The following is a 57,388-nucleotide window of genomic DNA, read 5'->3' as shown; positions in this document are numbered from 1 at the left end:
ACGACGAGGTTGACGACGATGACCACGGCGACGGTGTACATCACCACGCCCATGACCACCGGAAGGTCGCCTTGGCTGGTCGAGGAGACCGCGAGCGGGCCGATGCCCGGCAGCGCGAAGATGGATTCGATGATGACCACGCCGCCGAGCATGCCGATCAGCTGCAGGCTCAGGACCGTCAGCCCGGCGGGTGCCGCGCTGCGGAGGACGTGTTTGAAGATGATCTCGCCCTCCCCGAAGCCACGGCTGCGCAGGGTTCGGACGTAATCGCGCTCGAGCTGTTTGATGACGGCGGAGCGGATTTGCTGGGCTCCGCCGGTGACGCCGTTCAGAACCAGTGCCAGCACCGGCAGGGCCAGCGAAAGGATCCAGGCGTCGGCCGATGCGTCCGGGGCGATGGTGCTGGTGGCAGGGAAGAGCTTGAGCTGGATGGCCAGGAAGGTGACCAGGACGATGCCGATCACGAAGCCGGGGATCGCGTCTCCGGCGATGGCTGCCACCTGGACTACCCGGTCCACCCAGCCGCGTTTCACGGCGGCGGCCACGCCAAGGAGCGCGGCGATGACGGCGATGAAGAGCATGGCGGAGAAGACCATCACCATCGTCACCGGAATACGGCTGGAGAGGGCCTGCGTTACCGGTTCCGAAGTGAACCAGGAGCGGCCGAAGTCTCCCGTTGCGGCGGATGTCAGCCACGAGAGGTAGCGGACGATGAGTGGCTGGTCGAGTCCCAGCTCGGCCTCTTTCGCGGCTACCTGCGCGGCGCTGGCCTGGTCTCCGACGATGTTGCGGGCGATGCTGCCGCTGGAGAAATAGAGCAGGAAGAAGGTCAGGGCCGAGACGGTAATCAGCACGACGAGGCCGCTTGCGAGGCGCTTAAGAATGAAGGAGAACATGAGGATGCTCCGGATCGAGTGTCAGAGTTGGTCTAGTTGTGCGGAGCCAATTTCCTGGGCTCCGCACAGCCCGGCGGGCGCCTACTTGGCCGGCGCGTAGTTGTAGATGGAGGGGACGGCCTGCTGGACTTGCGGGGTCACCGTGATTTTTGAGTTGTGGTAATACATTTGGTCGACCCGGAACAGGGGAGCGAACCAGGCGTTCTCTGTCACATAACGGTTGACCTCCTGGGCCTTCTTTGCGGAGTCCTTGCCCGCTGTCTGTACCGCGTCGATCTTGGCCTGCAGTTCCGGTGTCATGGACTTGAACGGGTTGTAGAGGGCTTTGGTGGAGATCATCTGGTTGATCGCCACCCATGGCTCGCCTTGGAACAGGTTGAACTCGATGGCGGAATACTTTTTGGCGGCAACGTCAGACGCGAACGTGTTGGCGATAGGTGCACCGACGTTCAGAGTGATACCGACGTCGGCGAGCTGCTGCTTGAGGACAGCGAGCAGAGTGGGTTCCTCGGCAGGCAGGGCGGGCATGTCGAGGGTGACGCCCGTGCTGTAACCGGCTTCTTTGAGCAGGGCTTTGGCCTTCGCCGGGTCGTAAGGGTACTTGTTCTCGAGGTCCTCGACCCACGCGCCGCTGTCTTTCCCGAACACCTGGCTCGTGGCCGTGCCGCGGCCCAGCCGCACCTGATCGAGGATTGTCTTACGGTCGAAGGCGTAGTTGATGGCCTGACGCACCCGCACATCTCCGAGCGGCTTGTTGACCTCACCATTGCGGTCCAGCAGCAGCAGGCCGGTCCAGTCCACCTGGTTGGACACAAGCTTCATGCCGGAGCTTTCGGCCTGCTTGCCGGTCTTGGGGTCAAGGAGTGTTGCGTCCACCTGGCCGGAGACCAGTGCGTTGGTCCGGGCCGTCGGGTCCTGAAGGGTCTTCAAGGTGATCTTGGAGAATTTCTGGAGGTCTTTGTTCCAGTAGTCCTTGCGGGCGGTGAAAACCAGCTGTGATCCGGGGACGGAGGCAGCTTTGTCCATGACGTACGGCCCGGTGCCGACCGGCTGGGTCTTCATGCCGTCGGTTCCCAGCGCCTTGGGGCTGCCCATCAGTCCGGCTGCCTGGCTGAGATAGTATTCCATGGAGGGGTCCGCGGCGTTCAGGTCCAGCTCTACGGTGTGGGCATCCACCGCCTTGACCTCCTTCACTGCAGCGAGCTGGGACATCTGGGGCCCGTTCGCTTTGCGGAAGTTGTCCAGATTGGCCTTTGCTGCCGTGGCATCGAACTTCTCCCCGTCGCTGAAGGTCACGTCCGTCCTCAGATCCAGGGTCAGAACGGTGTTGTCCTGGTTGTACTGCCATTTGGTTGCCAGCATCGGGCTGAGCTTGCCGTCCGGCTCCCGGAGAAGCAGGGAATCGTACGCTACTTGATAGGGCTGCAGGCCGTGGCCCACGTTTGCCTGAGAGGAATCCCAGGAGCGCGGCTCGCCGAGGATACCGAGGGTCAGGGCCTGCTGTCCGGACGTGCCACCCGAGGCGGCGACCCCGCCCGAAGCGCAGCCGGTCATTGCTAGGGAAGCCGCTGCAGTAATCAGCATGGCCTTTGTGCTCAACTTCATTGTTCAGACTCCTTGTATTGGGCTTCGGTTCGCAGATCCCTGTGATCGTGATCTCAAAACCGAGTTGCCCTAGACTTTAGGCGACGGTGGCAACCGGGGCCAGCGTTTGCCATTAATTGCCAAAATTCGCGGCCCAGCAGTGCAGGAGCAGCGAGCAATAACGGTGGCCGCATCGGCCGCTGGGCTTTCATCCGCAGGCAGGTGCAACAAATGACTCACCGACGCATGCATTCCCGGACTCTGGGCGCAGGCTCCTTCATGGGCGCCAGCGAACCGCCTCTCTACGGCCGGTCAGAGGAATAGGCGCCGCAGGTTCACCAAGGGCTGGGTGTCAGGACGTGGGCTTGAGCAGGGAGTCGATGAGGCAACTCAGTCCGGCGGCTACGTCAACCTTTTTGTCGTAGAGCCATTGCACCTGGAGGCCGTCAAATGCGGCGACGACGAGGCGTGCGAGCCACTCTGCCGGGACATCGTTCCGGGCTTTCCCCGCGTCCTGTCTCCGCACGATATCCGCCGTCAGTTCATGGACAAGCCAGGCGTAACGATCTTTGAAGTATTCGTGGGATGCATGCCCGGGATCATTGGCGGTGGCGGAGGCCACTGCATAGAGGGTGGTCAGGCCGGGCTCGCCATTGTTTCTCTTCGCCACATCTTTCATGGCATCGAGGTTGTCGGCGGCATTCGCAGTAAGGCCGGACCCCCGCTTGTCCCGCTCGGCAAGCACGGCAGTCAATAGTTCCTGTTTGCCCTTGAAGTAGTGGAAGAGGGTCGCCTCCCGCACGCCTACCAGCTCGGCAACCCGCTTCAGGGCTGTTCCCTCGAAGCCCTCGGTGGCGAAAACGTTCGTTGCCGTCTGAATGATTTGCTCGCGGCGTTCGGTGCCTTTGGCGTACGGCCCGCGGGCCTTTGATGAGGACATTCGGTAAGTTTATTTCATTCAAAATCTAGTCGCACTTGGCTTTTGACGTTACGATCTTGTGGATGGCCCAAAGGAGGGCCGCCATTCACATCTAAGGAGTCCAGCCTGTGAACCTCGCGCAGTCCCCGACGGCGGCGGAAACCGCGGCATCCAAAACCATGGGAACAGAATCAAACGACTCGGATATCCGAATCCTCGAACTCGCCCGAAGTCTCAGCCTCCAACAGCAGGTCCGTCTCCTGACCGGTGCTGACGTCTGGTCCACGCAGGCCATTCCCGAAATCGGGCTCAAGCGCGTTGTTCTTTCCGACGGGCCATCCGGCGTCCGCGGCGAAGACTTCGACGAACGGCACGATTCAATCTCCCTGCCTTCATCGTCGGCTCTGTCCGCAACCTGGAGTGTGGATCTCGCCCGCCGCTCTGGCCAGGTCCTTGGGCAGGAGGCGCGGCGCAAGGGCGTCCACGCGGTCCTCGGTCCCACCATCAACCTGCATCGCTCCCCGCTGGGCGGCCGGCACTTCGAATGCATGAGCGAGGATCCCAGGCTGACCGCGGTGATGGCGGCCGGCTACGTGGCAGGCGTCCAGTCCATGGGCGTGGGTGCCACCCCCAAGCATTACCTGGCGAACGAGGCCGAAACGGAGCGCTTTACCGCGGACTCAGTGGTGGATGAGCGCCCGCTGCGCGAGCTCTATCTAGCCGCCTTTGAGGATGCTGTCGTGGAGGCGAGGGCGTGGCTTGTCATGAGTTCCTACAACTCGATCAACGGCACCACCGCCAGTGAGAACAAGCTGTTGGAAACACCGCTGTCCACCGAGTGGGGCTTCGACGGCGTCGTGGTTTCCGACTGGACAGGCGTCCGTTCTGTTGAAGCTGCCAATGCTCACCAGGACCTGGAGATGCCCGGTCCCGTGGGTCACTGGGGCGACAAACTCCTAGCCGCCGTCGAGGACGGACGTGTCAGCCGCGAGAAGATCCTGGAAAAGGTGGTCCGCATCCTGCGCCTGGCCGCGCGCGTGGGCTCCCTTGACGGTTTCGGTCCGGCCGTGTCGGAGCTCCCCGCCCGACTTGACGGGGCAGCCTTGGCGCGTGAAATCGCCATCCGCGGCTCCGTGCTGGTTCGCAACGAGGGCGGGCTTCTGCCCCTCAACGTTAAGAGCCTGGACCGCGTCGCCGTCATCGGCCACAATGCCGACGAAGCACGCATCCAAGGCGGCGGCAGCGCCACCGTGATGCCCAAATACGCCGTTTCGCCCCTCGAAGGGGTGCGGAAGGTGTTGCCCGACAACATCAGCGTCACCTATACGCGCGGAGCCAAGGTGGCAGAGGGTCTGCAGCCCTTTGCTCGAACCGCTCTTCACAACCCGGTTTCCAACGCGCCCGGCCTGCGCGTGACCTTCCTGGACGCCGACGGCGCAGTGCTCTCCGGTGAGGACCGGCTCGCCTCCCACCTCATCTGGTTCGGCGTCGGAATCCCCGAAGGCACGGCGGCCATCCGGATGGAAACCGAGTGGATCGCCCAGACGGCCGGCATTCAGCACCTGGGGGTGGGGACGGTCGGCAACGTCCGGCTGGCTCTCGACGGTGACGAGGTATTCAACGGCGAACTGATCGATAACACTGATGTTTTGGGCGCCGCGCTCTTCGACCCGCCACAGACGGTGCACTCAATCGAAACCACCTCAGGGCAGCGAATCCGCATCGACGCCACCTACCAGCTACCGCCCGAGCAAGTGATCCCATTCACCGCGATCCTCCTCGGCGCGGAGACCATCGTGGCTGACCCGGAGACGGAAATTGCCGCCGCGGTGGCCGCGGCACGGAAGTCCGACGTCGCCGTGGTGGTCGTGGGAACCAGCGCCTCGATTGAGTCCGAAGGCTTCGACCGCAAGGATCTTAACTTGCCCGGAAGCCAGAACCGGCTGGTAGAAGCAGTTGCTGCGGCCAACCCGCGCACCGTCGTCGTGGTCAACGCAGGTTCGCCGGTTCTGATGCCCTGGATCGACAAGGTGGGAGCCGTCCTGCTCGGCTGGTTCGGAGGCCAAGAGTTCGGCATGGCCATAGCCGACATCCTGATCGGCACAGAGGAACCCGGAGGCCGGCTTCCTACCACCTGGCCGGCGGCCCTTGAAGACGTTCCCGTGCTGAATACCACCCCCGTAGACGGCAAAGTGAAGTACTCCGAAGGAATCCACATCGGCTACCGTGCCTGGCTCAAGCAGCAGGCCTCAGGCGGGGCCGCCCCCGCACTGCCCTTCGGCTTCGGCCTCGGCTACACCACGTTCGACCTGGGACGGCCCCATGCTCCCTTGTCTGTTCAGGCAGGGCGGGACGTTATAGTGCACGTTCCGGTCAAGAACACCGGCGGGCGCACAGGCAGAGAAACCATTCAGGTGTACTTGGCGCGTCGGGACTCTACAATAGAACGCCCCGTGCGCTGGCTCGCTGGATTCAACACCACTCACCTGGCGCCCGGCGGAACCGATTCCGTGGAGGTCCGCATTCCTGCCCGGGCCTTCGCCCACTACGACGACGGCTGGAAATTCGAGCCGGGGGCATATCAGATCATGGTGGGCCGGCACTCCGCCGACGACTTCCAGGTCCTGGAGGTCGCGCTCCTCTAGCTCCGGCGGCTATGTAAACGTGGTCATCGGAATCCAAGTGGGCCGGGCATTTCAAAGGCTGAGATAGGGCCCTGGTCTTGCAGGGTGAGGTCTATGACGTCCAGGCCGTTGAGCAATCTCCACCCTGTGTCGGCATCGACGGTAAATCCCATGGACAGTTCGCTGGCGACCAGGTTGTCCAGATGTTCGGTGTCGCCAACTGGCTCGTGTATGTAGGGCAGATAGGGGCCCTGAACTTCCAAGCGCCTCCTCGGGACCGGCCGGGTGCAGACGCGAGGTCGACGGGGCGCGGGGTGCAGCCGTCGAGTCTCGATGCTGGTTATCGTGCTCATAATGCGACTCGCAGGGTAGTCGGTGCGACGAACTGCAGGGTTCCGTTGGTGACCAGCCGCGATCCCAGCCCAACAAATTGAGGGACCCCTGGGCGCCGGTCTGGGCGGCAGGAATGCGTCTTGTTTTTCGACGCTGTCCGGACTCACAGATCCCTTGATCTGCCACCACTAGGTGTCGGATTGTGGTCTGAGAATCTAGCAGCCGCGTGTCAGGGAAAAGCAATTGGGGCGTCATCTTGCCGCATTTTGTGACTCGTCTGATGTCAGGTTGGGGGTGTTCCCCATCTGGACGTATACGCGGCAGGCGAGCCAAGTTTCCGGCCTTGGTGACTCCGGTTGCCCGTGAGGTCGTTCGCTACTTTGATCAGACTGGTCCTACGGCGATGTCAGAAGGCTCGAATAGTTCGAAATCCAATATGCACGCATACCAGTAACGGCCGCGGGGTAAGGCACAACGACGGCGCCTGCAGGGGAGCGGCTCACTCCAGCTTGGTCGTGCAGGTACTGGTAGACGATTTCCCTACTTCGGGACGCCGCTTCCGGGGCGTTGGATCAGCTCGGCGGCATTTTTCCGTCCTTTGTAGGCGCCGCGCTGTTTAGCCCAGGCGATGCCTTCCCGCTGGCGCTCCTCAATGACCGAGCGTTCAATATGGCAAGGCGCCTAGGAGCCCGGCGCTGGCCCCGACTTTCGGGTTGCGTGTTGCGTGTCCGCGCCAGCGCCGGGAGTCTGAAAATTTTCCTGTCACTGTCCTCAGGTACTGACAGGATCGACGAGTGTCTGATACCCGTCGACGTGATGGAATAATTTCCGACCGCCTGCATGCTCTAGTAGTAGCCACATGACGGTGCCGTCCGCCAAAATGGCGTCTACCGTTCCCCTGTGGCTCTGGTCGGCCCCGGGGCCGAGCAGCAGCACGGTGTCACCTGGTATGAGCTCGCACCAGTTCGCCACTACCGATCTCCGATAACCATACTGGGTGGGCCTGTTCAGTTGCTCTGGCAAAAGCTTCGTGCTCGTAGTCATCGGATTAGAGCGACCTGAGAACGAGAGCGGATCCCTGTCCGCCTCCGCCGCAGATTCCCGCGGCGCCCAGCTCACCCGATCCCTGCTCGGCAAGTTGACGTGCCAGTGTTCCGACAATGCGTGCGCCTGAGGCTCCGATGGGGTGCCCGAGGGCGATCGCGCCGCCACGGGTATTGACGATATCGGGGCTGATTCCGAGTGTGCGGACCGATTGGACGGCCACCGCGGCGAACGCCTCGTTGATCTCCACGGCCGCCAGGTCTTCTACTCCGGCGTTGACCTTCTTGAGTGCGGCCAGGATGGCATTGGCGGGCTGGTCGTGCAGCCGCACGTCAGGCCCGGCCACGAAGGCATGCGCTTCCACTGCAGCGATTGGGGACAGGCCCAACCTTGCAGCAACTGCTTGGCTGACGAGGACCAATGCGGCGGCGCCGTCTGTGATTTGCGACGAGTTTCCGGCCGTGATGGTCCCTTCTTTGCTGAAGGCCGGACGCAGGGCTGCGAGGGACTCGGAGGTCGTCCCGTTCCGAACTCCGTCGTCACCGGCGACTACGCTATCTCCACGGCGCGAGGTGATCGTGTAAGGGGCGATTTCTTGGGCATGGAAGGCGGCATGTGCCTCGGCACGCTGGTGCGAGACCGCTGCCCATGCATCTTGGCTTGCCCTGTCCAGACCGTAGTCGGTATTGCCGTCCTCGGTGGAGATCCCCATCGATCGGCGTTCGAAGGCATCAGTAAGGCCGTCGAATTCCAGTGTGTCCACGACCTGCAATGCCCCGTACTTTTGTCCGGCCCTCGCATTGAACACGTGAGGAGCCAAGGACATGGACTCCTGGCCGAGCGCTACGACAATGTCCGCCTCACCGCTGTCGATCAGCCGTGCGGCGGAAGCGACGGCCTCGATGCCCGACAGGCACACTGCATTTAGCGTGATTGCCGGGACGCTCAAGGGGATTCCTGCCGCTACGGCAGACTGTCGGGCGGGGTTTTGACCCGCTCCGCCCTGCAGGACGTGTCCGGCGATCACTCTTTGGACTTCCTGCGGATTCACGCCGGCACGGCTAAGCGCTGCCGCGATCGCGTGAGAGCCAAGGGCTGTGGCCGGGATGGAGGCGAATTGTCCGTTGAACCGGGCGAACGGTGTCCGGGCGTAGCCGGCGATCAGCGCGCTCATGCGTCTGCCCCGACGGCCTCGGATACGGTCTCAGCGGTGTCCGCCTGCCGGAGTGCCCCGGGGTCACCGGAAGCCGGCTCGAGGGCAACGGTGAAGGGCGCCCCGGTCTGAGCGCGAAGTTCTTCGACGGTATGCCCTGGGGCAATTTGGCGCAGGACAAGAGCGCCGTCCACTACATCGAAGACTGCACGGTCGCTGATGATGCGGTCGACAACGCCAACACCGGTCAGCGGAAGGTCGCACTCGGACACGATCTTCGGGGTACCGTCTTTGGCTACATGGTCGGTGACCACGATCACCCGCGGTGTGCCGGCGACAAGGTCCATGGCACCGCCCATACCCTTCACGAGCTTTCCCGGAATGGTCCAGTTAGCCAGGTCTCCTGCTCCCGATACCTGCAGGGCACCAAGGATGGCGGTCTGCACGTGTCCGCCACGGATCATGCCGAAGGAGACAGCGGAGTCAAAAAAGCTGCCGCCCGGCAGAACTGTGACGGTCTGTTTGCCGGCGTTGATGAGGTCCGCGTCCTCGTCGCCTTCGTAGGGGAACGGGCCCATGCCCAGCAGGCCGTTCTCGCTTTGGAGAGTAACGCGCACGCCCTCGGGCAGATGGTTGGCCACCAACGTGGGGATTCCGATGCCCAGATTCACGTACTGGCCGTCTTCGAGTTCACTGGCGGCGATGGCCGCCATTTCATCACGGGTCCACATGATTTCATACCTCCGCGCGGACCCGTACGGTCCGCTGTTCGATGTCTTTGGTCTGATTGACGACGCGCACCACTCGCTGCACGAAGACCCCTGGTGTGATTACGTCCTCGGGGTCCAAGTAACCATCGACTACTTCTTCGGCTTCAGCGATGGTCGTTCGGCCGGCCGCTGCGACGAGGGGGTTGAAGTTGCGGGCAGTCATTCTGTAGCGGAGGTTACCTTCGCGGTCTGCCTGGTGGGCGCGGACCAAGGCGACGTCTGCAACGATGCCGCGTTCCAGGATGCAACGCTGGCCATCGAATTCTGCTTCAGGCTTACCCTCCGCGATTGGCGTGCCAACGCCGGTGGGAGTGTAGAAGGCGGGGACGCCTGCTCCGCCAGCGCGCAGACGCTCCGCGAGGGTTCCCTGCGGAACGAATTCAACATCGAGCGTGCCTGCCAGGTATTGCTCTGCAAAGAGCTTGTTTTCCCCGACGTAGGAAGCCAGAACCTTGCTCACCTGCTGGTTCTCCAGCAGCAGGCCCAGTCCCTTGCCGTCCACGCCCATGTTGTTGGATACGACAGTCAAGTTACGCGCGCCGCTGTCGCGTACCGCCTCGATGAGGTCCCGGGGGATGCCGCTGAGGCCGAATCCCCCGACGGCGAGGACCATTCCGTCCTGGATGGTTCCGGCCAGCGCCTCTGCGGCGCTGCCCCAAAGTTTTTCTGCCATCTTATTTCCTATTCGTCCACTATATGATCTGTGTGAGGTTTGTCATGAACCGTAGCTCTTGCCCCGAAGTACGGTCAATAAGAATGTGGTCTTGACGGTTTATTGGTCGCCTTGTGGTCAGCGTGGCCCAAAGCGTCCATAATGTAGACATGAGTGAAACGCTTCCCGGGGCACAAGTCGTCGGCCGCATCGGCCAGGTTCTTCGAGCCGTCAGCGGGGCCATGCCCCGCGGGATCGGGACGACAGAAGTCGCCCGCGCCACCGGGTTGGCGCGCCCCACGGCCCATCGGCTGCTGTCATCTTTGGCGGCCGAGGGATTCCTGGACCATGATTCCAAGGCGGGCCGCTGGCATCTGGGGCCCGAGCTCTACCTCATGGGGTCCATCGCCGCGGAGCGCTATGACATCACCGAACTGGCCCGCGACCACGTCCGGGCCCTTGCTGAAGAGACCGGGGAGAGCGCCTTCCTGTCGGCCCGACGCGGCGACGAAACTGTCTGCGTGCTGCGCCAGGACGGCAGCTTCCCGATCCGTTCCTTCGTTCTCTACGAGGGCAAGCGCTTCCCTCTAGGCATCGCATCCGCGGGGCTGGTTATCCTCTCGTTCCTGCCGCGGGACGCGGCCGAGCGGTACCTTGCCCGCGCGCGACTGGAAGAACACTTTGGCCCCGAACACGCTGCGGATCTCATCCGCCAACGGGTCGAAGAGACCCGCGCGGTGGGATATTCAACCAATCCCGGGCTTCTCGTTCAAGGCAGTTGGGGCATGGGAGCGGCGGTGTTCGACGCCGCCGGGCAGCCTGCCTGGGCTTTGAGCATCACCGGTATAGAGTCCCGTTTCTCCGCCGAACGGCGCCCCGTCCTTGGGCGCCTGCTGCTGCGCCACGCCCACGCCCTATCCGAGAAGATCAAACGCTGAGCCCCTGCCTTGCATTCCTCCGGCTTGAAGGCGCAGGGGCCGGATTCCACGGGAGCGAGGCTGTCCCGTGTCCGGTGCCCGCACGGGCTGACGACAAAGCGCCGCCGGGAATGGGTGGCCCCGCCGGCGCTTCACTCGTTAGTTGTGGGCTACGGCAGCTGCGTCGCGGGTCGTAGCGGCGTCGCTTTTCCTGCTGCCGGCATTCATGATGAGGCCGGCAGCAAATTCGGAGATCCAACCAAGGCAGGCACCGATAACAAGCGCCAGTGACGTGCTTAGAAGGTCGAGGTTATTTCCGAAGTATGCCGCGGTCCCGGCGAACGCCCCCGGGATAAAGCTCAGGACACTCCAGCGTGCCTGGATGCACATGGCGAAGGCAGCGATGGCGACCGAGATTCCCAGGGCCCCGGGAATCGGCAGGGTTGACGCCCCCCACACCATTGCAGCGCCCCACAGGACACCGGTCAGGTTCGCGGGGATGGTCTTGAGAAGCCCCGTCCGCTTGCCTCCCGCCGCGAAGAAGCACGCCCATGACAAAAAGCCGACCCAGGTGATGAGTCCAAGGGGAGTGCTGTACTCGGCCCAGAAGCCGGCAAGAACGCCTGCAGTGATACCGATAATTACAAGAGCCTTCATAGTTGTTCCTTGCTTTCAAGAGAGCATCGTTGATCAGTTGAGGGGGTGGAAGACGGTGGCCCCTCCCTGCGGCATCTGCCGACGTCCAGTCCTTTGGGCCTGAGCCAACGCAGGGCCGCTCCGTATTTTTTGCCCTTGGCGGCATTGCCTTAGCGGAACCGGAGCGGGAGGGGAGGCACTTCACCGATTATCGTTAATTGATAATCTGACTGCGACTGTACACGGCTGTGACTGCACTCACAAGGCTTTGAACCGATATTGCACGCTGTTGAGGTGAATCAGAGGCCCGGACAGCTGTGCGTTCCGGGCCACAATGAACGGGCCCCCAGGCATGGCGACACAGCCCTCTGACTCTTTGCTCCGGCCGGCTGTCGGGTTTCCACAGCCGGCGATGTAGCGGCCCACGTGCGCGGCTGTGCGCGAGCGGTATCCAGGGCTGGACAGTGCTGTCGTTAGCCCCCGGAGGAGACCCATTCTGTGGTGCCGTCGCTGAAAAACTGCTCTTTCCAAATCGGGACCTGCGCCTTGATCCGGTCCACCAATTCACAGCAGACCTCGAACGCCTGCTGCCGGTGCGGCGCGGCCACGGCACACACGAGCGCGGAGTCGCCAATTTCAAGCCTGCCGACCCTGTGTGCGGCCCAGATCCGCAAGGATTGGCTGTCCGCGCCGGCTTTTTCTTGGACGAGGGCTGCAACTACCTCCCTGAGCACCTGTTCCGCGATCGGATGGGCTGAGTACCTCAGCTGCTCAACACCCTTGCCTCCATCGTGATTGCGGACGACGCCGCTGAAGCTGACAACGGCACCGTCCCTTTCTGACCCGACAGCGGCGATTGCCTCTTCCACGGCGATCGGTTCGGTGGCCAGTGAGGTCCTTATGACCTGGATTTGCGTTTCTGCCTTGCCCATTGGCCGCTCCTTCTGATTAATGCCCTCTTCAATGGCTGCGGCCGGTCTGCCGCTGCAGGGTTCTATCCGCCGGCGAAGGGAGGCAGGACATCGATGACGTCACTTGTCCCGAGTCCTGCAGTGGGGTCACGAAGGGCGACCTGATTTCTCAGGAAGCTGCATCGCTGCAGGATGCGCGAGAGGGGCACCGTTCCTGCCGGAGCTTCCGGGCGCTGGACCGCCAGTACAGCTGCCAGCAGTGTTTCCAGGCTGGCGCCCTCGGGCAGGGGATGGTCTTCCTCCTCGACCCCGGCGGCTGCGCATGCGGCAGCAAAATAACGTACGAGCACTGGTTAGCCTCCTATGGCGCTCATGCTGCGATCCGGTTGAACAAAATCCTCGGTGCCAAGGCCGGTGTGGTCCATGCCGTGGGCCCGGGGCTTGGCCCACATTGCGTCCTGCCATCTTTCCGCGAGCTCGCGATCCGTGGCTCCTTGCCGCATGAGCGAGACAAAGTCGACTTCATGGCGGGAGAAGAGGCAACTCATGATCTTTCCGTCCGCAGTGATCCGGGTGCGGCGGCAATCGCCGCAGAAGGGTTCTGTCACCGAGGCGATGATGCCGACCGTTCCCAGCGCCGGGCCTGTGATGCCGCCTCGGCTGAAGTCGCGGCGCCGCACCTGAAACCGCTCCGCGGGGGCCCCGTCCCGGTGGCCGGGGTCGGGTGTCAGGACATACTCGGTCGACAAAAGCTCGCGGATTTCCGCGGCGGTGATCATGTCCCTTCGGCTCCAGCCGTGGTCTGCGTCCAAGGGCATTTGTTCGATGAAGCGCAGCTCATGCCCCTGCTGAAGTGACCAGCGCAGCAGTTCCGGCGCTTCGGCGTCGTTGATGCCGCGCATGAGGACGGCGTTGAGCTTGACGGGTCCGAGCCCGGCATCACGGGCAGCATCTACTCCGGCCAGCACCTGGGTGAGGAACGGCCGGCGCGTCAGCTGCTTGAAGGTCTCCTCGTGCAGGGAATCGAGGGAGACGTTAATCCTGGTCAGTCCGGCTGCCTTCAGCGGGGCCGCCTTCGTCTGGAGTCCGACACCATTGGTGGTCATGGCGATCGGCAGGTGCGGATGATTGGCACGGATCCCGGATATGACGTCAAGGAGATCGGCACGCACCAAGGGCTCTCCGCCGGTCAGTCTCAGCTCACGGATGCCAAGCTCCCTGACGCCGAGGCGGACCGTCCGGATGATCTCCTCGGCGGTCATGACTGCCTGCTTGGCCATCCATTCGAGGCCTTTGGCAGGCATGCAGTAGGTGCAGCGCAGGCTGCACCTGTCGGTAAGGGACAACCTCATGTCAGTGGCGCGTCGCCCGTACCGGTCCCAGAGCCCGTCGGGTGCTTCACGGCGGGGGAGCGGCGGTACCGCATCGGGTTCAGATTCAGGGCCGGAGCGGATGCTTGGCATGCCGAGGGGGGTGGGTGATGCTCTTTTCGCCGGCACGGCGGGTGTGCACGTTGGGGTTTCCGGCGCTGATGGTCCCGTCACGGGGGCGACTTTCACGTGGAGGACTCGATGTGGTTGAGGACCGACGTAAGCGCCCCCGTTGTTTTTGCCCACATGTCGTGATGGATGGGCCCGTTGGTGCTGCCCAAGGGGGTCCCGGTCCCGCCCCAGCGGTGAGCGATGATTTCGGCCGCGATGCTGATGGCTGTTTCCTCAGGGGTTCGGGCACCAAGATCAAGCCCAATCGGCGATGACAGGCGGCGCAGCTGTTCTTCGCTGACTCCAGCCTCCCGGAGCCGGCCCAGGCGGTCTTCGTGGGTACGTCGGGATCCCATGGCACCGATGTATCCCACAGGAAGAGTGAGTGCCGTCTCCAGCAGCGGCCCATCGAATTTCGGATCGTGGGTGAGTACGCAGAGAACCGAGCGGCCGTCGATGCGGCCTGCTTCGGCCTCGCTGTGCAGGTACCGGTGGGGCCAGTCGACGATGACCTGATCGGCGGACGGGAACCGGGCGCGGGTTGCGAACACCGGGCGGGCGTCGCAGACGGTCACGTGATAGCCGAGGAAGGAACCGATGCTGGCAACCGCTGCGGCGAAGTCGATGGCTCCGAACACGAGCATGCGCGGCGCGGGGGCGAAGGCCCAAACGAAGACCTTGACACCATCGCCGAGCCGCTCGCCGTGAGGACCGTAGGTGAACGTGCCGTTGTGGCCCAGTCCCAGCAGGCCCACCGCATCATCGCCTACCGCGTCATCGAGGACGGCGCCGCCAAGGGTGCCGGTTGATTCTCCTTCAGGCCTTACTATCAGCCTGGCACCCAGCCGCTCGGGGTCGGGATGCTCTATTACGGTGGCGACGGCCACCGGGCGCCCTTCGTCCACATCCCTGGCAACTGAGTCAAGATCGGGGAAGGTCTCACGGTTTATGGGCTCGACAAAGACATCGAGAATGCCGCCGCACGTCAGTCCGGCGGAGAAGGCCGTTTCGCTGCTCACGCCGTAGCGTTCCAGAACGGGGGCATCGTTCTCCACCACCGACTGTGCGAGCTCGTAGACAGCACCCTCGACGCATCCGCCCGAGACCGAGCCGACGGCTTCTCCGTCCGGCCCCACGATAAGGGAGGCGCCCGGTAGCCTGGGTGCGGATTCGAAGGTAGCCACGACGGTGCCCATCCCGACTGTGTGGCCAGCCCGCCACCAGGCAAGAAGATCGTCAAGTATCTCGCGCATTGCTTCTCACCCTCGCATGTTGCCGTTCCCGATCAGCCTTAACACCTCAACCCGTTGAGCTCTGGTCTTCGGCCGGCTATCGCGTTATAATCGATTATCGTTAGTCTAGCGCAGGAGTATCCCCATGGCCAGAGCTGCCCATCATGCAATTATCACGTGCGCACCAACCGGTGCGATTCACACCCCGACCATGTCCCCCTGGCTGCCGATCACGCCGGAGGAGATCGCCGAGGCTGCGCTTGGCGCCGCACGCGCCGGGGCTGCCATCGTCCATCTGCACGTTCGCGATCCGAAGGACGGTCGCCCGGTCCAGGATCCAGCACTGTTCAAGGAAGTGCTCGGAATCATCAAGGACGATTCAGATGTGATCATCAACCTCACGACCGGAGGAAGCCCGGCGATGACGGTGGAGGAGCGCATCGCTCCGGCCGTCCAACTGGCTCCGGAACTGGCGTCGCTGAACATGGGATCCATGAACTTTGGCCTGTTCCCCATGCTTGACCGCTATCCTTCAGTGAAGCACGACTGGGAGCGGGAGTACCTCGGCAACAAGGACATCGTCTTTAAGAACACCTTTGCCGACATCGAGCGGATCCTCAAGACCTGCGGTGACCAGGGCACCCGGTTCGAATTCGAGTGTTACGACACATCGCACCTCTACAACCTCGCGCACATGCTTGACCGCGGCCTCGTGCGTGGGCCGCTGTTCATCCAGACCGTCTTCGGCCTCCTCGGGGGGACAGGAAACCACATCGAGGACATTGCCCACATGCACCGCACTGCCGAGCGCCTCTTCGGTAATGACTTTGAGTGGTCAGTGCTGGGTGCCGGCTCTGCGCAGATGCGTATCGGTGCCATCGCCCTCTCCCTCGGCGGCAACGCCCGCGTGGGCATCGAGGACTCGCTGTGGGACGGTCCCGGGAAGCTGGCCGAGACCAATGCTGCGCAGGTCGAAAGGATAACTTCCATCGCCCGCCTGCTTCACAGGGAACCGGCAACTCCGGAAGAGGCGCGCCGTCGCCTCGATCTGAGAGACTTGTAACATAAACGATAATCCTCGACGTCAGCCGCAGGCCGCTCGAGACGAGTGAGAGGTGCCTTACGATGACTGCCAGCCCGGGGATTTCTGAGCACAGCAACGAGCTCCTATCAACCACGGTCAAGCGGCTCCTGCTGGACCGCATCATGAGCGGACAGTACGAGCCAGGCGGAAGAATTGTCGAGCTGCAGCTGGCCAAGGAGCTGGGAATGAGCCAGTCGCCCATCCGGGAGGCGCTGCGCGATCTGGCCGCAGCAGGCGTCATTACGATTCATCCCCGGCGAGGGGCGCGCGTTCGCATGCCGAGCGCCAAAGAACTGGCGGATGTCAGTATAGTTCGCGCGGAAATCGACGCCCTGGCCGCCCGGCTGACCGCCGGCGAGATGAGCGAATCCACTTTGGCAACCCTTCAGGATCTGGTTGATGCAATGCTGGCCAGCTTGGGCTCCGGTGATTTCCTCGCAGTCACGGAAGCTGACGTCCAGTTCCACAGAGTTATCGCCCAGACTGCCGGGAATCAGGCACTGGTGTCGGCTTTCGACCACCTCGCTCCGTTCGGACGCACCTTCATCACCCTGAACCTGCCCAACGTGGATGTGCGCGACCTGCTCCAGGAGCATGTTGGCATCCTCGACGCTTTGCGCGACGGCGATGCCGAACGTGCATCCAAGGCTGCCCGCCAGCACCAGCTCAACGTCAGCAAGCTGATCCAAGACCATTACCAGCCCAAGGAAATGGGCTGACCTAGCCCCTTTGCAGGTGACCGCTTTACTGCAACCCCGATTCAAAGCCCTAGATAATCGATAATCGTTTGACAGGGTTGCTGCTAAACCCTAAGCTTCAAAGTAATCCCGATCACAGTAGCCGCTGAAATCCATTGGAACCGGGCGGCAGACACTGAACTGACTCAAGGAAGAGATCAAATGACAGAAACGATGGAAGCCCTCGTCGTACAATCGCCGAACGTTCTCGGCATCGAAACCAGGGCCGTGCCCCAACCGGGAGCCAACGAGGTCCTTGCCAGGGTGAGGGCAACCGCCATCTGTGGCACCGACGCACACCTGATCCGGGGCGACTACCCGGGATTCTGGCCGTTGGCCTTCCCCTTCACCCCTGGCCATGAGTGGGCAGGGGAGATCGTGGCTCTTGGCCCCGGTGCTGAGGCCTATGGCTGGAGCGTCGGTGACCGTGTTGCCGGTACCAGCCACAACGCCTGTGGGGCGTGCCAGAAGTGTGTCGAGGGCCAGTACAACGTATGTGAGAACTACGGGAAGGCCGGGCTGCACGAGCAGTACGGCCACAACGTCCAGGGCGTGGATGCCACCTACGCGGTCCACAACGTCAAGTGCATCTTCCGGCTGCCGGACAGTGTGTCCTTCGAAGAGGGTGCACTCGTCGACCCAGCCAGCATCGCACTGCACGTGGCACGACGGGGCAACATCAAGCCCGGCGACACGGTCGCCGTGACCGGCGCCGGGGCCATCGGGCTTCTTGCCGGCGACGCGGCGCTCATCTGTGGCGCGGCCCGGGTGATCATCGTCGGCCGTGGACACCGCCTTGAAAAAGCTGCCGCCATGGGCTTCGAGACCGTTGACACAAACGCCGTCGACCCGGTCGCAGACGTCCGGCGTCTGACCGAGGACCTCGGCGCCGATGTTGTCCTCGAATGCGCCGGCGTGCCGGAAACCCTGACCTGGGCAATGGAAATGCTCCGCAAGGGCGGCCGCTGCGCCATGGTAGGCATCCCGACCGAAGCCGTTGCTCTGACTATTCAGCCTATTGTGCTCAACGAACTCGAACTTGTCGGCTCGCGCGCCTCCGCCGGTGAGATGCGCCGTGTCATACCTTTCATTGCCAACGGCCGGATGCGGGTCAAGGACCTGATCACCCACCGCTTCCCCCTGGCGGAATACGAGACGGCACTGACCACCTTCAACGACCGTTCCAGCGGCGCGCTGAAGATCATCATCGAACCCTGACCCGGACGCACCGGAAAAGAAAGGACGACGATGTCCAAGTACTATCGGCCCGCCAGTGTGGCGGACGCCCTTACTGCCCTTGCCGCGGCAGGTGAGGGCGGACGTATCCTCGTCGGCGGAACTGACCTGATAGTCGGGCTGCGGCACCACACGCTGCAGCCGGATCTCATCGTTGATCTCAAAAACGCCCAGGACCTCCCCAAGCCGATCACCGTTACCGACGCCGGGGTGAGCATTGGTCCCACTTTCGCCATGACTGAACTCATCACGCATCCTGTGGTCCAGGAATGGTACCCGGGACTGGTGGAAGCCGCCGGAAGCGTGGGATCCGTAGCGATCCGCAACCGGGCAAGTCTCATCGGGAACGTCTGCAACGGTTCCCCGGCAGCAGACACCGCTCCGCCGCTCCTGGTCCTGGGCGCGTCCGTGACAATAGCCTCCGTAGACGGAGAGCGAACCGTACCGATGTCCGAGTTCTTCCTTGGTCCAAGGCGGACGCAATGCAGGCCCGGACAGATCGTCACTCACATCCATCTCCCGCGGCCCGAGGATGGAAGCGGATCGGCCTCCCGCCGGCTCACCCGGCGGCGGGGTGTTGATATTGCAACAGTCAGCGTCGCTGCCCAGGTGAACGCCGACGGAAAGCTCCTCCTGGGGCTGGGCGCCGTCGGCCCCCGCCCGCTGCTCACCGGGCAGACAGATCCGCTTGCCCTTGAAGACGGCCCGGCCCTTATCAAGGTCCTTGATGAGTTGCTGGAGCTAGCCACACCGATCAGCGACGTACGCAGCAGCCGGGAATACCGCATCGCCACGCTCCGCGCCCTGACCAAACGCGCGGTCCTGACAGCGGCAAACCGCAGAAATAACAAGGAGATGGCCTCGTGACAAGCACTACCGGGAACCAACAACCGGCGAGCACTGATCAGCAGAACGTGACGTGCACCGTCAACGGAAGCGAACGATCCATGTTCGTGCCGACAGAACGCACCCTGCTGGACGGCCTGCGTGACGAGCTTGGACTGACCGGCAGCAAAAAGTGCTGCGCGGAAGGCGAGTGTGGTGCTTGCACCATCCTCCTGGACGGCCGGGCGGTGAACTCCTGTCTTGTTCTCTGCTCGGAAGCCGATGGTCGCGAGATCACGACCATCGAGGGCCTTTCCCAGGACGGCCTGAGCGATTTGCAGGAGGAATTTCTCAACGCAGGCGCAGTCCAGTGCGGCTTCTGCATCCCCGGGCAGGTCGTATCGGCCGAATACCTGCTCCGCACGAACCCCGAGCCCTCGGTGGAGCAAATCCGCGAATCAATGTCCGGCAACCTGTGCCGGTGCGCCGGCTACGAGCGCATAGTTTGCGCCGTGCAGGCTACAGCTGCCCGGAGGACCTGTGGCCATGACTGAAGCACTACAGCACACAGCCCCGTCCCACGCTCATGGTGATAGCACCGTATCCGGCCGTAACGTAGGCCAGCCAGTGCTTAGGTACGGCGGAGAGGACCGGACTACCGGCGCTCAGCGCTTCGTCGCCGACCTCGAGTTCACCAACGCCCTCCAGGTAGCCTTGGTCACCATTCCCGTCGGCTGCGCCGAGATCACGGGAATCGACACGGCGGCTGCGCTACGGATCCCAGGTGTGGTGGACGTTGTGGCCGGGGCGGACCTTCCGTCCCCCATGCCGCGCTTTGGCGTATCACACCAGGACCGCCCTGTTCTTGCCGATGGAAGAGTGAATTTCCATGGGGAACCGGTCGCTGCCGTGTTGGCCGAGACCGCCGAGGCGGCATACGCCGGCGCCCGCGCTGTTCATGTTGACTTCAATGAGCTCCCCGGGGTCTACACGCTCGATTCCGCCCTGGCGCCGGGAGCGCATCTGGTCCAGGACCCGGCACTTCGACCTGGCGATCCGTTGGCGGACACCAACGTAATAAAGGATGCGCTCTACACGTGGGGCGACATCGCCGCGGAAGAGGAACGAACAGCCACGGTTGTCGAAAACACCTATACCTTCCCGATGGTCACCCACTTTCCCATTGAGCCGGGCGGCACCGTTGCGATCCCGACCGACAACGGTGGCATCGAGGTCTATTCCCCTGTGCAGCACCCCTACCTGCTGCAGCAGACCCTGGCGAAATTGCTCGGTTTACCCCTGAATAAGGTGCGGGTCTGCGCGCCCGATCCTGGAGGCGCCTTCGGCGGCAAACAAAACCCCAAGCTGGAACCTTTGGTGGCTACCCTGGCTCTTCGCACCGGCAGGACCTGCCGCCTGATTCTGTCGCTGGAGGAAACCTTCCAGAGCATGCGCCGGGCCGGATGCCGGATCACCGCGCGCACTGGCTTCACCGAGCAGGGGCACCTGACGTTCCACGAAGTCAACGCCGATTTCCTGATCGGGGCCTACGCGGACGTCGCCCCCCGGGTAATGCAAAAAGGAAGTTACGTTGCGGCAGGACCATACCGGATGCCTGCCGTCCGGGTTGCCGGCCGTGCCGTCCTGACGAACACCACGCCAAGCACCGCCTTTCGGGGATACGGAAGCCCCCAGGTGACGTGGGCGACCGAATCCCAACTGGACGCTGGTGCCCGTGCACTTGGCCTCGACGGCCTTGAAATCCGGCGCCGCAACCTCGTTGGAAACGGAGAAGCCTTCGTTCGCGGAGAATGTGAAGCCAAGGCTGACGGTGAATGGATCCAGAGCCTGGAAAAAGCAGCGGAGCTCATCGGATGGGATCAGCCGCTGGCCCCCAACCGCGGCCGCGGCATCGCCGTCGGCATCAAACCCGGTGCCACCTCCGGACTCTCGCAGAGCCTGGTCCGGCTGCTCTTCGACGGAAGCGCCATCGTTTACGCTGGCACATCCGACATGGGGCAGGGAGCGCGCACCCTGTGGCAGCAGATCGTTTCCGATGAACTCGGCGTGGAACTGGACAAGGTCAGCGTGGTCAGCGGGGATACCAGCACCGTACCGTTTGATCTGCAGACTTCCGCCAGCCGTTCCACCGTCTTCATGGGTTCAGCGACCGTACTTGCGTGCCGTGATGCCCGACGCCGCGTGCTGGAGCTGTACGCAGAGACGCACGGGATACCAGAGGAGCAGCTCTCCGAAGAGCCTGGTCTCCTGGTTACTCCCGACGGTGAGGTGAGCCTTCCGGAGGCGGCGCGTGCGGCACTGGGAAGTTTACGCGGGGAGTTCATCGGCCAGGGAACCAGGCGGCTTCGAGGCAAGGGGCACCACCCGCTGGGCGGGGACGCCGCCTTCTATGAGTTCAACGCCACCGCAATCGAGGTCGAGGTTGATCGCGAAACAGGTGAGCTGCTTCTCACGAAACACGTCACCGTCAGCGACGTGGGCACCGAGCTCAACCCGCTGCAGGTCGTCTCCCAGGACGAGGGCGCCGCAATCATGGGGCTCGGTCACAGTCAGATGGAGCAGCTGCTGATAGACGACCATGGCCGGATCCGAAACCTTGGGGCGTTGGACTACCGAATTCCGACCTTCAAAGATGTGCCGGTGGAGCTCATCAGCGCCGCCATCGAGAACCACGACGGTCCAGGACCGTACGGGTCCAAGGGAATCAGCGAAGGCGCGCTGCTGTGCACGGCTGGAGCACTGGGTTCGGCGGTGGCGGCCGCGACAGGCGTCGTGTTCCGCGACCTGCCGCTAACCCCCGAAACTGTCTGGGCGGGGCTGCAAGCAGCCGATCTCGGTCAGCCCGACTGAATGAAAATGCCGCCAAGGCGGCGAACGGCTATCCCCACCGATGCGGATAAGCCTGATTGGGAAAACCAAGAAAGGAGACATCATGTCTCGTAAGCCCGTTGTTTGCTTGGCCGGAACCTTGGACACCAAGGGTACCGAGTACGAATTCGTTCGCAATACACTCCTCGCGGCCGGCGTCGACGTCCTGGTTGTGGACTGCGGCGTCCTCGGTGAGCCATATTTCGAGCCGGATATCCCGTCCTCCGTAGTCGCAGAACGTGCCGGCATCGACCTGGCTTCCTTCTCGGGAGGGGTCGAGGGAGGCTCGGGCGGCCGCAATTCGGCCATCACCAACATGAGCCTCGGATTGAAGTCTGTCCTCGAAGAACTGTGTAATGAGGGCAAGATCGACGCTGTCCTGGGCCTGGGCGGTACCGGGGGAACCGATTTGCTGAGCAAGGCCTTCAGGGGCCTTGGCATGGGTGTTCCGAAACTCATCGTGAGCACCATGGCGTCCAACAACACCCGCCCGTATGTCGGCCACTCCGACATGATGATGATGAACGCTGTGACCGACATTGCCGGGCTGAACCGCATCTCGAAGCTCGTGCTGACCAACGCCGCCAACGCTGCTGCAGGAATGGCCCGCGGGTACGAGGTGACAAAGGCTCATGGCGAGTTCTCCAAGCCGCTGATCGCGGTCTCCATGTTCGGCGTCACGACACCCGGTGTTATGCGCATCCGCAAGAACCTGGAGGAGCACGGCTTCGAAGTCGTCACGTTCCACGCCGTCGGGGAAGGCGCCGGGATGGAACACCTTATCGACGTGGGCGTAATCGATGGCCTGATCGACTTCACCTTGCCCGAGATCATCAACCACTGGAACAAGGGCATCTTCGACCCGGGCATGGAGCGGATGGAGGCCGCCATCCGCAAAGAAATCCCCCAGGTCGTCGTTCCCGGTGCAGCAGAATGCTTCAACTTCGGCGCCTTTGACACCATCCCGGAGCAGTACGCCACGCCGGAGCGGAACATCATCATCCACAACCCGAACATCACATCTCTTCTGGCGACACCGGAAGAGATGCGCCGCCTCGGTGAGTACATCGCCGACCACGTGAACCGCGCCAAAGGCCCTAAGGCGGTCGCCTTCCCCCTGCTTGGCCTGGACAACTACTTCGTAGAAGGCAGCCAGTGGCACGGTGTTGACACCTCGCCTCTGTTTGACTCACTGCGTGCCGGGCTAGACGCCGGCGTCGAACTGATCGAAATGGACAACAACATCAACGATGACGCCTTCGCAGACGCCGTCTTCGGACTGTTCCTGAAGCAATGGGCCGCAAAGGCAGAGGCTGCAGAACGCTCTGTCGCCGAAACTACCAACGCGTAAGCAGCTCCACCTCTCGTCCGTTCCGCAGCAGGGATCCTGTCACCCTAAAAACCTTGTCCCTGCTGCGGAACCAGCCCGCCAGTCAGAAGTACCACCTCCGGAGGACACTATGAGTCATCAACTGTTCCTGCTTCGCCACGGTGAAGTCGCATCCCATCGCGGGGACGTGCCTGTCACTGCCGCGGGCCTGGAAACCGCAGTCGAAGTGGGGCGACGACTTGCCGAGCAGGCGAACGGCGGCCTCATCCGCGTCATCAGCGGTGCCACGCGACGCACCCGGGAGACAGCCGAGGCAGTAGCAAAAGGCGCCCGCGAAGCAGGTGCGCAGGTACAGGACGACGGAGTCGCCTTTGCGTTGCGGAACCCCGACCTATACCTTGCCGGTTCACGTGTGGACATGGTCAGCAGCGAAGCAGCCTTTGCCGCTCAGGTCCCTGGCCTGAGTGAAGCGGACATTGCCCGGATCGACTTCTACCGAGAGTGGCTCCAGGCCCCCGACCGTGTCGGATGGTGGGTCCGCCACGAGAACCCGCCTGGTGACGACGCCGCGGCCGTCGCCCGGAGAATCAACGCATTCGCGGCAAGCCTCGCTGACCGCGACGACAACACGGTCTTCACCGTTGCTGTCACGCACTCACCCGTTCTCCGAGCAGTAGCCCGGGAATCCCTTGGCGAAGAGCCGGGGGAACCACAGTGGCTGGCCGGCCTTGACGTCGAAGTGACCGAGGACCGCACCGTTCGCATCAAGCTACTGCCCGAGGCGCCCTGACGCCCTCCAGGTGCGCATTTGGGGCTGGGCCATCACCATTCCCGACTCCCGCAGACCTGACCTTTCGAAAGGACCACCATGAGCACGCAGACAGACCAGTTCCTTGAAGAAGGACCGGCAGCCCACCAATCCCCCAACGAGTTGTTGGCGGCGCTGCAGCTACCGAGGCAAGGTCGGCTGTACTCCCTTTCGGTGCCACGCTTCACCGGGATGCCCGTTTTCGGCGCCCACCCTCCCTTCGATGTATCGATGTACCGCACTCCGGCCGGCCTGCGCGGGGACGGCGTCAAGCCCTGGGGGGAGGTCAATGAAGTAAATCTGGGCTACATGGCCGAGGTGATGAGCGGTACTTCGCACAGCGGGGCTCACGTCGACGCACTCGCCCACATGACCATCGGGGACGATGACCATTGGTACGGAGGGGCCGCAGCAGGAACCTGCCTCGGCGACAGGGGTCCAACAGTGGGTGACGGCAGCAAGATCCCGCCGTTCATCCGCCGCGGCATCCTTCTCGACGTCCCCGGATACCGCGGCATCAACGCGCTGCCCGCCAATGAACCCGTCAACGCCGAAGAACTCCAAGCCGTCGCCCGGCACCAGGGCGTCACCATCACCCCCGGTGACGTCGTGATGATCCGCACCGGCTATATGAGCGAATGGCCCGACCCCGAACGCATGGCCCGGCACGTGACCGCCGGACCCGACATCAGCGCGGCCCGGTGGCTGCTGGAGCAGGGCGTCGTTGCCGCCGGAAGTGACACGGAGACCTTCGAGGTTCAGCCGGCTCCGGACCCCGGGTCTCCGGCCAACCCCCAGCCTGTCCATACACTCCTGCTGATCGAAAACGCCATCTACCTGTTCGAGTCGATCTACCTGGAAGACCTTGCCCGGGACGGCGTATATGAATTCCTCTTCGTTGCCCTCCCCATCAAGGTCAAAGGAGCGACCGGCTCCATGCTTGACCCCGTCGCAATCATCTGATGACCGTCCTGGAACAGAAGCGGATGAGTCTCGGTGGCCGGAAGCCCACCATCCACCCCGGAGCATGGTCCGCTGACAATGCAACAATCATCGGCTCAGTCACCCTCCAAGCCCGCGCGAGCGTCTGGTACGCAGCGGTTCTCAGGGCAGACGGGGACACCACCACTGTTGGCGCTGACAGCAACATTCAAGACGGATGCGTGCTCCACGCTGACCCGGGATTTCCGGTCGAAGTGGGGGAGAGGGTGTCCGTTGGGCATCGGGCCATTCTGCATGGCTGCCACATCGGCGACGAATCGCTGATCGGCATGGGCGCAGTAGTGCTCAATGGGGCAAGGATCGGGCCCGGATGTCTGGTTGCGGCCGGAGCTGTGGTACTTGAGGACGCCACCTTCGAACCGGGAACCCTCATAGCCGGCGTTCCCGCCAGGGCCCGCCGGCAGCTGACGGATGACGAACGCGCCGGGATCCGGGCCAATGCCGAACGGTACCTGGACCTTGTGCGAACCCACCAGGAGGCGACCCGGTGACCGAGGAATCAGTGGCGGGCCCCACCGTTATTTTGGCACCTGACAAATTCAAGGGTTCCCTCACTGCCGAAGAGGCTACAGAGGTACTGGCACGCGCAATCAAATCCATTTCACCCCACTGCAGAATCCTTCGGTACCCTGTGGCCGACGGGGGAGAGGGGACCGTCAAGCTTGCCCTCGCGAACGGCTTCTCGCCCGTCGCAGTCCAGGTGACAGGTCCGTTGGGCGAGCCAGTGGAGGCGACTTATGCCATGGACAATGCCGGAACAGCAGTCCTGGAGCTAGCCGAGGCATCGGGGCTTGCCCTGCTCCCGGGCAGACCCAACGTCCAGACGGCGGCAAAATCGACTACCCGCGGTGTGGGGGAGATGCTGAAGGACGCTCTCGACCGGGGAGCCCGGCGCATTATTTTGGGCGTCGGGGGAAGCGCCTCCACCGACGGCGGTGCCGGCCTCGCACAGGCACTCGGTGTCCGCATCACAGACGCGGCAGGGAAGGAAATAGCCCCAGGAGGTGAAGGTCTGCACTCTGCATCAGAGATCGATCTCAGCGGCCTCGATCCCCGGGTCCGGGCGCTTGACCTTGTCCTGGCCTGCGACGTAGACAACCCTTTGACCGGGAACGACGGCGCTGCCGCCGTCTATGGACCGCAAAAGGGCGCCGACGCTCGAACGGTAGAGCAGCTCGAACGCTCTCTCCGCCACTGGGCACGCCTCATCGCACACACGCTGGGCCGCGATCTGAGCCTGGTACCAGGGACCGGCGCCGCCGGAGGGGCAGCATTTGCAGCCCTTGCCATCGCCGAAGCACGGCTCTGCTCCGGCGTCGAAGTTCTCACGGAACTGACCACCCTCGGTCCTGCGCTGAGGGAAGCCGACCTGGTCATCGTCGGTGAGGGCTCACTGGACGAGCAGAGCCTGCGCGGTAAAGGGCCTGTCGGAATCGCGGCACTTGCAAAGCGCCATGGTACCGCAGTCGTTGCCGTCGTCGGACGCACGACTCTGGGGGAGGCGCAAATCCAGACGGCAGGGCTGGACCGCGTCTATGCCCTGACGGACCTCGAACCGCTGCCGGAAGTCTGCATGAGGGAGGCCCCGCGCCTACTAGGTGAAGCGGCCGAACAGATCGCCCACGACTGGCTCTCCCGAACCACGGGCGTGACCCTCTAATGGACTTTGCAACACTCACCTTCCAGAGCCTGGGGCTGGTTTGCGACCCAGTGCCAGCCTCTGATGCAGGACTCGACCTTGAGTTGAAGAGAGCGCTCCGGCGCCTCAAGGCCACACATCGCCGTGGAGACGAGCGGATCCAGGTACCTGTGACTGCCGGAATCTCTGACGGCCCTCACCGTCCTAACTGAGGAGGAACTCATATGACCACAGTGCCCATGCAGACCGCGAGCAAGCGGCTGGATTCGGAAGCGCTCGAGCATGAATTGATCGTGGACAGCCGCTCCGAGATGGATGAACAGATTTCGGCCGCCGTTGACAGGCTGGTGCGGGTCGCCTACCAACAGGGACGGCGCACCGGAATATCGGTCTCCCGCCTGGGAGACCGGAAGTTCATCGTGGCATTAGATGAAAACGTGCCATTTGGTGTGACGGAAGAACTTGACCTTCATTCCAACTAACTTTCCCCGGTGTCCCCGCTTCGGAATCGTGCATTGCACAACAGTACCGACCGACACGAGTTTGAGGACCTGTAGCCGGCCGCCGCTTGACGCAGTCGGGGGCACATCTCCGGAGGCTGTCCGGCATCCCTTCGACCTCAGTAAGGGGCCACGCAAAGGCCGGCCCATATCGGTGTCTCCGCCGGCAAGGTGCTGTTCAGATAGATCGTCATCGAGGACAGGCAGTCTTCGACCTTGGGTCAAGAGCAATGTCAGATACGGCAGCAGCGCGCTGACGGTTCGCAAGAAACAAGGGCCTGGTGCGCCAGGAACCGGGCACACAGTCCGGGGCTCGAAAAATGGATGAGAGAGAGAAAACGTGACACGTATCGGGGTCGTGGCCGAATTAGGTAGCGAGACAAGGGTTGCAGCAACACCCCTCACGGTCGCCCAGCTGATCCAGCTGGGCTACGACGTCGTGGTGGAAAAGGGCGCGGGGGAGTCCTCGTCGTTCCCTGATGAGGCGTACACCGAGGCCGGTGCCCTGATTGTGGGGGCCGATGAGGCGTGGGGCAGTGAGGTGGTGCTGCGGATCAACCCGCCCTCCGAAGAGGAGATCGGCTGTCTCGCTGACGGGGCAACGCTGATCGGGACGCTTAGCCCGGGCCTGCGTCCGGATTTGGTAGAGGCGCTGGCGGCGCGTCCGATCACGGCGCTGGCCCTCGACGCTGTGCCGCGCATTTCGCGGGCGCAGTCGATGGATGTGCTCAGTTCGATGGCAAACATCGCCGGGTACCGCGCCGTGATCGAGGCAGCCCACGAGTTCGGCCGATTCTTCACCGGCCAAGTCACGGCGGCGGGCAAAGTACCGCCGGCGAAAGTGCTGGTAGCTGGCACCGGCGTGGCGGGCCTGGCGGCGATCGGGGCGGCGTCCAGCCTGGGCGCGATCGTGCGGGCAACGGACCCGCGGCCCGAGGTCGCCGACCAGGTAAAGTCGATCGGCGGGACCTACCTTAAGGTCGAGGTGGAGGAGGAGATGAAGTCCTCCGACGGGTATGCCAAGGCAACGTCCGAGGCCTACAACCGGCGCGCAGCCGAAATCTATACCGAGCAGGCAGCGGACGTTGACATCATCATCACCACGGCCCTGATCCCTGGGCGCCCGGCACCGAAGCTGCTCACGGCGGAGGACGTGGCCTGCATGAAATCCGGCAGCATCATCGTGGACATGGCTGCCGGCCAGGGCGGGAACGTTGAAGGCTCCGTCGCTGGGGAACGCATCGTCACGGACAACGGGGTCGTCATCCTGGGCTATACGGATCTCCCGGCCCGGCTGCCGGCCCAGTCCTCCCAGCTGTACGGGACCAACCTGCTGAACCTCCTCAAGCTCCTTACCCCGGACAAGGACGGGGTCCTGCGGATTGATTTCGAGGACGTGGTCCAGCGCTCGGTGACGGTCGTGCGCGAGGGGGAGAAGACGTGGCCGCCGCCCCCGGTCCAGGTCTCCGCCGCACCCGTGGCCCAGACCAAAGCTGAGGTTGCCAAGAACACGGCGCCGAAGAAAAGGCAGGGCCTCAGCGCGGCCGGTAAGGCGAGGCTGTTTGCCGCGGGCATCGCGGCGCTGTTCCTGGTCAACGCGGTGGCGCCGGCGCCGCTGCCGCAGCACTTCACGGTGCTGATGCTCGCTGTCGTGGTCGGTTTCTATGTGATCGGGAAGGTCCACCATGCCCTGCACACCCCGCTGATGTCGGTGACGAACGCCATCTCCGGGATCATCGTCGTCGGTGCCCTGCTGCAGGTCGCCTCTGACAACATTGTCATGCAGCTCCTGGCCGCCGTCGCCGTGCTGCTGGCCAGCATCAACATTTTCGGTGGCTTCGCCGTCACCCGGCGCATGCTCGCCATGTTCTCGGCCGGGAAGGCCCGTTCATGAGCGCCGTCACCGAAACAGCAGCAGCAACACTTACGAGGAGCTTCACCGTGTCCGATACCGTCTTCGGTCCGTTGACCGAAGAATCCATCGCGGGGGCGGCCTACGTTGTCGCGGCCCTGCTGTTTATCCTCAGCCTGGCCGGGCTGAGCAAGCACGAGAAAGCCCGTGCCGGGGTCGTCTACGGCATCACGGGCATGGTCATCGCCCTCGCCGCCACCGTCTGGCTGACTGTCCAGGGTGCCTGGGGCACCGGGCACGCCCTCACCGGCCTGAGCCTGCTCGTCGCCGCCGTCGTGGTCGGCGGGGCCATCGGGCTCTGGCGCGCCCGCGTCGTGGAAATGACCGGCATGCCTGAGCTCATTGCGCTGCTGCACAGCTTCGTGGGCCTCGCCGCGGTCCTGGTCGGTTGGAACGGGCACCTCGAAGCCCCCACCCTGTCCCGGGACCTGATGAATGTCCACCACGCCGAGGTGTTCATCGGCGTGTTCATCGGCGCGGTGACGTTTACCGGCTCGATCGTGGCGTTCCTGAAACTGTCCGCCCGAATGAAGTCCTCACCGCTGATGCTGCCGGGCAAGAACGCGATCAATCTCGGCGCCCTCGCCGCGTTCGTCGCTTTGACCGTCTGGTATGTAAACGACTCCCAGCTCTGGCTCCTCATCGTCGTCACCGCCCTGGCCCTGGGGCTGGGCTGGCACCTGGTGGCCTCCATCGGCGGCGGTGACATGCCCGTGGTCGTGTCCATGCTCAACAGCTACTCCGGCTGGGCCGCCGCCGCCGCGGGCTTCCTGCTCAACAACGACCTGCTCATCATTACCGGCGCCCTGGTGGGCTCCTCCGGTGCCTACCTGTCCTACATCATGTGCAAGGCCATGAACCGGTCCTTCATCTCCGTGATCGCCGGCGGCTTCGGCATCGCCGCCCCCGCCAGCAAAGGGGACACAGACCAGGGCGAACACCGGGAAATCACGGCCGAGGCGACAGCGGAAATGCTGACCAACGCCTCGTCCGTGGTCATCACCCCCGGCTACGGCATGGCCGTTGCCCAGGCCCAGTACCCCGTCGCAGAACTCGCCCACCAGCTACGCGAACGCGGCGTGAACGTCCGGTTCGGGATCCACCCCGTCGCCGGGCGCCTGCCCGGCCACATGAACGTCCTCCTCGCCGAAGCCAAGGTCCCGTACGACATCGTCCTGGAAATGGACGAGATCAACGACGACCTCGGCGACACCTCCGTGGTCCTGGTCATCGGCGCGAACGACACGGTCAACCCCGCCGCGGCCGAAGACCCGGGCAGTCCCATCGCCGGGATGCCCGTCCTCCGCGTCTGGGAAGCCGAAAACGTCGTCGTGTTCAAACGCTCCATGGCCGCCGGCTACGCAGGAGTCCAGAACCCTCTGTTCTTCCGCGACAACTCCCAGATGCTCTTCGGCGACGCCAAACAACGCGTTGAGGACATTCTCCGTGCCTTCTAGCGCCGAACACTGCTTATATGCCATTGCAGGCCTTGGATGCCCACTAGCAGTGGCGCAAGTCCGCTAGCCCGCCCTCATTCCACGAATTCGAGAAAAGATCATGCCCAGACGTCGAGTTCCCCCGCATACCAACCCCCTATATGCGTTATATGCGTTCCGGTCACGTAGGACGGATCAGGCCATCAGCGAAACAGAGAAATTGGCTCCGCCCAAGGCAATAAACATCGACGACTTCAACGCATCCCCTTGGATTGGACTGCACTACCGACATGAGCTTCTGCTGCACCACAAACACGAGTCGTTGGAGCATCATCCCAATGAGTGATGACGAAAAACCAGTGGATTCAGCGGGTAGACGCTCAGTTTCCCGTTGGATTCACAAGGTACTGCTACAGGCCCGGCGAGCCCGGCATCGCGCCTTTGCCCATATGACAGAGAACTCGGAAAGTCGACTGATCAGAACCCGGTTAAGCGGCGACGATCCCTACTGGTGGATTCTTGCTGGGGGAATCCATGTGCCGGGTTTCGGGGCGACCAAACCCGGTGAAGACAACAGTTCCACCTAAAGGGCCAGAAATGAGCGACTTCAGCCCATCAAACGTCACCGCTGTTCTGCTTGCTGCTGGCCTGGGGACGCGCCTGGGCCTGGGCCCGAAGGCTTTGCTTCCGTTCCGGAGCCGCACGTTGGTCGAAGTGCTCGCGGAGGTACTCCTCAACGGTGGATGCCGAGAAGTGGTGGTCGTGCTTGGTGCCGAGGCTGGACAAGTCCTCGCCTCCACCAGCCTCGGCCGCGCGGAGCAACTCGGGATTCGGGTAGTGGTGAACCCTGTATGGAATAGCGGTATGGCCGGTTCGTTCCTGCTCGGAGTCGAGAACGCGTTGCCTGGGGACCACGTACTTGTGGCCCTTGTCGTCCAACCCGGCCTCACCGCTGACGTTGTGCGAACGCTCCTGGCAGCACACGTGCCTGGCCGGGTCACAGCTGCGGGCTATCGGGCTGTCTCCGGGAAGCTCCGGCGCGGACATCCCCTGCTGCTTGACGCGTCGCTGCGAACACTCGCAACCGACTCGGCCGCGGGCGACTCTGGCGCCCGCCTGTTCCTTCAGGCCAACCCGGAACTCGTCGATCTTGTTGACTGCGGTTATGAAGGGGGAGAGGACATCGACACACGGGACCAACTGCAACTGCTGGATTGACCGATTCCTCAAGCTCCCCCGACTATCGCTACGGACCCGATTCACGGCTGAAGCACGTTCGCGGATCCACGCTTCACATTCCTACCGACCAATCAAAGTCAGACGCATCGCGCTGTATCTAGGAGCCACACATGTTGAACCTCGACCTGCTACTCGCAATCACTGCACACCTGCTCACCAGGAACGAAAACGACCCCGCCACTGGCCGTACGGCGCAAAACATCGGTTCCACTATCGAATACACTGCTGCAACTGCCGCAGCAATCCTCCTCTTGGGACTTCTGCTGCTCATCATTCAAAAATCCATAAGAGGGGACCAAACAATAGAAGACTCCGAGGCCGCGGTTCGCCATTTCCTGCCCATGTAGCCAAGGGATTCCCCACTTGCAGGAGCGGTCAGCACGGAGAGCGACGCACCTGTGAACCGCACATCGCCCACTAAACTCCACCAGTGTCTTGGGTGGAGTCAGCCCCGGCCCTGGCACACCAGAAACGACGCGCCGCCATGCGGGAACTGCGAGAACACTTCCCGTTGACGGCGCGGCTCGAACCTGAAAACCTGAGCAGACGCACCTTGGTTGGACGATTCTTGAGGAGGGTGCTTCCATGATGACCGTCGTCAGCACCATGCAACTCCACTCCGGCTCAGTGGAAGAGTGGGACGAACTGATCCTCAAACGCTTCAGATCAGCCCACGACCGTCAAGGCTGGATCTCAGGCCAGTTACTGGTTCCTGTCGACGCACCGGAGACCCGGGTCATCATCGGGACATGGAGAAGCCGGGAGGACTGGGAAGCATGGCATGAAGATCCAGACTTTCTCTCTGTCCGCGCAAGGCTGGACGAGCTGCAGCAGGTTGACCATCGGAGGACGTGGTACGAGGTCCTCGAAAACGTGCACACCAGCTCCAATCCGTCCCATTAACGTCGGTCCATTGACGGCGAGCATCGGTAGGTACTACAAAGTGATGCTCAAGGGCTACCCCGCCAACAACGCCGATAACCGGCCATATGTAGCCCTGGATCGTGATTATTGCATCTGATGCATGATCACCCCGCCTCCGCTCGTTGCTACCCGGAACTGCGTCACTTGAAGCCGAAATGTGCCTGTGACCTGCGGAAATACCGTGCGGATGGCAGGCCCGGTTACTCATCAGTCCATCGCGTAGGCCCTCGGCAGCTGGATTGCACCAGGCTGGAATGGCCCCGGGATCCGCGGATTTGCGCGGGTTCTGCATTAATTGCATGATTCTTGCATCCAATGCAATGTATCAGGAGGGTTCGTGGCGGTCGATTCAGCGGGACGGGTGCTCGACTTCGGCGCTGTGCGTTTCCTTCACCCGGAGGACCAGGTGTTCACGCAGATGCTCACGGGCTGGCGTAACCAGCAGCTGAGCAGGAACCTGGCCTTCGGCACCATCGAGTCGAGGGAACGGCTGGTGACGCGCTTCCAGGTGTCGACGAACGAGTATCCCTGGCACTGGACGCCGGCCCACGTGGATGAGTTCTTCGGGGATCTTCGCAGTGTGAAGCACGCTGCGCAGTCCACCATCCGGAGCTACCAGGCCGCACTGAGGGCGTTCTGCGCATACGTGGCTTCCCCGGAGTACGGCTGGGACAGTGTCTGCGAACAGCATTTCGGGTCCCATCCGGTCCAGGTCTGTTTCGACTGGAACACAGCCGTCCACGCCCAAGCCGGTGAGTCCTCCCCCAAGCGCCGCCCGTTCACGCAGCGGGAGCTCCAGGATTTCTTTGACCGGGCCGATGATGAGGTCGACCGGATCGCCTCGCTGGGCCGCAAGGGTTGGCTGCCGGCTTACCGTGACGCGGTCCTGTTCAAAGTGGCATACTGCTGGGGTCTGCGCCGCAATGAGGTCCGCCACCTGCAGACGGTGGACTTCGGCAGGAATCCTCACGCCCGTGAGTTCGGCAAATACGGCGTGCTTCAGGTCCGGTACGGAAAGGCCATGAAGGGGTCGCCCCCGAAGCGCCGCAGCGTCCTGACGGTGTTTGACTGGTCGACGGAGATCGTGGCTGACTGGCTGGAACGCGGGCACCCCCATATGACGGACGGGCTGGACCTGTTCCCTTCCGAGCGCGGCACGCTGGTTTCCGAGACCGCGTTGAACCGCCGCTTCATCCGGTATTGCGAGGACCTGGGCCTCTCCCCCGGGCTGGACATCCACTCGCTGCGCCGTTCCTACATCACCCACCTGGTCGAGTCCGGCATGGACGCTTTGTTCGTCCAGCACCAGGCCGGGCATGAACATGCCTCGACCACGGCCCTCTACACGTCGGTGTCGAGTGACTTCCGGGTCAAAACCCTGCGCCGCGCCCTGGACTCGACCGTCAGGGCCGCGCTGGGCGGAATGGAAGACTAATCCTTATGAAACGAGAGATCGATTACCGGTGGCGGCTTGCCGAACTCATGGCGGCCCGCGGCATGCACAACAGCACCGACCTGAGCCCCTTATTGAAGGAACGCGGGATCGAACTCTCGGCCTCACAGGTTTACCGGCTCGTCACCCAACGACCAGAACGCGTGTCCCTGATGATGGTCTCGGCCCTCTGCGACATCTTCGCCTGCGGCCCCGAGGACCTTATCACCGTCACGGCCGCGGATGCGAAAGTCCGCAAGGTCGCCTCCAACGCCAACGTCGTGGACCTAAACAAGACCATCCGGCCCAAACGCGCCCGAGTGATCCGCGATGACGGCTGACATCACGCCGCGTCCTATCGTGCGGGGCCGCCCTCGCAGCGCAGGGACCTTCACGTGTGACCGGTGCTCAAGGATGGCCGGCAGGCACCGCGCCAGCTGGCCCGAGGGCAGGATCTGCGGGACCTGCTTCACGATTGCCATGCGCACTCACGGGCCCTGCCCCGGCTGCGGGACAGAGCGCATGCTCCCAGGCAGGTCTGCTTCCCACGGTGACCAGCCAGTCTGCGGCGATTGCGCCGGCATCACCCAGGACTACCACTGCTCCGGCTGCGGGACGGAAACCGAGCACTACCGCCAAAACACCTGCGCCCGCTGCTCACTCCGGAACGACCTCACGGCGCTGATGCACGTCGACGAGTCCGATGGCAATGAAACGACGGCAGCGAAACTGCTCGCTGCGCTCTGCGGAGCCCAGCGCCCCGAAAGCATCCTCACATGGCTCCGCCCGACCGGCGTCCGTGAACTGCTCGAGCGACTCGCCACCGGGGACATCCCGCTCAGTCACGAGGTGCTGGACAGGGAGCCCAACAGCCTACGGGTGGAGCACCTGCGCAGCCTGCTCACCCACCACAAACTGCTCCCGAACCGCGACCACTACCTCGCGCTCTTCGAACGGTGGCTACCCATCAAGCTCGCGGACATCGAGGACCCCGAGATCCGCCGGCCGGTCGAGTCCTTCGCCCGCTGGCACCACCTGCGACGCATCAGGACACTCTCCACAGACGGGAAGCCCACCCGCGGTCCCGTGCACAGTGCCAAGCAGGAAATCACCGAAACCATCAAATTCCTCATCTGGCTCAAAACCACCCACGGGCGGGCGGTTGCTTCCTGCGTCCAAGCCGACGTCGACGGCTGGCTGGCCGACGGTCCCACCACCAGGCATGCCATTAGAACCTTTTTCGTCTGGGCGGTGAAGAACCGGACCTGCACCAACATCACCATCGGCTTCCGGCAGGCCAAGACCGCGCCACTGCTCACCCAACCTCAGAGGCTCGCCATGCTCAAAGCCTGCCTCACAGACAACATCGACACCCTGTCCTATCGGGTCGCCGCCACTCTCTTGCTGCTCTACGCCCAACCGGTCGTGAAGATCGCCGCGATGAAAAGCACCGACGTGATCCTCACACCCGATGGTCCGCGTCTCTCATTCGGGGAAGAACACCCAGCGCCAGTGCCCGAACCTTTGGCCTCACTGCTCACAGAACACCTCGCCTCACGCCCCAACATGGCGTACCGGCAGCAGCGCGGGCAGCGAGTGGTTGTTCCCCGGTTACCGGCCCGGCCGACACATCCACCCGAACACCCTCATGGAGCGTCTTCGGGAACTGGGCATCGACCTCTTGGGCGCACGGAACGCATCCCTCCGCGCGCTCGTGAAGGAAGTGCCCGCCCCGCTCGTTGCCGAAATGCTCGGCTACAGTTACCAAGTCACTCAGAAGCACGCCACCGCAGCAGCAGAACCTTGGTCACGCTACAAGCCCGGCGCGACTCTGATGCCAGACTCGTTGACTCGCTGAATTTGGAGGCCTAAGTGCGACCACACACGCTGGAGGACGACACCTGCGTTGCAAAGCTCCTGCACTCCTTGCAAGGAAATCAGCTAACCCGTGTCACTTACGTTTATCCCGATGGCTGGGCCATAACCGACGAGACGGAGTCACATCACATCCACGAGGTTGGTATGGACATCATTCTGCATTTCGCCGGAAGAAAGCATTTGAAGATCTCGTGGGCCATGGCCGGACTGGTGGAGGGACTCGAACTAAGCCGCCACGAGCTTGCGCGGGACGGACTCACACAGGTCGACGTTTCAGCGTCACCAAGTTGGACGCGCCTGCTGGGACAGGAGATCTACGAAACCAAGGCGTTATGGAGATCAGCAAACACGGATGCCGCTCAGAGCATCTGGTGGACTAAGTTCAGCCTGAATTCGGGTGACTCTTTCTCGGTCACCCTGGGGGAAATGGAAGACGGGATCCCCGATTACAAACCCAACTCGCTTCTAGTCTTCTTCAACGAAGTCCAAGACCGCGCGTTCAGGAAGCAATCGGGCCGCGATTGGAATTGACGGCACTTGCCGTTTGCGCCCGCATGCCCAGCGTTGACCCAGGGCCCGGCATCCATCCTTAGGCGGCCTCAACGTCACCGAGAGAGTTCACATAGTTTGAAAACGAATATGCACCGTTACCAGTAGAAGAAGCCTTGACCATGAGTGTCAAGTTGAGCTTAGAGACTTGAAAAGCATGATGTCAGAAAAGAGCCATCGGAGTTCTGACGCTCTCGGCGCTTCGTCTATTCTGACGCTCTCGGCGCTTCGTCCTGACGTCAGGTTGGGGTGTGCCTCACCTTCATAAGTCCATAACGCCCCTGGAACTGCAGATAAGAGTGATCATCTCGGCTGGGTTCACGATTCCCTACGGGTATTACGAACCTGCCAGCCGTCCTCCCGGCGGCAAGTTCGTTTGCCTATCCCATAGGAGAGCTTGAGCCTGATGTTGCTTTGATCCAGAGCCAGGTCTTCGATTACTCCACGCGCAATGACTATGCTGTCATCGAGCACCTCAATTTCATCACCGGGTCTGATCCCGCTCCAGTGGAAGATTTCCAAAGACATTGGCGTTATGAAGGCTTCCTTGATTCCTTCAGCAGGGACGTCTCAAGGGGGTCTGGAATCCGGGACCGATGCAGCCGAGCATGGAGACTACCTGCGTTTTCCTGAGCAAGCAAAGCTAAATCTCGGGCAACAGCTTCTGGGCTTCCCTACGATTCACGTGGCCATCGCCCTTAGAATTCTTTCGATACTTCGCAGCCCGGGCAATCTCGTCACCATTCCTACTAGAGGACAGCGGGTCGTAAAAGACAACATCCGCACTTTGCCAGCCCGTGACCAAACCAGGAGGCAGAGGTACCAGATCAAGATGGGTGTCAGCTTCGACAAGCTGTGGGAGGACACTTGAATACATCACGCCAAGGACAACCACAACACTTTCCGACTTGAAGTGCCGCTGCAATCCAGGGCCGGGGAGCGGCGAGCATCTGCCTTCGTCAGCGTGTTGGCGTCTTTCAGTAAGGGGCTTCATTGTTGCTCCTCTCCCCACTCGCTGAACGGACGCCTGTCGTCCTTCTCATAAGCTGCAAGGACCTCCTCGCCTCCAACTGCTTCATGGCGGCGGTTACCCTAAGCGTTTCGTTTCGCCAAGTTGGGGTATACCTCTGGCTTGCAGACTCTCACGAATAGGGCTTCATCAGAGGCGAGAAGGATCCCCGCATAGCCAGTCTCCAACCCATCGCGTCCCTGGGGCCCTGGGGGTTCGCGAGTAACGCTGCTCAAGTAGCTTCCCGTCTTCGCCGCCAACACATTGCCCCGTAGGCCGCATTTCGTCATCTATGGCGTGTGCAAGTTAGGCAGGTTTCGCGGTATTTCGACCCCCTCGTGCAGAAGCGTGAGCACAGCTTCCTCTTGCGTGCGGTAGCGGGCTGCTCCTTTGGAGCACGTACTGATTAGTTCTCTTCGTATTTGTAGTGGAGTCCAATCCAAGGCGAAGCAGCTAACTCAAACTCCCGCGAGAGTCTTGATAATTCTTCGTCGTCCCTGGTGCCACTCATCGTCTCAGCAGACACTCCGTTGCCTTCCATCGGGGTGGAGCCTCGGCTAGGACTCCCTAGCTGCAGCTGGTGTGGCTGGACCCAAACTTCGTAACCGTCCTGTTTGTCTATCAATACGCGGCCGTCGACACCCTCGGATGATAGCCAGAGCATTCTCGAATCAGGGGTAGCTGACTCGACGATTCCGTTTCGGACGAAGACTCCGTATCGGCGGACTTCCACTGTGGCGGAGGGCAAGCGGTACCAATCGTCAACTTTGAATGATGTCAACGTGGTCCCCTTCCTGTCAGTCTTGGCGGCAGTTGTTTTCTGCTCCGGAAATGCGGCGGTGTGGGGGCGGCGCAGAGTCTGACGCTTTCCAAATTTGGAGTGGGCTTGTACCTTGTTTATCTGGTGAACGCGCTGCGGCCGGTAATGGCTCTGCCAACGACCAGGGTGTTAATTTCGTTGGTGCCCTCGTAGGTGTAAATCCCTTCGGCGTCGGCGAAGAACCGCCCGACGTCGTTCGCCAGGAGAATGCCGTTACCTCCGGCGATTTCCCGGGCCCAGGCCACGGTTTCGCGCATACGCGAGCATGTCCAGGCCTTGGCCATCGCGGAATCCTGGTCCCGGTAGAGGCCATCGTCCTGCTGTTGGGAGAGTCTGACGACCATGCCCAGCGAGGCGATGGTGTTTCCGAGCATCCCGACGAGTTTGTCCTGGACCATCTGGAACCCGGAGATCGGCCTGCCGAACTGTTCGCGGCCCGTGGCGTACCTCAGGGCTGCTTCGTACGCTCCTGCCTGAACCCCTGCGGCGAACCATGCAACGCCGGAACGCATGGAGCGGAGCAGCTCGGCAACATCGGCGAAGGAATTGATACGCCCCAGCCTGAACTCTTCAGCTACCTCCACGTTGTCCAGTGAGATATCCGAGTTCTGCACCATGCGCAGCGACATCTTGCCGCCGATTGTGGTCAACGTGACGCCAGGTGCATCTGTTTTCACGAGGAAGGCTTTGATTTGGCCGTCGGCGATATCCCGGGCCATGACTGCCAGGTAGTCGGCGAAAACAGCATTACCGATCCAGCGTTTTTCACCGTTGAGGATCCAGCTGTTCCCTCTTCTGCGGGCGGACGTTGTTAGCCCGCCGGCGATATCGGAGCCGTGCTCTGGCTCCGTGAGGGCGAAAACTCCGGTCATTTCGAATGAATCGATGAGCGGCAGCCATTTCCTGGCTTGGTCCTCACTGCCTCCACGCAGCACGGTAGTGCGGAAGAGCCCGGACTGGCCGTTGTAGTACGTGGCCAGGGAGGCGTCCGTGCGGGCCAGTTCAAAGTTGCGGAAGCCTTCGTAGAGGGACCGTGGTTTGGCGCCGTCCGCGGTGAGGGATGCCGGGGTGATGAGGTCCAGTGCTGCCAGGGGCTTGATGAGTTGCGCGGGGAATTCGCCCCGTTCCCAGTAGTCGGCAAGCAGGGGTTTGGCTTCTGTTTCGAGGAATGCACGAAGTTTGAAAAGTTCTCTTTGCTCGGCATCGGTGAGCAGCGCTTCATAGTTCATGGGATCGCACTCGCCGTAAAGGCGGGTCCGGAGAGGTGTTTTCTCGGACGGTGCGGTTTCGTGGGTGGCTGCGGTCATCGTGTTTCCTTCTGCATTCGCGTGCTTGGGGTTAGGGGTTGTCCGGCGGGACGATGCGCAGTTCGCGCCTGAGTAGTTTTCCGACCGGGCTCCGGGGCAGTTCTTCCCTGCGTTCTATCTGTCGCGGGAGTTTATACCGGGCCAGATGCGGGCGAAGGTATTCCTGGAGCTCTTTGAGTTCAACGTTGGACTCGGAGACGATCACTGCGGTGATGACTTCACCCCAGAGCGGGTCGGGTCGCCCAATCACGGCCGCGTCCAGAATACCCGGGTAGCTGGCGATCAGGTGTTCAATTTCTGCCGGATCGACGTTCTCGCCGCCGGTAATGATGATTTCCTTTGAGCGGCCGGTGATGCAGAGATCGCCGTCGGCATCGATGAGCCCCCTGTCGCCGGTGATGAGCCAGCCGTCGACGAAGGCTGCGTCGGTTGCTTTGGCGTCCCGCCAGTAGGACGAGGCGGTGTGTGGTCCGCGGACTAGGATTTCGCCGGTTTCCCCGGGCGGGAGGTCCGTCCCGTCAGCGGAGGCGATGCGGACGTCCGTCAGCAGGGCCGGCGTTCCGGATGATTCTGCTTTGCCGGAGGCGTCGGTCCGCCGCCTGAAGCTGATGGATGGTCCGGCCTCCGTCATTCCATAGGAGGCCAGGACAGGGACGTTCCGCTCGGACCAGCGGGCGACGAGTTCCGGTGGCATGGGTGCCCCGCCGCCCAGGATCCAGCGAAGACTGGAGGTATCGGCCTCGGCGAAGCCGGGAGTTTGAGCCATCAGGGTCAGCATGGAGGGAACGGCGAACATAGTGGTGATTCCGTATTTGCTGATCTGTTCCAGGCAGCGGGTAGCGTCGAACTTGCTGTCAATGATCACGCTGCCGCCCTTGTGCAGGGTCGCGAGGGCCAGCGTATTAAGTGCTGCGATGTGCGAGAGCGGGGTATTCACCAGTGTCACGTCGTCACTGGCGATGTCCAGCCCCAGAAGGGTGTTGAGTCCGTTAAAAAACAGCGCGCTGTGGGTGAGGACAACGCCCTTGGGGCGTCCAGCGGTGCCTGATGTGTAAATGATGATGGCGGGGCTGTCGGCCTCCGGCCGGATTTCTCCGGCTTCCGCGCCGGTGTTAATTGGAAGGGATGGAAGCCCGTGGCGTGATTGGGCTTCGAGTTGGATGATGCTGATGGCGGTGTCCGTTCCGACGGCTTCCAGAGCCGTCGGAACGGAGCTTTCCGACACCAGGATCGTTGTTGCGGAGAGATCGCGGAGGATGAACTTCACATCCGCGGCCGGAGCGGCAATACCTATCGGGGTGAAGACTGCGCCAATGCGGGAACACGCATAGAGCGCTGTGAGTATTTCGGGGCGGTTCTCGCTGACGCAGGCCACCCTGTCGCCTCGCCGGACGCCTTCGGAGGTCAGGAACGTGGCTGCCGCATGGATCCGTTCGAGCAGTTCGCCATAGCTGATGCGCACCCCGTCGTGGATGATGGCGGTACGCAAGGGCTGTCGCAGCGCCCGGCGCTCCACCAGCTCCCCGTATCTCAGCCCCGGGAACCGACCCGTTTCCTGCCCGTGCAGAGCAGGGCTATCGGAAGCTCCGGCAATACTCACAAGTGTCTCCATTGACTAGATAGGGTAGTGGCGTTCTTCGGTTGAAATGGTGACCCACCGCAATTCGGTGAATTCTTCCAGGGAAGCTGCGGAACCAAAGCGCCCGAAGCCGCTCGACTTTACCCCTCCGAAAGGCATCTGTGCTTCATCGTGGACCGTGGCTCCGTTGATGTGGCAAATGCCCGACTGGATGCGTCGCGCCAGCACCAGTCCGCGACTGACGTCACTGGTGAACAGGGCTGCGGCGAGACCGTACTCCGAGTCATTTGCAACTTCAATGGCTTCGTCAGCGCCGTCGACCTCAATGATCGGCGCCAGCGGGCCGAAAGATTCCTCGGTGTAGATCCTGGCGGCCTTGGTGACGCCCGTGAGGACTGTTGCGGGGAAGTATAGCCCATTGGCTTCGCCGCCCGCGATGACTGTTGCACCCTTCTCGACGGCGTCGCGAACCAGAGCCGTGACGTGTTCGACGGATGCCTGATGTACCAGCGGGCCGAGCTGGGTTGCGGGGTCTTCCGGGGCGCCTACAACCAGCTTGGCGGCCCGCTCGGCCAGCAACTGGCTGAACTCCGCCGCGACGGCCTTGTCTACGATGATCCGTTCGGTGGACATGCAGATTTGGCCCTGGTTCATGAACGCCCCGAAGGAGGCGGCCGCGGCTGCGGCCTCAAGGTCCGCGTCTTTGAGCACGATGAACGGGGCTTTGCCGCCCAGCTCCATGACCGAACGCTTCAGGTGCCTGCCAGCCTTTTCGGCGATGAGCCGGCCAACCTTCGTGGATCCGGTGAAGTTGATGACCCGGACCGCTTTATGGGTGACCAGGGCGTCGACGACCTCGGCGGCGTCCTCGGGTGCGTTAGTGATCAGGTTGGCCACGCCGGCAGGCAGACCTGCGTCGATCAGGCATTCGATAATCGCGGAGTGCGTCGCCGGCGTCTCTTCGGAGGCTTTCAGTACCACGGTGTTGCCAAAAGCCAACGGCATGGCCACAGCGCGCACTCCAAGGATCAGCGGCGCGTTCCACGGCGCGATACCGACAACGACGCCGACCGGTTCACGTACAGCCGTCGCGGAGAGCCCTGGCACGTCGGAGGGGATAACCTGGCCGACCGTCGAGTAGACCTGGGCGGCGGCTTCGCGGAGCATGTTGGCGGCGAGCATAGCGTTGAAGTGGCACCAGGCAGCTGCGGCTCCCATTTCCTTGCCCATCACGGCAGCAATGTCATGGCTGCGTTCGGTCAACAGCGTTGCTGCGGCCTCCAGGATCTTTCGGCGCTGGGCTGGCGGGGTGGCCGCCCATCCCGGAGCGGCGGCAGCTGCGGCGTCGACGGCACGCTCTGCATCGGCTCGTCCAGCCGCCGCGACGGTAGCCACCGTGTCCCCGGTCAGACGCCGGATCTTGTCGAAATAACGTCCGCTGGCGGGATCGGCGGCCTCGCCTGCGATCCTGAGGGGGACTTTGACAATGTCTGTCGTTATGGTCATCACGGACTCCTTACTCTGCGGTCGCAGTGGTGTAGGTGCCCAAGCCGGGCCGGTAGGTCTTGTCGTCCAGGAACTGCGTCATGCCCTGTTCCCTGGCGTCGGTGTCGAACAGGATGGCTTGATCGTGCTTGGCGTACAGGAAATCTTCTGCAGTTTCCCAAGACATGAGCCGGGAGTGCCGGAAGCCCATCTTGGCGCCACGCACGACCCACTGGCTCAGGCTGGTCAGCTGCTTGGCCAAGGCGATGGTGCGTTCACGCAGCTGATCGGCCGGGACGGCCTCGTTGATCAGTCGCATCTCAGAGGCCCGACGGCCATCGAACTGATCGCCGGTCATGATGTAGTACATTGCGTCCCGGGTCGGAATGGTCTCGGCCAGGGCCCGGGTCACCAGGTTGCCGGGAGTGACACCCCAGTTCACTTCGGAAAGGCCGAATGTTGCATCTTCGGCCGCGATGGCCAGATCGCAGGAGACCAAGGGCACAAACGCGCCACCAAAGCACCAGCCGCTGACCATGGCGATGGTCGGCTTCGAGTAGCTGAGCAGTTTGCGGTACTGCCAGTTCGTCCCCTCGGTGCGGACCTTGTTCTGCACCGAACGGGGCTTTCCATCCGTTTCGCGGAAATACTCCTTCAGGTCCATCCCGGCGGACCAGGACTCTTCGGTCCCGGTCAGGACCAGGACTGCGCAACGGTCGTCCGTTTCGAGGTATTCGAGCGTGGCGTACATTTCGCGGTTCAGTGTCGGATTCATTGCATTGCGCTTTTCCGGGCGGTTAAAGCGGACCCAGGCGATGCGGTTCTCGTCGAACTCGACCAGAACCGTGTTGCCCCAGGGCTCCGGGGATGTGGTGTTTTCAACTGTCATGACGATCCTTGGTGTGGAGGTGGTCCCGGCTTCGGCGCATCACCGGATACGTTCGGGTTTCCGGAATGAGTATCAGTCTTTCTGATACAAGTGATATCAGGCATTCTGATAAGCTGTCAACCTTGTCTGCAAATTTTTCGATGCCGGCCGTCCTGGGGATCCACTGTGAGCGGATCAAGTGCTGTGACCGTCCTGGCCGGGGTCCGGTCCCCGGCTGTTTCCCACGCCCGTGAACGCAGCTCCCGCCTCAGCGTGGTGAAGCCGCAGCTGAAGCGATCCGGCTTGGTCACGGTCCGCTCAAAGAACCTCGAGATTGTCGCGTTCGACGCGATGCTTCCGAAGCCCGCCGGCACCGGTTCGCAGGACGTCCAGATCCGAGACGTGTTCCCCGCCACCGGCGAGCATGACCGCCAACGAGCCCAGGATCGTGCCTGGCCGGTGGCGCGCTGCGGAAGGGACGGACTGGCCCAAACGGTCCTCGCACAAGCCTGGACTCCGAGCGCGTCAACAAAAGACGTCAGCAGGTTCAGCCCGGCATGAGAGCCCAGTTGCTGTTCCATCGTGGCAACAGGAAGGGACGAAAAACCCCGGGTATTCTTGGACATCAGAAAGGTGTGCTTCTTACAGCCGATAGAAAGGTGAGTAGAATACACTATTTTCCCAGCTCAGGAGCACCTTCCTCGCTTAACCACACCCGCAAGGGGCCACCCTCATGAAAACCCCGAGGTTAGGGGGACTGCAGGCCGCTGCCACGGTACGCGCGTGCAGCCAGCGGGCCGGTAAGGAAGCCAAAAAGGGAATAGGCCACGGCGTCATTAAGAGCCTTGTGCGACAATGTCGCGGAGAATTCCGTGTAGTGCTGGACGGTGCGGGGCAGTGGGCCGATGACCGTCGCCTCGGGGACGAGCATCAGTTCACTTAACTGATGGATGGCCACGTCAGCCCGCCCGTCGATGAGTGCGTAGGCGGTGGGGCCCTTGTCAACGATGGTGGACCGCGAATCCACCTGCTTGGCTATGCCCAGTTCCCGAAGCAGGCGTGCAAAGTAGATGCCGCTCGGTCCGTTCCGCGAGTATGCGACAGAGCGGGCGGTCATTAGCGCGCTGATGAGCCCGTCAACTGAACCAATATCCGGCCGGCTGGCGTCCGGCGACACTGCGACCCCAATTCCGGACTTCGCGACCGGCTGGCACGACGGCAGGTCGAAGACTTCAGAGGAAGCGGAGGCCTCCACTGACCCTGTTATTCCCACGAAGATCCCGGGCCGCGCACCGGCTTCCATCCGCTGCAGAAGCAGTCACGTCGGTTCGAAGACAACGTCCACGGCCGTTCCGGTCACCCTCGTGAAGACGGGCAGGATTTGCTCTTCGACGGCCTTTTTCAGGGCCATAGCACAGAACAGCGTTAGGGCGTCGCCGGACACCGTGTCCGACGCCGCCCTATTGAGGTGTGAGCCGACTGCTCTCATCTCAGATGAGAACTGGGGCGAGGACAATGTCAAAGCGTGTGCGTGCCCATGACTGGTTGTTCCCGCCGCGGCCGTCGGGAGTGGAGGTACCGGCGGGCTGTGTTTCGAATTTCTTGATCAGCGAGTCTTTGACGCCGAACACGGAGTCGCCAATCTCGATCTGTGGGTCTCCCTCGACAAAGATGTGCGTCACGAGGGAGCGCAGGCCTTCAGCGGTGACCATGAAGTGCAGATGGGACGCGCGCACGGGGGAGCGGCCAACAGAGGCCAGCATCTTGCCGACCGGTCCGTCATGCGGGATGGGGTACGGGGTGGGCGTGAGTCCCCAGAACGCATACCTGCCCTCGTCGTCCGCGAACAGGTGTGCCCTGCCAGCGATGCGGTTGTCGCCGTACTGGACGTCGTAGAATCCGTCTTCGTCGGCCTCCCAGACTTCGATCCGGGCTCCCGGAACAGGGTGGCCGGAGGTGTCGGTGATGGTGCCTTCGACCCAGCAGGGCTGGCCGGATGCGCCCCCTGCGATGTCGCCACCGATGGGGATTTCGGGGGCGTCCTCGAGGAAGAACGGTCCGAAGACCGTGGCCTCAGTGGCCCCTTTGTAAGCTTGGTTGTTGATGGCGATGGTCTGCATGGACGCACCCAGGACGTCGGAGAGCAAGACGAATTCCTGGCGTTTGTCATCGGTGATGTGCCCGGCAGCGGTGAGAAATTCGATGGCGGCGTTCCATTCCTCCTCCGTGAGGCGCACTTCGCGGAGAAAGTCGTGCAGGTGCCTGGTCAGGGCCTGCATGACCTGCTTCAGGCGAGGGTCTTCGGCTTTGTCGAAGGATGCGACGACGGTGTCCACCAGTTCCTGTTCGACGGCGGCCTGCTCGGGGCTGATGCCGTTTCCGGCGTGGGTGGTTTCGGACATGCTGCACTCCTGTAATCGCTGTGGGGAGGTCTGCCTGGCGGTCTGATGAGGACTGAGGGAGGATCAGAGACCCAGCAGGACGGCCGGGTCTTCGCCGGTCAGGGCCCCCTGCAGGAGCCGGGTTAGGTTTTCGGTGGACACCGGACGCGGATTGGAGTCCGGCACGGCGGGGAGGACGACGGCGACTGCTTCTGCTATTCTGTCGGCCGTGAATCCGTAGTCCGAGAGCGCCTTGGGGGCGTCGAGACGTTTGCGGAGGTGCTGTAGCCCAGTCAGGGCCTCTGCGGTGCCGAAGGCTACGGCGATGCGGGTCTCGGCGTCGGGCGCGTAGGGTGCGTTGAAGGCTAGGACGTAGGGGAGCACGGTGGCGTGGGTCTGGGCGTGGGGCAGGTTAAACGTGCCGCCCAGGACGTGGCAGATTTTGTGGTGCAGTCCGGACCCGGCAGAGGCGAACGCAACGGCTGACAGGTACGCGCCGTAGAGGGCTTGTTCGCGCCCCTCGGTGCCGGAAGGGTTCGCGGTGATGAGCGGCAGGCCCTGGCTGAGGGCGCGGATTCCTTCGGCGCCAAGGGCTGCGTTGATCGGGTCCCTGCGAGGCCCCCACATCGAGTCGATGCAGTGGGCCATACCGTTCAGGCCGGAGGCTACAGACATTTCCACGGGCAGGGACAGTGTCAGTGCCGCGTCGTAGATGACCGTCACGGGCAGGACAGCGGTGTCTACTCCAGTGGTCTTCCGGGACGCTTCGGTCAGGCCCCACACGTTGGTGGCTTCTGATCCGGCGTAGGTGGTGGGGACGGCGATGATGGGCAAGTGGGAAGTCATCGCGATCGCCTTGGCCAGTCCCGTCGTCGAACCCCCGCCGACACACACCAGGAGGTCGATGTCGTGCTCAGCCGCGGCGGCGCGGGCCTTCTCTGCCCTTTCGATGGGCACGTGCATCACCACGTCGTGGTGCCACAGCACCACCTCGATGTCCGCCGAAACCATCCGGGCCATCTCGGTCTCGAAGTCCGAGGCGATTACCATCACGCGCTGCGCTCCGAGCCGGGACACTTCTGCGGCCAGGTTGACAGTGGCCGCCCCGGTACCGAAAAGGACACGCTGGCCCAGGGTTTCATGGTCAAAAGTCAGCATCAGACCAACGCCTCCTGTGCTGCGCGTTCGGCGTCGTAGCCGTAGAGCCAACCGCTGCTGACCAGGGGATCGCCCTGGGCCAAGGTGTCGTCGCGCTCTCGTTGTGCAGGGCCGTCGGGCAGGTGGTTGATGTGTTTACGGGCGCGGCTGAGCTGCTGAATTTTTGTGCTTCGTCCGATGCGGACCTGCTCATAGGTCCGCAGGGCGCGGGCCGGATCCTCGGTATCATCGGCCAGGCACTGTGCGAGGGCAGCTCCGTCTTCGATAGCTTGGGCAGCGCCCTGGGCGAAGAACGGGAACATGGGATGGGCGGCATCGCCGAGCAGTGTAAGCCGTCCATAGGACCACTGCGTCAACGGTTCACGGTCCAGGAGTGCCCAGCGTCCAGGAGTGCCCGCTGCTTGAATCAGTTCCGTTAGTCGGGGATCCCAGCCGGCAAATTCGGCAAGCAGCTCATCGACACTCGACTTCGTGCTCCACGATTCCGCGGTGAAGTCTCCGGCAGGACCGAATGCCACAATGTTGACGGCGCTGCCGCCGGATATCGGATAATGCACCAGGTGCCGTTCGGGGCCTATCCACAGCGTCTGGGATGCCCGCCGTGCGAATTCAGGGGCGTCCTCCATGGGGACTATGGCCCTGTAAGCGCACATGCCAGAATACTCCGCGGGACCGGGACCGGCAATCGCGTTTCTCACCACCGAATGGACTCCGTCCGCGCCAATGAGGACGTCTGCATCGACAGTGCTGCCATCATCAAAGATGAGCCTGGCGCCGGTGTCGTTCGGCTGGACTTCCACGCAGCGTTTGCCGAGGCGCAGCCACTCGGGCGGGACCGCAGCCTTGACAGCATCCAGAAGATCGGCGCGGTGGGCCACATAGGTGCGTTCACCGTACAGTTCTTCGCACCTGCCCGTGAGCTGCTCTGCCGACAGGACTTCGCCGTCCTGCCAGCGGCGGAATTCCCATCCCACATCCAGGGGCACTGCTGTTTCCAGGAACGCATCGATATGACCGAGACGGCGTATCAGTCGTACAGCGTTGGGCGAGACAACCAGGCCAGCTCCAACAGCGCCCAACTCTGGTGCCTGTTCGTAAACGATCGCCGGAAGACCGGCGCGGTGCAGGAAGCCGGCAGCCGCCAACCCGCCAATCCCGCCGCCGAGAACGACGATGCGGGGCCCTTCCGGCTCCGCTGTCATGTTCGCTTCAGTAGTCATGTCTATTGCCTTCCGGTAGGGAGTGTCACGTCGGCCGACACTCAGCGCTATGGGGTTGGATCCATAGTCCGTGCCCCTCTCAAGTGCAGGAGGATAATGTCCACTGAACGAACAATTGGTCCGTGGATTGTCAACCCGCCAGGAGGTCCAGTGCCGCTCAATGCCGAACCCGGGCGCAGCGTAGCCTCGCGCCTCAGTGCGCTACTTTTTGCATTCAAGTCCGGCGGTGCCAGCCTGACTCTCGCCGATCTCACCCGACGCACCGGAATGCCACACGCTACCGTGCGGCGACTCGTACTAGAGTTGCTCTCCGAAGGCCTACTGGAGCGTACCGACGACGGTAGATATGTCATCGGGATCCGAGTCTGGGAACTGGGCACGCTTGCCCCCCGCAGTCTTCCCCTTCGCAGTGTCGCTTTGCCGTTCATGGAGGATCTTCACGCTGCCCTGCGGCAACACGTCCAGCTGGCAGTGCTCGACGGAATGGAAGCTGTGATTGTCGAGCGCATGTCCGCATCCAAGGCCCTCGGGCTGGTGTCCCAAGTTGGGGGTCGACTCCCGCTGCACAGTTCCGGCGTAGGTAAAGTCCTCTTAGCGCACGGCGGTGAGAACCTGTTCCGGCAAGTCACTTCGCCGGGCCTTAGGGCATACACGCCAGACACCATTACTGATCCCAACCAACTTCGAATGGATCTGGGTGAATACAGGCGGACAGGATTTGCGTTGGTGAACCAGGAGACGAGTCCGGACGCGCAGTCCGTGGCCACGGCCATTTTCGGCATCTCCGGCGAGTGTGTGGCTGCGCTCTCCGTTGTTGTTGCAGCTGGAACGGTGAACCTAAATTCAGTTGTGCCCGCAGTGGTGGCCGCAAGCCGGGGTATATCCCGCGGACTTGGGTCTGCAGTGTCCCTGCGCACCCCGTAGAAAGTCCGCAACAGGCCGCAAGCCGACGATTGCCGGAGATGAGCACCTAACCGGATGTCACCGTTATCGGATGAAGCAGGCCTAGTCGGTGGATCGAGCTCATCAACTCGTCCAGATTTCCGAAGTCCCTGCGGTGCTGTCGACAACGTTGATCTGGTCGATGGCAGCTGCCCTGCGCGCTGTCGCCGGGCAGCACCCCGCTTTGGGCTGGTTGGGCGCGCTGGCATTTGCTGGCCCAGCCGCGTGGGACGGCGTGGCGCTGGACCGGAAGCGGATCCGCCGGCTCTGGCGCGACGAAGGCCGGGTCCAGAACTTCAGGCGTGATGCGCGATTTGGTCCTCAAGTTCAGGATCGTCGCGTGGATCCTGCGTTCGCGCAGCCATACATTTGTGGCCCTGGACGGGTAGCCCTTGTCTCCCATCACGCAGTCGGGTCGAGTGCGGGGCGGACTGGATGCTCCACGGACACTAATCTCCGTTAGCGTCGCTCGTAGCCAGCTCGTGTCGGCACACTGGCCCGGGGTGAGGAAGAGCGCCAATACGCGACCCGGGCCGAGAGCTTTTACAACCCCAGCCGCCGGCACACCCCGCTCGGGCCCTCAGCCCCAATCGAGTTCGAAACACTTCACAACACCGCCGACCTTCGCGGCATGATCAACGCAGTGTCCGGAAAACCGAGTCGGGCTCCGATTGCCGCGGGCAGCTGATAATCTCATGGGAGTCTGACATATCAGGCATCCTGAGATATCAGTAGGACAAGGAGGTCGCCATGGGGTCGAACGAGGTCAGTCTCACGGAAAGGACGGGCCGTAGCGTTGTCTTCCACCGGCCCGGTGTGCCACTGGAGATCAGAGATATCAACATCCCCCACCTTCAACGGGGAGATGTCCTGGTACGTGTGGATCTCGCGGGGATCTGCGGTACAGACCATCACCGGCTCAAGGGTGACGTAGCCTGGGTGGGCCATTCGGTGTGTTTCGGTCACGAGGCTGTTGGCACCATCATCGAGGTCGGTGGTGATCCGATCGACTCGAACGGGGTTTCGTTGGCGGTTGGGGATCGCGTGTACTGGTGCGCATCGACACCCTGCGGCGAGTGCACCATGTGCCGCGCCGGAGTCAATATGTCCTGTGAGCGTATGGTGTGGCCCGCTCCGGCCGACCGGGCGAATCCGGCGGCATTTCAACAGCTGGCGCACCTCGGGCCCCTTGTCGGGCGCTTCCGCGTGCCCGTTGATGTTAGCGACGACGTGGTCATTGCCATGGGATGCGGCTTGCCGACAGCGATCACCGGATTTGAACGCCTAGGATCCATCTCCGGAACAGTCGTGATTCTGGGTGCTGGACCTGTCGGACTCGCCTCCACCGTGCTTGCCTCGCTCGCGGGCGCAGAGAGAGTCATCGTCGTCGGTGACCCGGCCGAGCGGTTGGACGCGGCCCGACGCTTCGGCGCGACTGACGTCATTCCTCTGACCGGGGCGATCGGAGACGAACGGCACCAGCAGATCGTGAAGCTCACCAGTGGTGGTCGTGGTGCCGATCTCGTGATCGAGGCCGCGGGACATCCGTCCGCCTTTCCCGATGGCTTCGAGTTACTCGGCCCGTCCGGTCGCTTCCTCATCCTCGGCCTCTACTCCGGCAGCGGAGCCGCGGCGCCGGTCGACCCTGTGCGAATCAACAACCTCAATCTTCAGATCATCGGGAGCCTGTCGATGGAGGTCCACGCGTTCGGCCGCGCCGTCGCGTTGGCGGCTGAGCACGGCGAGCGACTCGGCTTCGCACGACTCATCACGCACAGGTTCGGTCTGGACGAAACCGAGGTCGCCATCGCCACCGTGGCGCGAGGTGAGGCCGTGAAAGCAGTGATCGAGCCCAACAGATGAGGAGTACGGCATAACCGCTCGACTTCCAACGGATCCTGACGTCAACTCCTTGTCGACAAGTGATCTCGTTCAGGGCCACGCAGGTGCCTAATTCTTCCCTTTGGGCGTATCGGGGGCCTCTGATCACCGCAAGAAACGCGGACGCCCGATCGACTTCGGCGACGAACAGAAGGCCCGCTACCGCGGCCGCAATGTCATGGAACTGCTTCGGCAAGCTCAATCACTGGCGCGGCATCGCTATGAGATCAGACAAAATCGCCCGCAACTAGCACGCCACGCTCACGCTCTGCCTCGCCGCGACACTCCACTGGCTCACCAGCGGGATTAGCAACACGACTTGGGGGTAGTACCCAGCCAAGTTGCTTGGTAAGTCGTGAGATAGGGGACCTTGCCGATGGCCCTGCCGTCAGAGAGGGCGTCGACCTCGTTCAAACTCTCGCGCGAGTTCTTCGTACCGATCGGCGTCCAGCACGCAGTCCGCGTTGCTGCTGGGATCACGCCACGCGCTAACTAGATCGATAGCGGACCCGTACATAGGTGTCCGAGCAGATGCATCATGCGGTGAGTCGAACATCACTTTGCCGTTGACCGTCCGGCGAGGCTCGCACGGACCTCGACGGTCGACGCGCCGAAGGCCTCCGCGAACGGTCCCGGAGTCATCGGTGTGCGGGAGAACTGGATCACCGGGCCCGGCATGATCACCTCGCCGTAACTATCCGTATGATCTGCGATTCGGAGCCTTCGAAGATCGGCAGGGCCGTCGGGCGCCATCACGCTTGTTGTAGTGAGCACCTGGTGAGCGCCCAGACCGAGCTTCGCGGCTGCTTGCTCAATGCCCGCGCAGCCACCCTCGCCTACGAGCGACTCGACCGTCTCGGAGGGGCCAGCCACGCAGATCCAGCCGTCCGTGGCGCGGATGAATCGGATCGCGTGCCCTTTCGTTCCGGCATCGGCGGTCAGCCAGGGGAGCTGCGCAAGTGTAGTGGCGGCGAAAAGCGACGTGCTGACGGACGCTCCGATACCGAGTCGCGCTCGGCGGTAAAGTCCGAGCGTCACACCGAATGCGCCGAGCATCCCAGCGGCGTAATCCGTGGCGAACCACCTCGGTAGGTCGATGATGGGCGAGGCTCCAGATGGTGGTAAATCGTCGCCGAGCACGTGGTCTGTGAACCCGGTCGCCACGTTGGTGACTTCTGCGAATCCACGAAAGTGTGCCCAGTCGCCGGTCGTTCCGAACGCGTTGAGGTACAGCGTGACCGCCTCGGGGCGGACAGCGCGTACCGAGTGAGAATCGAGTCCGAGTCGCTCGCCGACTCCGAGCGTGAAATTTTGCACGACGACGTCGCAGGTGGGCAGCAGCGCCACTAGAAATTCGCGCCCACTTTTTTCCCGGAGATCGACGATGCACGTCCGCTTGCCGCGGTCCAGCTGTTCGTGCATGAACGGCTCAGGCATGATCCCGGTGCCGTCGGTCGGATCGGTGTCGATCTTGATCACCTCCGCGCCCAGCTGAGCCAGCACTTTTCCGACCGACGGGGCAGCGAAGACCCGAGCGGCCTCAAGCACGCGGAACCCGGCGAGGGGCGCGCGCCTGTCGTCCGGTTTGCCGTCGGAGGACGCCGAGGTCGGCCTCAGAGGGAGGTCAACTGATTCGTTCGCGTCTGCCTCTGCGGCACGAATATCCGGTGCGTGGACATCGTTGAAAAGGACTGCGCGACCGGGGACGAGCTCACGGCCGCCAGGAGTGTCCACTTGAACGAGCGCCCCGGAGCCGGTCGCGGCTGGGAGCGCCTTCCACTCCTCGGTCGATCGCAGCATCGCAATGCTGCAGCCGTTGGATCGCGCGAGCGTCTCCCATTCGAGCGCGCTCCGGGTGGCGAACAGGTCGACGAGCCGATTCTGCAGTTCGTTCTGCGTGCCGACATCGGAGGACAGCCGATCAAAGTCGGCGACACCCTCGGTGATCCAGTCCTCATGCCCTGCCACCTCGAGCAACCAGACGAGGTGGCGGTACCAGTTCGCGACGAACGTGACCCGGCGTCCGTCGCGGCAGACATAGATGCCATTGCCGAAGCTGCGGAGAAAGGGAGCGTTCCTTTCGAAGCTCACGCCACGCGCGCCGATCGCCTCGAAGAGGGCGTCGAAGAGAGGAACCTCGACGTGCTGTCCCACTCCGTCCCGCTCCTGTGCGATCAGCGCGGCGGCGATCCCCGTGGCCGCACTGATCCCCCCGAACACCGACGCGAGCGGCGCAGACGAGTAGTGGGGAAGGCTTTGCAGAGTGCCCTCCGGCAGGAGATACCCGCCCGCTGCCGCAATCACGACCGACTCCCAACCGGGGATAGCCGCCCGCGCGTCAGTGCGGCCGAAGCCGGGTATCGAGCAATAGACGAGTCCCGGCACGCGCTCGAGGGTCGAATCCACGCCGAGACCGAGCCGCTCCATTACACCGGGGCGAAAATTCTCAATGATGACGTCAGCAGACTCCACTAGTTCCTGCGAGCGTCGCCGACCCGAGTCACTTTTTAGGTCTAGAGTCTCCGTGCGTCGGCCGCGCAATAGGGCAATGTTCGCGCTCGAACGCCAACGGGGTCCGTTCGGTGGTTCGATGCGGATCACTTCAGCGCCCTGATCCGCCAACAGCATCGCGGCAAGCGGGCCCGCGAGATACTGCCCGAAATCGATCACGCGGACGCCCGCGAGAGGCTGCGGATCTGTCACGTCATTCCCCTAACCGTCGGGCTCGTCAATGAACCGACACGAGAAACTAGCTCGAAAGACCGAACATCTCCGTGTCATCTCTTGCGCGATCCCACCTTCGTAAGGAAACCCTGGAGAATTGGGTAGAGCTCATCGGGGCGGTCGATGTTCGGCGAGTGCTTGTCGTCGATCAGCACGATCGTGGCCTCGGGAACCGCGGCACGCAGGTTGTCCGCCCACTGCGGTTCGAGCAAGATATCTCTCGCGCATCTCACCAGCAGAATGGGAACCTCAGTTCCCTCCAACTGTTGAGGCCAAGGGTCGTCGACCGAAGTTCTGACGGGACCCGGGACCTTGGTGTTGGGAGCCTTTACACTCTTGACATGGCCGGGCTCGCTTGCCCAGCGCAGGCGCTCGCTTATGTGAGATTCCAGGCCGGGGAAGTCATCCACGAGATATGCGACCACCCGGGCCAAGTCCTCGCGCGTGCCGTCCCAACGGCCTAGGTCGTGGGCCAGGGGGGTCCGCCAGGGCCCGCCGGAGCCGGCGATGCTCGTGACTGAGCGAAGTGGAAACGACTCCTCTGCAGCGATCGCACGCAACGCGACCGCTCCACCGAAAGAATTCCCCACCGCGTGCACCGGCGAGGTGACTCCGACGGCTCGTAGGAAATCGGCGAGGTGAGCGATGCGGAAGGAATGCGGTGATCGATCCAGGAAAACGGCTTTATCCGTTCCGCCGTAACCCAGAAGATCGGGGGCGAGGACCCGATACCGGTCGGCGAAGCGCGCGATCATCGCGCCCCAGGTGACCGACGACGATGCCCCCCAGGCGCCGTCGTGTAGCAGGAGCAGGACGTCGGCGTCGGCAGGTCCGGCCTCCAGGTAGCGGGTGCGAAAGCTGCCAGCTTTGACGTACCGTTCCGTCACCCGAGTCCCTGCGTTCAAATCATTCCTGCTCGTCTCGAACGCGAAGGCTGTGTCTAGGGCCATTGTTGCTCGCTCTCTCCGGGTGTTTCGATTGAGTTGCCTTGCGCTGCGTGCTTGGCGATTTGGATCTGCTCGTAGACGTGCGCCCGCAGTTCGGCGAATCGCGGCAGCGACCTGGTTGTTAACTGGTCCCTGTCTGCGGGGAGGTCGATCACCAAATCGTCCTGAATCACTGTCGGCGAACTTGACAGCATGATCACTCGCTCGCCTAGATAGACCGACTCATCGATGTCGTGTGTTACGAAGAGGATCGTGACGCCGAGCGAGGCCCAGACGCTGCGGATGAGGTCTTCGAGGTCAGCTCTGGTCTGCGCATCGACCGCGGCAAACGGTTCGTCCATCAGGAGGACCTCGGGCTGGAAAGCCACGGCGCGCGCGATTGCAACCCGCTGCTGCATACCACCGGAGAGCTGCCACGGGTAACTTCGCGGAACGTGGGCTAGTCCAACTGACTGGAGTGCCGTTTCGACGAGTTCGTTTCGCTGGTCTTTAGGCATGCGTGCATTCTTGAGTGGCAGCTCGACGTTCGCTTTGACTGTCATCCAGGGGTAGAGGCTGCGGCCGTATTCCTGGAAGACGACGGCCATGCCCTTCGGTGGCCCCGTGACAAGCTTTCCGCCGAGTCGGACCTCGCCCGCTGTGGGTTCGAGAAGGCCGGAAATGCACCTCAGCAACGTAGTCTTACCGCTTCCCGACGGACCGACAAGGCACGCAAGTTCGCCTGGGCGGAGGTCGAAGGTGAGGTTGCGGACGGCTTCGACGTCGGCATCTTTCTTCGATCGGTAGACCTTCTTGAGCCCGTGCACTGAGAGCATTGCGCCCGTGTCATGCCCGGGTTTGGCGAGAATCTGTTCGTTCTCAGCGCGCATCTTGGGCCTCCTTTTGGCCGTTGTACCAGCTCAGAACCCGACGCTGGACTTGTTGGAATATGAAAGATAAGGCCACGCCGAGGATGCCGAGCAGAGCGATGCCGCTCCACATCTCGGGGATGGCGTAGATGCGCTGGAACTGAACGATCGCGAAGCCGAGCCCCTCGGAAGCGGCGAACATTTCTGAGATCACCATCAGGATCAAACCGATCGAGAGACTCTGACGGATGCCGGCCATCATTTGCGGCGAAGCGCTCCTCAGAACTAGATGCCTGATCCTGGCGAATCCGGAGATGCGGTAGATCCGCGAGGTGTCGCTGAGCACGGGGTCGACCGCGCGCACGCCTTCGATGGTGTTGATGAGCACCGGCCAGACGCACCCTGACGCGATGACCGCTATCTTCATCTCGTTATTGATACCGATCAGTAACAGGAGCACGGGAACGAGGATCGTGGGCGGGATCGCTCGCAGGAACTCCAGGAGTGGTTCCAGAAACTGTCGGAGCCACCGGATGGATCCGATGACCATACCTCCGAGGATGCCCATGACGATCGCGAGGATGAGCCCCGCGAGCAGCCTCAGAATGCTCGGCACCACATCGGTCAAGAAGCGCGGACCAATCCAGGTCTGGATGAAGGTTTCGACGAGCTGACCAGGCTTCGGTACGAAAAAGTTGCTCGGGCCGAGAGTGGCGAACCACCAGATGATGACCAGCAGAACCGGCAGGCCGAAGAAATAGCCAAGTGACTTCACTGTTCTCATACCGGCAACTCCGCTCGCACCGAGGAGTGCCAGAACAGGGCGCGCCGCTCGACGGCACGCATGCCCAGGTTGACGAGCACGCCGATCAGTCCCGCGGCAACAACAAGCGAGTACATCGACACGATCGCCCCGTTCGCCTGGGCCTTGGCGACCTCACTGCCGAGCCCAGGCGTCCCGATGATGAGCTCACCGGTGATGGCGAGGATGAGCGCGACCGTAGCGGCCAGCCGGATGCCGGTCGCGATGTAGGGAAGAGCGGTAGGCCAAACTAGGTAACGGATACGCGCGCCGATACCCAGACCGAAACTTTTCGCCGTGTCCTCCCCCACCTTGTCGACGTCCGCGACCCCGTACAGGGTCTGGATGAGCATGATCCAGAAGCACGCGTAGACAATGAGGAGTAGTTCCGACTCCATCCGAAGCCCGAACAGCAGCACGGCAAGGGGAATAAGCCCGACCGACGGGATGGGCCGGAGAAACTCGATCGTCGAGTGGGTCGCCTTACGGAGAAAGGTGCTGGATCCGATGATCAGCCCCACAGCGATTCCCGCGACCACGGAGATGAGCAGTCCGAGCAACCACGCTGTCAGCGTCTGTCCGACCGACACCCAGAACGACTGCAAACCGAAGTTGAGGACGAATCGAGCTAGCACGTCCCCGGCCGGCGGAAGGAACCGCGGGTTCACCCATCCCAGGACCGGCGTTAGCTGCCAGACGAAGAGGAACGCCAAGATGCCAGCGACTCCAAGAACAACGCCCGACCAGGCGCCGAGCGGCTGCAGGCTTTGGTGTGCTCGTAGTATGGGACGTGATCCCACTTTCGGCGTGCTTTGAACGTCTCGCAACGCAGTCATCCCAACTCC

Annotated in this window: 52 protein-coding genes and 2 pseudogenes (1 of these 54 cut by a window edge); 28 read left to right on the top strand and 26 right to left on the bottom strand. The window is 62.7% G+C overall.

Annotated features, from left to right (window positions below; all coding sequences use genetic code 11):
* From AB0O52_RS18520 to AB0O52_RS18510, 3 genes are all read right to left on the bottom strand, one after another.
* A protein-coding gene (locus tag AB0O52_RS18520; RefSeq protein WP_364540587.1) for an ABC transporter permease crosses the window boundary here: on the bottom strand, positions 1-896 show its 5' portion. 46 nt of this gene lie to the left of the window's left edge; the window shows 896 of its 942 coding nt (coding positions 1-896); its start codon is at positions 894-896; its stop codon lies beyond the left edge, outside the window.
* An 81-nt stretch (positions 897-977) separates the two neighbouring features.
* Positions 978-2,501 (bottom strand): ABC transporter substrate-binding protein, encoded by a 1,524-nt coding sequence (locus AB0O52_RS18515; protein ID WP_364540584.1) that lies wholly within the window; start codon positions 2,499-2,501, stop codon positions 978-980.
* A 331-nt stretch (positions 2,502-2,832) separates the two neighbouring features.
* A complete protein-coding gene (locus AB0O52_RS18510; RefSeq protein ID WP_364540581.1) occupies positions 2,833-3,420 on the bottom strand; it encodes a TetR/AcrR family transcriptional regulator in 588 nt (195 codons plus the stop codon).
* Positions 3,421-3,578: 158 nt separating this feature from the next.
* On the opposite strand from AB0O52_RS18510, the gene AB0O52_RS18505 reads away from it, so the two are divergent.
* Positions 3,579-6,044 (top strand): glycoside hydrolase family 3 C-terminal domain-containing protein, encoded by a 2,466-nt coding sequence (locus tag AB0O52_RS18505; RefSeq protein WP_364540683.1) that lies wholly within the window; start codon positions 3,579-3,581, stop codon positions 6,042-6,044.
* 23 nt (positions 6,045-6,067) lie between these two features.
* Here the strand turns inward: AB0O52_RS18505 and AB0O52_RS18500 are convergent, their stop codons facing one another.
* The 5 genes and pseudogenes from AB0O52_RS18500 to AB0O52_RS18480 form a co-directional block, all read right to left on the bottom strand.
* A complete protein-coding gene (locus AB0O52_RS18500) occupies positions 6,068-6,286 on the bottom strand; it encodes a hypothetical protein (protein ID WP_364540579.1) in 219 nt (72 codons plus the stop codon).
* A 465-nt stretch (positions 6,287-6,751) separates the two neighbouring features.
* A pseudogene (locus tag AB0O52_RS18495) lies at positions 6,752-7,022 on the bottom strand (hypothetical protein); the annotation flags it as partial.
* 382 nt (positions 7,023-7,404) lie between these two features.
* The gene (locus AB0O52_RS18490; protein WP_364540576.1) at positions 7,405-8,574 is read right to left on the bottom strand and encodes an acetyl-CoA C-acyltransferase; all 1,170 of its coding nucleotides are present in this window, start codon (positions 8,572-8,574) and stop codon (positions 7,405-7,407) included.
* Entirely contained in the window at positions 8,571-9,287 is a 717-nt protein-coding gene (locus AB0O52_RS18485; protein ID WP_364540680.1) for a CoA transferase subunit B, read from the bottom strand. The genes AB0O52_RS18490 and AB0O52_RS18485 overlap by 4 nt, the downstream gene beginning before the upstream one ends.
* A gap of 1 nt (position 9,288) precedes the next feature.
* On the bottom strand, positions 9,289-9,996 hold the full coding sequence (locus AB0O52_RS18480; protein WP_364540573.1) for a CoA transferase subunit A: 708 nt from the start codon (positions 9,994-9,996) through the stop codon (positions 9,289-9,291).
* Between the two features lie 149 nt (positions 9,997-10,145).
* On the opposite strand from AB0O52_RS18480, the gene AB0O52_RS18475 reads away from it, so the two are divergent.
* On the top strand, positions 10,146-10,913 hold the full coding sequence (locus tag AB0O52_RS18475) for an IclR family transcriptional regulator (protein ID WP_364540571.1): 768 nt from the start codon (positions 10,146-10,148) through the stop codon (positions 10,911-10,913).
* 138 nt (positions 10,914-11,051) lie between these two features.
* Here the strand turns inward: AB0O52_RS18475 and AB0O52_RS18470 are convergent, their stop codons facing one another.
* The 5 genes from AB0O52_RS18470 to AB0O52_RS18450 form a co-directional block, all read right to left on the bottom strand.
* Positions 11,052-11,549, bottom strand: a complete 498-nt coding sequence (locus AB0O52_RS18470) for a DUF1097 domain-containing protein (RefSeq protein ID WP_364540568.1) — start codon at positions 11,547-11,549, stop codon at positions 11,052-11,054.
* Between the two features lie 452 nt (positions 11,550-12,001).
* Complete coding sequence (locus AB0O52_RS18465; RefSeq protein ID WP_364540565.1) at positions 12,002-12,460, bottom strand: molybdenum cofactor biosynthesis protein MoaE; 459 nt, start codon at positions 12,458-12,460, stop codon at positions 12,002-12,004.
* A 62-nt stretch (positions 12,461-12,522) separates the two neighbouring features.
* Positions 12,523-12,789: a MoaD/ThiS family protein gene (locus AB0O52_RS18460; protein ID WP_364540562.1), complete on the bottom strand. Its 267-nt coding sequence runs from the start codon at positions 12,787-12,789 to the stop codon at positions 12,523-12,525.
* A 3-nt stretch (positions 12,790-12,792) separates the two neighbouring features.
* On the bottom strand, positions 12,793-13,902 hold the full coding sequence (gene moaA, locus AB0O52_RS18455) for a GTP 3',8-cyclase MoaA (RefSeq protein WP_364540559.1): 1,110 nt from the start codon (positions 13,900-13,902) through the stop codon (positions 12,793-12,795).
* Between the two features lie 92 nt (positions 13,903-13,994).
* The gene (locus tag AB0O52_RS18450) at positions 13,995-15,173 is read right to left on the bottom strand and encodes an XdhC/CoxI family protein (protein ID WP_364540557.1); all 1,179 of its coding nucleotides are present in this window, start codon (positions 15,171-15,173) and stop codon (positions 13,995-13,997) included.
* Between the two features lie 124 nt (positions 15,174-15,297).
* On the opposite strand from AB0O52_RS18450, the gene AB0O52_RS18445 reads away from it, so the two are divergent.
* The 22 genes from AB0O52_RS18445 (at position 15,298) to AB0O52_RS18340 (ending at position 37,443) form a co-directional block, all read left to right on the top strand.
* On the top strand, positions 15,298-16,215 hold the full coding sequence (locus AB0O52_RS18445; protein WP_364540555.1) for a 3-keto-5-aminohexanoate cleavage protein: 918 nt from the start codon (positions 15,298-15,300) through the stop codon (positions 16,213-16,215).
* A 62-nt stretch (positions 16,216-16,277) separates the two neighbouring features.
* Complete coding sequence (locus AB0O52_RS18440; RefSeq protein ID WP_364540552.1) at positions 16,278-16,955, top strand: GntR family transcriptional regulator; 678 nt, start codon at positions 16,278-16,280, stop codon at positions 16,953-16,955.
* A gap of 180 nt (positions 16,956-17,135) precedes the next feature.
* Positions 17,136-18,191, top strand: a complete 1,056-nt coding sequence (locus AB0O52_RS18435; RefSeq protein ID WP_364540550.1) for an alcohol dehydrogenase catalytic domain-containing protein — start codon at positions 17,136-17,138, stop codon at positions 18,189-18,191.
* A gap of 30 nt (positions 18,192-18,221) precedes the next feature.
* The gene (locus tag AB0O52_RS18430; protein ID WP_364540547.1) at positions 18,222-19,076 is read left to right on the top strand and encodes a xanthine dehydrogenase family protein subunit M; all 855 of its coding nucleotides are present in this window, start codon (positions 18,222-18,224) and stop codon (positions 19,074-19,076) included.
* The gene (locus tag AB0O52_RS18425) at positions 19,073-19,588 is read left to right on the top strand and encodes a (2Fe-2S)-binding protein (protein WP_364540544.1); all 516 of its coding nucleotides are present in this window, start codon (positions 19,073-19,075) and stop codon (positions 19,586-19,588) included. Before AB0O52_RS18430 ends, AB0O52_RS18425 begins: the two co-directional genes overlap by 4 nt.
* On the top strand, positions 19,581-21,905 hold the full coding sequence (locus tag AB0O52_RS18420; protein WP_364540542.1) for a xanthine dehydrogenase family protein molybdopterin-binding subunit: 2,325 nt from the start codon (positions 19,581-19,583) through the stop codon (positions 21,903-21,905). The genes AB0O52_RS18425 and AB0O52_RS18420 overlap by 8 nt, the downstream gene beginning before the upstream one ends.
* A gap of 82 nt (positions 21,906-21,987) precedes the next feature.
* A complete protein-coding gene (locus AB0O52_RS18415) occupies positions 21,988-23,274 on the top strand; it encodes a Tm-1-like ATP-binding domain-containing protein (RefSeq protein ID WP_364540539.1) in 1,287 nt (428 codons plus the stop codon).
* Between the two features lie 109 nt (positions 23,275-23,383).
* Positions 23,384-24,043 (top strand): histidine phosphatase family protein, encoded by a 660-nt coding sequence (locus AB0O52_RS18410; protein WP_079552357.1) that lies wholly within the window; start codon positions 23,384-23,386, stop codon positions 24,041-24,043.
* Positions 24,044-24,121: 78 nt separating this feature from the next.
* Complete coding sequence (locus AB0O52_RS18405) at positions 24,122-25,024, top strand: cyclase family protein (RefSeq protein ID WP_364540535.1); 903 nt, start codon at positions 24,122-24,124, stop codon at positions 25,022-25,024.
* On the top strand, positions 25,024-25,554 hold the full coding sequence (locus AB0O52_RS18400) for a gamma carbonic anhydrase family protein (RefSeq protein ID WP_364540533.1): 531 nt from the start codon (positions 25,024-25,026) through the stop codon (positions 25,552-25,554). Before AB0O52_RS18405 ends, AB0O52_RS18400 begins: the two co-directional genes overlap by 1 nt.
* A complete protein-coding gene (locus AB0O52_RS18395) occupies positions 25,551-26,723 on the top strand; it encodes a glycerate kinase (RefSeq protein ID WP_364540531.1) in 1,173 nt (390 codons plus the stop codon). The genes AB0O52_RS18400 and AB0O52_RS18395 overlap by 4 nt, the downstream gene beginning before the upstream one ends.
* 203 nt (positions 26,724-26,926) lie before the next feature.
* Positions 26,927-27,184 (top strand): hypothetical protein, encoded by a 258-nt coding sequence (locus AB0O52_RS18390; RefSeq protein WP_364540528.1) that lies wholly within the window; start codon positions 26,927-26,929, stop codon positions 27,182-27,184.
* Positions 27,185-27,542: 358 nt separating this feature from the next.
* Complete coding sequence (locus tag AB0O52_RS18385; protein WP_364540525.1) at positions 27,543-29,096, top strand: Re/Si-specific NAD(P)(+) transhydrogenase subunit alpha; 1,554 nt, start codon at positions 27,543-27,545, stop codon at positions 29,094-29,096.
* Positions 29,093-30,571 (top strand): Re/Si-specific NAD(P)(+) transhydrogenase subunit beta, encoded by a 1,479-nt coding sequence (gene pntB / locus AB0O52_RS18380; protein WP_364540522.1) that lies wholly within the window; start codon positions 29,093-29,095, stop codon positions 30,569-30,571. The genes AB0O52_RS18385 and pntB overlap by 4 nt, the downstream gene beginning before the upstream one ends.
* Positions 30,572-31,147: 576 nt before the next feature.
* The gene (gene nboR / locus AB0O52_RS18375; protein WP_364540519.1) at positions 31,148-31,768 is read left to right on the top strand and encodes a nicotine blue oxidoreductase; all 621 of its coding nucleotides are present in this window, start codon (positions 31,148-31,150) and stop codon (positions 31,766-31,768) included.
* A gap of 131 nt (positions 31,769-31,899) precedes the next feature.
* Complete coding sequence (locus tag AB0O52_RS18370) at positions 31,900-32,136, top strand: hypothetical protein (protein ID WP_364540517.1); 237 nt, start codon at positions 31,900-31,902, stop codon at positions 32,134-32,136.
* A 238-nt stretch (positions 32,137-32,374) separates the two neighbouring features.
* Positions 32,375-32,692 (top strand): antibiotic biosynthesis monooxygenase, encoded by a 318-nt coding sequence (locus AB0O52_RS18365; protein ID WP_364540514.1) that lies wholly within the window; start codon positions 32,375-32,377, stop codon positions 32,690-32,692.
* A 358-nt stretch (positions 32,693-33,050) separates the two neighbouring features.
* Positions 33,051-34,148 carry a site-specific integrase gene (locus AB0O52_RS18360; protein WP_364540512.1) on the top strand — a complete coding sequence of 366 codons (1,098 nt, stop codon included), beginning with the start codon at positions 33,051-33,053 and terminating at the stop codon, positions 34,146-34,148.
* A gap of 5 nt (positions 34,149-34,153) precedes the next feature.
* Entirely contained in the window at positions 34,154-34,486 is a 333-nt protein-coding gene (locus AB0O52_RS18355; protein ID WP_364540509.1) for a helix-turn-helix transcriptional regulator, read from the top strand.
* A gap of 181 nt (positions 34,487-34,667) precedes the next feature.
* Positions 34,668-36,017 carry a hypothetical protein gene (locus AB0O52_RS18350; protein WP_364540506.1) on the top strand — a complete coding sequence of 450 codons (1,350 nt, stop codon included), beginning with the start codon at positions 34,668-34,670 and terminating at the stop codon, positions 36,015-36,017.
* Positions 36,018-36,554, top strand: a complete 537-nt coding sequence (locus tag AB0O52_RS18345) for a hypothetical protein (protein WP_364540503.1) — start codon at positions 36,018-36,020, stop codon at positions 36,552-36,554.
* 469 nt (positions 36,555-37,023) lie between these two features.
* Positions 37,024-37,443, top strand: a complete 420-nt coding sequence (locus tag AB0O52_RS18340; protein WP_364540500.1) for a hypothetical protein — start codon at positions 37,024-37,026, stop codon at positions 37,441-37,443.
* Positions 37,444-38,478: 1,035 nt separating this feature from the next.
* On the opposite strand, the gene AB0O52_RS18335 is transcribed toward AB0O52_RS18340, so the two are convergent.
* From AB0O52_RS18335 to AB0O52_RS18320, 4 genes are read right to left on the bottom strand one after another with little or no spacing between them, the layout of a single operon-like run.
* A complete protein-coding gene (locus tag AB0O52_RS18335; RefSeq protein ID WP_364540497.1) occupies positions 38,479-39,708 on the bottom strand; it encodes an acyl-CoA dehydrogenase family protein in 1,230 nt (409 codons plus the stop codon).
* Positions 39,709-39,739: 31 nt separating this feature from the next.
* On the bottom strand, positions 39,740-41,308 hold the full coding sequence (locus AB0O52_RS18330; RefSeq protein ID WP_364540494.1) for an AMP-binding protein: 1,569 nt from the start codon (positions 41,306-41,308) through the stop codon (positions 39,740-39,742).
* Positions 41,309-41,323: 15 nt separating this feature from the next.
* Positions 41,324-42,793, bottom strand: a complete 1,470-nt coding sequence (locus tag AB0O52_RS18325) for an aldehyde dehydrogenase (protein WP_364540491.1) — start codon at positions 42,791-42,793, stop codon at positions 41,324-41,326.
* A 10-nt stretch (positions 42,794-42,803) separates the two neighbouring features.
* Positions 42,804-43,661, bottom strand: a complete 858-nt coding sequence (locus AB0O52_RS18320) for a p-hydroxycinnamoyl CoA hydratase/lyase (protein WP_364540489.1) — start codon at positions 43,659-43,661, stop codon at positions 42,804-42,806.
* 165 nt (positions 43,662-43,826) lie between these two features.
* On the opposite strand from AB0O52_RS18320, the gene AB0O52_RS18315 reads away from it, so the two are divergent.
* Entirely contained in the window at positions 43,827-44,201 is a 375-nt protein-coding gene (locus AB0O52_RS18315; RefSeq protein ID WP_364540487.1) for a hypothetical protein, read from the top strand.
* Between the two features lie 187 nt (positions 44,202-44,388).
* On the opposite strand, the gene AB0O52_RS18310 is transcribed toward AB0O52_RS18315, so the two are convergent.
* The 4 genes from AB0O52_RS18310 to AB0O52_RS18295 form a co-directional block, all read right to left on the bottom strand.
* On the bottom strand, positions 44,389-44,943 hold the full coding sequence (locus AB0O52_RS18310; protein WP_364540486.1) for a substrate-binding domain-containing protein: 555 nt from the start codon (positions 44,941-44,943) through the stop codon (positions 44,389-44,391).
* 187 nt (positions 44,944-45,130) lie between these two features.
* Positions 45,131-46,042: a dioxygenase gene (locus AB0O52_RS18305; protein ID WP_364540483.1), complete on the bottom strand. Its 912-nt coding sequence runs from the start codon at positions 46,040-46,042 to the stop codon at positions 45,131-45,133.
* Between the two features lie 63 nt (positions 46,043-46,105).
* Positions 46,106-47,182: a maleylacetate reductase gene (locus AB0O52_RS18300; RefSeq protein ID WP_364540677.1), complete on the bottom strand. Its 1,077-nt coding sequence runs from the start codon at positions 47,180-47,182 to the stop codon at positions 46,106-46,108.
* Complete coding sequence (locus AB0O52_RS18295) at positions 47,179-48,399, bottom strand: FAD-dependent monooxygenase (protein ID WP_364540480.1); 1,221 nt, start codon at positions 48,397-48,399, stop codon at positions 47,179-47,181. Before AB0O52_RS18295 ends, AB0O52_RS18300 begins: the two co-directional genes overlap by 4 nt.
* 150 nt (positions 48,400-48,549) lie before the next feature.
* Here AB0O52_RS18295 and AB0O52_RS18290 point away from each other — a divergent pair, with 150 nt between their 5' ends.
* The 3 genes and pseudogenes from AB0O52_RS18290 to AB0O52_RS18280 all read left to right on the top strand — a co-directional run bounded on the left by AB0O52_RS18290 (position 48,550) and on the right by AB0O52_RS18280 (position 51,204).
* On the top strand, positions 48,550-49,323 hold the full coding sequence (locus AB0O52_RS18290; protein ID WP_364540477.1) for an IclR family transcriptional regulator: 774 nt from the start codon (positions 48,550-48,552) through the stop codon (positions 49,321-49,323).
* 160 nt (positions 49,324-49,483) lie between these two features.
* A pseudogene (locus tag AB0O52_RS18285) lies at positions 49,484-49,630 on the top strand (IS3 family transposase); the annotation flags it as partial.
* Positions 49,631-50,091: 461 nt separating this feature from the next.
* On the top strand, positions 50,092-51,204 hold the full coding sequence (locus tag AB0O52_RS18280) for a zinc-binding dehydrogenase (RefSeq protein ID WP_364540476.1): 1,113 nt from the start codon (positions 50,092-50,094) through the stop codon (positions 51,202-51,204).
* A gap of 573 nt (positions 51,205-51,777) precedes the next feature.
* On the opposite strand, the gene AB0O52_RS18275 is transcribed toward AB0O52_RS18280, so the two are convergent.
* The 5 genes from AB0O52_RS18275 to AB0O52_RS18255 form a co-directional block, all read right to left on the bottom strand.
* On the bottom strand, positions 51,778-53,925 hold the full coding sequence (locus AB0O52_RS18275) for a CoA transferase (RefSeq protein ID WP_364540474.1): 2,148 nt from the start codon (positions 53,923-53,925) through the stop codon (positions 51,778-51,780).
* Positions 53,926-53,999: 74 nt separating this feature from the next.
* On the bottom strand, positions 54,000-54,851 hold the full coding sequence (locus AB0O52_RS18270) for an alpha/beta hydrolase (protein WP_364540471.1): 852 nt from the start codon (positions 54,849-54,851) through the stop codon (positions 54,000-54,002).
* Between the two features lie 35 nt (positions 54,852-54,886).
* Positions 54,887-55,762: an ABC transporter ATP-binding protein gene (locus AB0O52_RS18265; protein ID WP_364540468.1), complete on the bottom strand. Its 876-nt coding sequence runs from the start codon at positions 55,760-55,762 to the stop codon at positions 54,887-54,889.
* Positions 55,752-56,525, bottom strand: a complete 774-nt coding sequence (locus AB0O52_RS18260) for an ABC transporter permease (protein ID WP_364540465.1) — start codon at positions 56,523-56,525, stop codon at positions 55,752-55,754. Before AB0O52_RS18260 ends, AB0O52_RS18265 begins: the two co-directional genes overlap by 11 nt.
* Positions 56,522-57,379, bottom strand: coding sequence for an ABC transporter permease (locus AB0O52_RS18255; RefSeq protein WP_364540674.1), 858 nt, complete (start codon positions 57,377-57,379; stop codon positions 56,522-56,524). The genes AB0O52_RS18260 and AB0O52_RS18255 overlap by 4 nt, the downstream gene beginning before the upstream one ends.
* Between the last annotated feature and the right edge of the window lie 9 nt (positions 57,380-57,388).

Source organism: Arthrobacter sp. NPDC080073, assembly GCF_040686575.1.
Lineage (GTDB): Bacteria > Actinomycetota > Actinomycetes > Actinomycetales > Micrococcaceae > Arthrobacter.
This window is presented reverse-complemented; position numbering and strand designations above follow the sequence as displayed.

What these genes read in the sequence shown, in the direction of transcription:
- AB0O52_RS18515 (WP_364540584.1), bottom strand. Translation starts at nt 2,501, where the DNA reads ATGAAGTTGAGCACAAAGGCCATGCTGATTACTGCAGCGGCTTCCCTA.
- AB0O52_RS18510 (WP_364540581.1), bottom strand. Translation starts at nt 3,420, where the DNA reads ATGTCCTCATCAAAGGCCCGCGGGCCGTACGCCAAAGGCACCGAACGC.
- AB0O52_RS18505 (WP_364540683.1), top strand. Translation starts at nt 3,579, where the DNA reads ATGGGAACAGAATCAAACGACTCGGATATCCGAATCCTCGAACTCGCC.
- AB0O52_RS18490 (WP_364540576.1), bottom strand. Translation starts at nt 8,574, where the DNA reads ATGAGCGCGCTGATCGCCGGCTACGCCCGGACACCGTTCGCCCGGTTC.
- AB0O52_RS18480 (WP_364540573.1), bottom strand. Translation starts at nt 9,996, where the DNA reads ATGGCAGAAAAACTTTGGGGCAGCGCCGCAGAGGCGCTGGCCGGAACC.
- AB0O52_RS18475 (WP_364540571.1), top strand. Translation starts at nt 10,146, where the DNA reads ATGAGTGAAACGCTTCCCGGGGCACAAGTCGTCGGCCGCATCGGCCAG.
- AB0O52_RS18470 (WP_364540568.1), bottom strand. Translation starts at nt 11,549, where the DNA reads ATGAAGGCTCTTGTAATTATCGGTATCACTGCAGGCGTTCTTGCCGGC.
- AB0O52_RS18465 (WP_364540565.1), bottom strand. Translation starts at nt 12,460, where the DNA reads ATGGGCAAGGCAGAAACGCAAATCCAGGTCATAAGGACCTCACTGGCC.
- moaA (WP_364540559.1), bottom strand. Translation starts at nt 13,902, where the DNA reads ATGCCAAGCATCCGCTCCGGCCCTGAATCTGAACCCGATGCGGTACCG.
- AB0O52_RS18450 (WP_364540557.1), bottom strand. Translation starts at nt 15,173, where the DNA reads ATGCGCGAGATACTTGACGATCTTCTTGCCTGGTGGCGGGCTGGCCAC.
- AB0O52_RS18445 (WP_364540555.1), top strand. Translation starts at nt 15,298, where the DNA reads ATGGCCAGAGCTGCCCATCATGCAATTATCACGTGCGCACCAACCGGT.
- AB0O52_RS18440 (WP_364540552.1), top strand. Translation starts at nt 16,278, where the DNA reads ATGACTGCCAGCCCGGGGATTTCTGAGCACAGCAACGAGCTCCTATCA.
- AB0O52_RS18435 (WP_364540550.1), top strand. Translation starts at nt 17,136, where the DNA reads ATGACAGAAACGATGGAAGCCCTCGTCGTACAATCGCCGAACGTTCTC.
- AB0O52_RS18430 (WP_364540547.1), top strand. Translation starts at nt 18,222, where the DNA reads ATGTCCAAGTACTATCGGCCCGCCAGTGTGGCGGACGCCCTTACTGCC.
- AB0O52_RS18420 (WP_364540542.1), top strand. Translation starts at nt 19,581, where the DNA reads ATGACTGAAGCACTACAGCACACAGCCCCGTCCCACGCTCATGGTGAT.
- AB0O52_RS18415 (WP_364540539.1), top strand. Translation starts at nt 21,988, where the DNA reads ATGTCTCGTAAGCCCGTTGTTTGCTTGGCCGGAACCTTGGACACCAAG.
- AB0O52_RS18410 (WP_079552357.1), top strand. Translation starts at nt 23,384, where the DNA reads ATGAGTCATCAACTGTTCCTGCTTCGCCACGGTGAAGTCGCATCCCAT.
- AB0O52_RS18405 (WP_364540535.1), top strand. Translation starts at nt 24,122, where the DNA reads ATGAGCACGCAGACAGACCAGTTCCTTGAAGAAGGACCGGCAGCCCAC.
- AB0O52_RS18400 (WP_364540533.1), top strand. Translation starts at nt 25,024, where the DNA reads ATGACCGTCCTGGAACAGAAGCGGATGAGTCTCGGTGGCCGGAAGCCC.
- AB0O52_RS18390 (WP_364540528.1), top strand. Translation starts at nt 26,927, where the DNA reads ATGACCACAGTGCCCATGCAGACCGCGAGCAAGCGGCTGGATTCGGAA.
- pntB (WP_364540522.1), top strand. Translation starts at nt 29,093, where the DNA reads ATGAGCGCCGTCACCGAAACAGCAGCAGCAACACTTACGAGGAGCTTC.
- nboR (WP_364540519.1), top strand. Translation starts at nt 31,148, where the DNA reads ATGAGCGACTTCAGCCCATCAAACGTCACCGCTGTTCTGCTTGCTGCT.
- AB0O52_RS18370 (WP_364540517.1), top strand. Translation starts at nt 31,900, where the DNA reads ATGTTGAACCTCGACCTGCTACTCGCAATCACTGCACACCTGCTCACC.
- AB0O52_RS18365 (WP_364540514.1), top strand. Translation starts at nt 32,375, where the DNA reads ATGATGACCGTCGTCAGCACCATGCAACTCCACTCCGGCTCAGTGGAA.
- AB0O52_RS18355 (WP_364540509.1), top strand. Translation starts at nt 34,154, where the DNA reads ATGAAACGAGAGATCGATTACCGGTGGCGGCTTGCCGAACTCATGGCG.
- AB0O52_RS18350 (WP_364540506.1), top strand. Translation starts at nt 34,668, where the DNA reads ATGCTCCCAGGCAGGTCTGCTTCCCACGGTGACCAGCCAGTCTGCGGC.
- AB0O52_RS18340 (WP_364540500.1), top strand. Translation starts at nt 37,024, where the DNA reads ATGACTATGCTGTCATCGAGCACCTCAATTTCATCACCGGGTCTGATC.
- AB0O52_RS18335 (WP_364540497.1), bottom strand. Translation starts at nt 39,708, where the DNA reads ATGACCGCAGCCACCCACGAAACCGCACCGTCCGAGAAAACACCTCTC.
- AB0O52_RS18325 (WP_364540491.1), bottom strand. Translation starts at nt 42,793, where the DNA reads ATGACCATAACGACAGACATTGTCAAAGTCCCCCTCAGGATCGCAGGC.
- AB0O52_RS18320 (WP_364540489.1), bottom strand. Translation starts at nt 43,661, where the DNA reads ATGACAGTTGAAAACACCACATCCCCGGAGCCCTGGGGCAACACGGTT.
- AB0O52_RS18310 (WP_364540486.1), bottom strand. Translation starts at nt 44,943, where the DNA reads ATGGAAGCCGGTGCGCGGCCCGGGATCTTCGTGGGAATAACAGGGTCA.
- AB0O52_RS18305 (WP_364540483.1), bottom strand. Translation starts at nt 46,042, where the DNA reads ATGTCCGAAACCACCCACGCCGGAAACGGCATCAGCCCCGAGCAGGCC.
- AB0O52_RS18295 (WP_364540480.1), bottom strand. Translation starts at nt 48,399, where the DNA reads ATGACTACTGAAGCGAACATGACAGCGGAGCCGGAAGGGCCCCGCATC.
- AB0O52_RS18280 (WP_364540476.1), top strand. Translation starts at nt 50,092, where the DNA reads ATGGGGTCGAACGAGGTCAGTCTCACGGAAAGGACGGGCCGTAGCGTT.
- AB0O52_RS18265 (WP_364540468.1), bottom strand. Translation starts at nt 55,762, where the DNA reads ATGCGCGCTGAGAACGAACAGATTCTCGCCAAACCCGGGCATGACACG.
- AB0O52_RS18260 (WP_364540465.1), bottom strand. Translation starts at nt 56,525, where the DNA reads ATGAGAACAGTGAAGTCACTTGGCTATTTCTTCGGCCTGCCGGTTCTG.
- AB0O52_RS18255 (WP_364540674.1), bottom strand. Translation starts at nt 57,379, where the DNA reads ATGACTGCGTTGCGAGACGTTCAAAGCACGCCGAAAGTGGGATCACGT.